This window comes from Ruegeria sp. (assembly GCF_040830605.1).
In the GTDB taxonomy this organism is placed as follows: Bacteria; Pseudomonadota; Alphaproteobacteria; order Rhodobacterales; family Rhodobacteraceae; genus Ruegeria.
This window is the reverse complement of the sequence record NZ_JBFOMD010000005.1, coordinates 53627-108935: the sequence shown is the minus strand read 5'-3', so window position 1 is coordinate 108935 and position 55309 is coordinate 53627. Positions and strand designations below refer to the sequence as shown.

At 61.0% G+C, this 55309-nt stretch carries 58 protein-coding genes and 1 tRNA gene (1 of these 59 only partly in view); 33 read left to right on the top strand and 26 right to left on the bottom strand.

Translation table 11 applies throughout. The features are described 5' to 3' along the window. A partial coding sequence (locus tag AB3N21_RS10475) for a hypothetical protein (protein WP_367935186.1) occupies positions 1–313 on the top strand: 313 nt, incomplete at its 5' end. 424 nt (positions 314–737) lie between these two features. On the opposite strand, the gene typA is transcribed toward AB3N21_RS10475, so the two are convergent. From typA to AB3N21_RS10450, 5 genes are all read right to left on the bottom strand, one after another. Then, positions 738–2555 (bottom strand): translational GTPase TypA, encoded by a 1818-nt coding sequence (gene typA, locus AB3N21_RS10470; RefSeq protein WP_367935185.1) that lies wholly within the window; start codon positions 2553–2555, stop codon positions 738–740. 76 nt (positions 2556–2631) lie between these two features. Beyond that, positions 2632–2967 (bottom strand): multidrug efflux SMR transporter, encoded by a 336-nt coding sequence (locus AB3N21_RS10465; RefSeq protein WP_367935184.1) that lies wholly within the window; start codon positions 2965–2967, stop codon positions 2632–2634. Between the two features lie 417 nt (positions 2968–3384). Then, positions 3385–4548, bottom strand: coding sequence for an HD domain-containing protein (locus AB3N21_RS10460; RefSeq protein ID WP_367935183.1), 1164 nt, complete (start codon positions 4546–4548; stop codon positions 3385–3387). Then, complete coding sequence (locus tag AB3N21_RS10455; RefSeq protein WP_171176458.1) at positions 4545–4790, bottom strand: hypothetical protein; 246 nt, start codon at positions 4788–4790, stop codon at positions 4545–4547. The genes AB3N21_RS10460 and AB3N21_RS10455 overlap by 4 nt, the downstream gene beginning before the upstream one ends. Then, complete coding sequence (locus AB3N21_RS10450) at positions 4790–5443, bottom strand: alpha/beta hydrolase (protein ID WP_171176460.1); 654 nt, start codon at positions 5441–5443, stop codon at positions 4790–4792. Before AB3N21_RS10450 ends, AB3N21_RS10455 begins: the two co-directional genes overlap by 1 nt. Positions 5444–5624: 181 nt before the next feature. Here AB3N21_RS10450 and AB3N21_RS10445 point away from each other — a divergent pair, with 181 nt between their 5' ends. From AB3N21_RS10445 to AB3N21_RS10400, 10 genes are all read left to right on the top strand, one after another. Beyond that, on the top strand, positions 5625–6083 hold the full coding sequence (locus AB3N21_RS10445; RefSeq protein WP_367935182.1) for an Rrf2 family transcriptional regulator: 459 nt from the start codon (positions 5625–5627) through the stop codon (positions 6081–6083). Between the two features lie 61 nt (positions 6084–6144). Next, entirely contained in the window at positions 6145–7188 is a 1044-nt protein-coding gene (locus AB3N21_RS10440; RefSeq protein WP_367935181.1) for a cysteine desulfurase family protein, read from the top strand. 16 nt (positions 7189–7204) lie between these two features. Next, positions 7205–8728, top strand: coding sequence for a Fe-S cluster assembly protein SufB (sufB, locus tag AB3N21_RS10435; protein ID WP_367935180.1), 1524 nt, complete (start codon positions 7205–7207; stop codon positions 8726–8728). Positions 8729–8829: 101 nt separating this feature from the next. Continuing rightward, on the top strand, positions 8830–9006 hold the full coding sequence (locus AB3N21_RS10430; RefSeq protein ID WP_367935179.1) for a hypothetical protein: 177 nt from the start codon (positions 8830–8832) through the stop codon (positions 9004–9006). 38 nt (positions 9007–9044) lie between these two features. Then, positions 9045–9359, top strand: a complete 315-nt coding sequence (locus AB3N21_RS10425) for a heavy metal-binding domain-containing protein (RefSeq protein WP_367935178.1) — start codon at positions 9045–9047, stop codon at positions 9357–9359. A 48-nt stretch (positions 9360–9407) separates the two neighbouring features. After that, positions 9408–10163, top strand: a complete 756-nt coding sequence (sufC, locus tag AB3N21_RS10420; protein ID WP_367935177.1) for a Fe-S cluster assembly ATPase SufC — start codon at positions 9408–9410, stop codon at positions 10161–10163. Next, positions 10163–11443 carry a Fe-S cluster assembly protein SufD gene (gene sufD, locus AB3N21_RS10415; RefSeq protein ID WP_367935176.1) on the top strand — a complete coding sequence of 427 codons (1281 nt, stop codon included), beginning with the start codon at positions 10163–10165 and terminating at the stop codon, positions 11441–11443. Before sufC ends, sufD begins: the two co-directional genes overlap by 1 nt. Next, positions 11443–11928, top strand: coding sequence for a YIP1 family protein (locus tag AB3N21_RS10410; RefSeq protein WP_367935175.1), 486 nt, complete (start codon positions 11443–11445; stop codon positions 11926–11928). Before sufD ends, AB3N21_RS10410 begins: the two co-directional genes overlap by 1 nt. Then, on the top strand, positions 11925–12521 hold the full coding sequence (locus AB3N21_RS10405) for a Yip1 family protein (RefSeq protein WP_367935174.1): 597 nt from the start codon (positions 11925–11927) through the stop codon (positions 12519–12521). Before AB3N21_RS10410 ends, AB3N21_RS10405 begins: the two co-directional genes overlap by 4 nt. Then, positions 12514–13734: a cysteine desulfurase gene (locus AB3N21_RS10400; protein WP_367935173.1), complete on the top strand. Its 1221-nt coding sequence runs from the start codon at positions 12514–12516 to the stop codon at positions 13732–13734. Before AB3N21_RS10405 ends, AB3N21_RS10400 begins: the two co-directional genes overlap by 8 nt. A 120-nt stretch (positions 13735–13854) precedes the next feature. Here AB3N21_RS10400 and AB3N21_RS10395 read toward each other — a convergent pair. Together AB3N21_RS10395 and AB3N21_RS10390 are read right to left on the bottom strand one after the other, a co-directional pair. Then, positions 13855–13931: transfer RNA gene (locus AB3N21_RS10395), tRNA-Arg, on the bottom strand. Positions 13932–14065: 134 nt separating this feature from the next. After that, a complete protein-coding gene (locus AB3N21_RS10390) occupies positions 14066–14635 on the bottom strand; it encodes a YcbK family protein (protein ID WP_367935172.1) in 570 nt (189 codons plus the stop codon). 360 nt (positions 14636–14995) lie between these two features. Between AB3N21_RS10390 and AB3N21_RS10385 the strand changes: the two genes are divergently transcribed. The 4 genes from AB3N21_RS10385 to AB3N21_RS10370 are packed head-to-tail and all read left to right on the top strand — an operon-like array spanning position 14996 to position 19239. Then, complete coding sequence (locus AB3N21_RS10385) at positions 14996–16603, top strand: murein L,D-transpeptidase (RefSeq protein ID WP_367935171.1); 1608 nt, start codon at positions 14996–14998, stop codon at positions 16601–16603. Positions 16604–16639: 36 nt separating this feature from the next. Continuing rightward, entirely contained in the window at positions 16640–17731 is a 1092-nt protein-coding gene (lpxD, locus tag AB3N21_RS10380; RefSeq protein ID WP_367935170.1) for a UDP-3-O-(3-hydroxymyristoyl)glucosamine N-acyltransferase, read from the top strand. Positions 17732–17763: 32 nt separating this feature from the next. Continuing rightward, positions 17764–18021 carry an acyl carrier protein gene (locus AB3N21_RS10375; protein ID WP_171176490.1) on the top strand — a complete coding sequence of 86 codons (258 nt, stop codon included), beginning with the start codon at positions 17764–17766 and terminating at the stop codon, positions 18019–18021. Positions 18022–18030: 9 nt separating this feature from the next. Next, the gene (locus tag AB3N21_RS10370; RefSeq protein ID WP_367935169.1) at positions 18031–19239 is read left to right on the top strand and encodes a beta-ketoacyl synthase; all 1209 of its coding nucleotides are present in this window, start codon (positions 18031–18033) and stop codon (positions 19237–19239) included. A gap of 66 nt (positions 19240–19305) precedes the next feature. On the opposite strand, the gene AB3N21_RS10365 is transcribed toward AB3N21_RS10370, so the two are convergent. Then, positions 19306–19944 (bottom strand): invasion associated locus B family protein, encoded by a 639-nt coding sequence (locus tag AB3N21_RS10365; RefSeq protein ID WP_367935168.1) that lies wholly within the window; start codon positions 19942–19944, stop codon positions 19306–19308. 507 nt (positions 19945–20451) lie between these two features. Between AB3N21_RS10365 and AB3N21_RS10360 the strand changes: the two genes are divergently transcribed. Further along, positions 20452–21999, top strand: a complete 1548-nt coding sequence (locus AB3N21_RS10360) for a helicase HerA-like domain-containing protein (protein WP_367935167.1) — start codon at positions 20452–20454, stop codon at positions 21997–21999. 61 nt (positions 22000–22060) lie between these two features. Here AB3N21_RS10360 and AB3N21_RS10355 read toward each other — a convergent pair whose 3' ends face one another. The 7 genes from AB3N21_RS10355 to AB3N21_RS10325 all read right to left on the bottom strand — a co-directional run bounded on the left by AB3N21_RS10355 (position 22061) and on the right by AB3N21_RS10325 (position 28174). Further along, positions 22061–22309, bottom strand: coding sequence for a hypothetical protein (locus AB3N21_RS10355; protein ID WP_367935166.1), 249 nt, complete (start codon positions 22307–22309; stop codon positions 22061–22063). A 191-nt stretch (positions 22310–22500) separates the two neighbouring features. Further along, positions 22501–23805 carry a branched-chain amino acid ABC transporter permease gene (locus AB3N21_RS10350; protein WP_367935165.1) on the bottom strand — a complete coding sequence of 435 codons (1305 nt, stop codon included), beginning with the start codon at positions 23803–23805 and terminating at the stop codon, positions 22501–22503. Further along, positions 23802–24812 (bottom strand): branched-chain amino acid ABC transporter permease, encoded by a 1011-nt coding sequence (locus AB3N21_RS10345; protein WP_171176502.1) that lies wholly within the window; start codon positions 24810–24812, stop codon positions 23802–23804. Before AB3N21_RS10345 ends, AB3N21_RS10350 begins: the two co-directional genes overlap by 4 nt. Then, positions 24812–25201 carry a hypothetical protein gene (locus AB3N21_RS10340; protein WP_367935164.1) on the bottom strand — a complete coding sequence of 130 codons (390 nt, stop codon included), beginning with the start codon at positions 25199–25201 and terminating at the stop codon, positions 24812–24814. Before AB3N21_RS10340 ends, AB3N21_RS10345 begins: the two co-directional genes overlap by 1 nt. Before the next feature lie 6 nt (positions 25202–25207). Next, a complete protein-coding gene (locus AB3N21_RS10335) occupies positions 25208–26050 on the bottom strand; it encodes an ABC transporter ATP-binding protein (RefSeq protein WP_367935163.1) in 843 nt (280 codons plus the stop codon). Then, the gene (locus AB3N21_RS10330; protein ID WP_367935162.1) at positions 26047–26835 is read right to left on the bottom strand and encodes an ABC transporter ATP-binding protein; all 789 of its coding nucleotides are present in this window, start codon (positions 26833–26835) and stop codon (positions 26047–26049) included. The genes AB3N21_RS10335 and AB3N21_RS10330 overlap by 4 nt, the downstream gene beginning before the upstream one ends. 142 nt (positions 26836–26977) lie before the next feature. Then, positions 26978–28174, bottom strand: a complete 1197-nt coding sequence (locus AB3N21_RS10325; protein WP_367935161.1) for an ABC transporter substrate-binding protein — start codon at positions 28172–28174, stop codon at positions 26978–26980. A 182-nt stretch (positions 28175–28356) separates the two neighbouring features. Here AB3N21_RS10325 and AB3N21_RS10320 point away from each other — a divergent pair, with 182 nt between their 5' ends. Beyond that, positions 28357–29439, top strand: coding sequence for a PQQ-dependent sugar dehydrogenase (locus tag AB3N21_RS10320; protein ID WP_367935160.1), 1083 nt, complete (start codon positions 28357–28359; stop codon positions 29437–29439). Positions 29440–29445: 6 nt separating this feature from the next. Here the strand turns inward: AB3N21_RS10320 and AB3N21_RS10315 are convergent, their stop codons facing one another. After that, positions 29446–30015 (bottom strand): GNAT family N-acetyltransferase, encoded by a 570-nt coding sequence (locus tag AB3N21_RS10315; protein ID WP_367935159.1) that lies wholly within the window; start codon positions 30013–30015, stop codon positions 29446–29448. Further along, positions 29943–30947: a GlxA family transcriptional regulator gene (locus AB3N21_RS10310; RefSeq protein ID WP_171176516.1), complete on the bottom strand. Its 1005-nt coding sequence runs from the start codon at positions 30945–30947 to the stop codon at positions 29943–29945. The genes AB3N21_RS10315 and AB3N21_RS10310 overlap by 73 nt, the downstream gene beginning before the upstream one ends. A 168-nt stretch (positions 30948–31115) precedes the next feature. Between AB3N21_RS10310 and AB3N21_RS10305 the strand changes: the two genes are divergently transcribed. Beyond that, positions 31116–32486: a class II 3-deoxy-7-phosphoheptulonate synthase gene (locus tag AB3N21_RS10305; protein WP_367935158.1), complete on the top strand. Its 1371-nt coding sequence runs from the start codon at positions 31116–31118 to the stop codon at positions 32484–32486. Between the two features lie 90 nt (positions 32487–32576). On the opposite strand, the gene AB3N21_RS10300 is transcribed toward AB3N21_RS10305, so the two are convergent. Then, positions 32577–33194, bottom strand: coding sequence for a PAS domain-containing protein (locus AB3N21_RS10300; RefSeq protein WP_367935157.1), 618 nt, complete (start codon positions 33192–33194; stop codon positions 32577–32579). 313 nt (positions 33195–33507) lie between these two features. On the opposite strand from AB3N21_RS10300, the gene AB3N21_RS10295 reads away from it, so the two are divergent. The 11 genes from AB3N21_RS10295 to phoB all read left to right on the top strand — a co-directional run bounded on the left by AB3N21_RS10295 (position 33508) and on the right by phoB (position 43508). After that, positions 33508–34398 (top strand): YicC/YloC family endoribonuclease, encoded by an 891-nt coding sequence (locus AB3N21_RS10295; RefSeq protein WP_367935156.1) that lies wholly within the window; start codon positions 33508–33510, stop codon positions 34396–34398. A gap of 9 nt (positions 34399–34407) precedes the next feature. Then, positions 34408–35049 carry a guanylate kinase gene (gene gmk, locus AB3N21_RS10290; protein ID WP_367935155.1) on the top strand — a complete coding sequence of 214 codons (642 nt, stop codon included), beginning with the start codon at positions 34408–34410 and terminating at the stop codon, positions 35047–35049. Further along, the gene (locus AB3N21_RS10285; RefSeq protein ID WP_367935154.1) at positions 35046–35570 is read left to right on the top strand and encodes a gamma carbonic anhydrase family protein; all 525 of its coding nucleotides are present in this window, start codon (positions 35046–35048) and stop codon (positions 35568–35570) included. The genes gmk and AB3N21_RS10285 overlap by 4 nt, the downstream gene beginning before the upstream one ends. Positions 35571–35590: 20 nt before the next feature. Continuing rightward, positions 35591–36637 (top strand): ATP-binding protein, encoded by a 1047-nt coding sequence (locus AB3N21_RS10280; RefSeq protein ID WP_367935153.1) that lies wholly within the window; start codon positions 35591–35593, stop codon positions 36635–36637. A 279-nt stretch (positions 36638–36916) separates the two neighbouring features. Next, positions 36917–37120: a hypothetical protein gene (locus tag AB3N21_RS10275; RefSeq protein ID WP_367935152.1), complete on the top strand. Its 204-nt coding sequence runs from the start codon at positions 36917–36919 to the stop codon at positions 37118–37120. Between the two features lie 196 nt (positions 37121–37316). Continuing rightward, complete coding sequence (locus tag AB3N21_RS10270) at positions 37317–38357, top strand: substrate-binding domain-containing protein (RefSeq protein WP_367935151.1); 1041 nt, start codon at positions 37317–37319, stop codon at positions 38355–38357. A gap of 88 nt (positions 38358–38445) precedes the next feature. Further along, positions 38446–39918, top strand: coding sequence for a phosphate ABC transporter permease subunit PstC (pstC, locus tag AB3N21_RS10265; protein WP_367935150.1), 1473 nt, complete (start codon positions 38446–38448; stop codon positions 39916–39918). Beyond that, the gene (gene pstA / locus AB3N21_RS10260) at positions 39915–41270 is read left to right on the top strand and encodes a phosphate ABC transporter permease PstA (RefSeq protein WP_367935149.1); all 1356 of its coding nucleotides are present in this window, start codon (positions 39915–39917) and stop codon (positions 41268–41270) included. Before pstC ends, pstA begins: the two co-directional genes overlap by 4 nt. Positions 41271–41283: 13 nt before the next feature. After that, positions 41284–42081 (top strand): phosphate ABC transporter ATP-binding protein PstB, encoded by a 798-nt coding sequence (gene pstB, locus AB3N21_RS10255; protein WP_367935148.1) that lies wholly within the window; start codon positions 41284–41286, stop codon positions 42079–42081. A 16-nt stretch (positions 42082–42097) separates the two neighbouring features. Beyond that, positions 42098–42802 carry a phosphate signaling complex protein PhoU gene (gene phoU / locus AB3N21_RS10250; RefSeq protein WP_367935147.1) on the top strand — a complete coding sequence of 235 codons (705 nt, stop codon included), beginning with the start codon at positions 42098–42100 and terminating at the stop codon, positions 42800–42802. Positions 42803–42818: 16 nt separating this feature from the next. Further along, entirely contained in the window at positions 42819–43508 is a 690-nt protein-coding gene (gene phoB, locus AB3N21_RS10245; protein WP_367935146.1) for a phosphate regulon transcriptional regulator PhoB, read from the top strand. A gap of 141 nt (positions 43509–43649) precedes the next feature. Here phoB and AB3N21_RS10240 read toward each other — a convergent pair whose 3' ends face one another. Beyond that, positions 43650–44561: a LysR family transcriptional regulator gene (locus AB3N21_RS10240; protein ID WP_367935145.1), complete on the bottom strand. Its 912-nt coding sequence runs from the start codon at positions 44559–44561 to the stop codon at positions 43650–43652. Positions 44562–44657: 96 nt separating this feature from the next. On the opposite strand from AB3N21_RS10240, the gene AB3N21_RS10235 reads away from it, so the two are divergent. After that, the gene (locus tag AB3N21_RS10235; RefSeq protein ID WP_367935144.1) at positions 44658–45887 is read left to right on the top strand and encodes an acyl-CoA dehydrogenase; all 1230 of its coding nucleotides are present in this window, start codon (positions 44658–44660) and stop codon (positions 45885–45887) included. Positions 45888–46170: 283 nt separating this feature from the next. Then, positions 46171–46941, top strand: a complete 771-nt coding sequence (locus tag AB3N21_RS10230; RefSeq protein WP_367935143.1) for an SDR family oxidoreductase — start codon at positions 46171–46173, stop codon at positions 46939–46941. On the opposite strand, the gene AB3N21_RS10225 is transcribed toward AB3N21_RS10230, so the two are convergent. From AB3N21_RS10225 to AB3N21_RS10215, 3 genes are all read right to left on the bottom strand, one after another. Further along, positions 46938–47801, bottom strand: coding sequence for an acyl-CoA thioesterase (locus AB3N21_RS10225; protein WP_367935142.1), 864 nt, complete (start codon positions 47799–47801; stop codon positions 46938–46940). The two genes, AB3N21_RS10230 and AB3N21_RS10225, sit on opposite strands and share 4 nt — an antisense overlap. Positions 47802–47845: 44 nt before the next feature. Beyond that, positions 47846–49081 (bottom strand): serine hydrolase domain-containing protein, encoded by a 1236-nt coding sequence (locus AB3N21_RS10220; protein WP_367935141.1) that lies wholly within the window; start codon positions 49079–49081, stop codon positions 47846–47848. Positions 49082–49159: 78 nt separating this feature from the next. Beyond that, positions 49160–49903 (bottom strand): enoyl-CoA hydratase/isomerase family protein, encoded by a 744-nt coding sequence (locus AB3N21_RS10215; protein ID WP_367935140.1) that lies wholly within the window; start codon positions 49901–49903, stop codon positions 49160–49162. Between the two features lie 254 nt (positions 49904–50157). Here AB3N21_RS10215 and AB3N21_RS10210 point away from each other — a divergent pair, with 254 nt between their 5' ends. Continuing rightward, entirely contained in the window at positions 50158–50772 is a 615-nt protein-coding gene (locus tag AB3N21_RS10210) for a 2-hydroxychromene-2-carboxylate isomerase (protein ID WP_367935139.1), read from the top strand. On the opposite strand, the gene AB3N21_RS10205 is transcribed toward AB3N21_RS10210, so the two are convergent. Genes AB3N21_RS10205 through AB3N21_RS10195 form a run of 3 tightly spaced genes read right to left on the bottom strand, consistent with a single transcriptional unit; the run spans position 50769 to position 53677 of the window. Further along, positions 50769–51797, bottom strand: a complete 1029-nt coding sequence (locus tag AB3N21_RS10205) for a phosphotransferase family protein (RefSeq protein ID WP_367935138.1) — start codon at positions 51795–51797, stop codon at positions 50769–50771. The two genes, AB3N21_RS10210 and AB3N21_RS10205, sit on opposite strands and share 4 nt — an antisense overlap. Positions 51798–51806: 9 nt before the next feature. Beyond that, a complete protein-coding gene (locus AB3N21_RS10200; protein WP_367935188.1) occupies positions 51807–52808 on the bottom strand; it encodes an NAD(P)H-dependent flavin oxidoreductase in 1002 nt (333 codons plus the stop codon). Positions 52809–52855: 47 nt separating this feature from the next. Beyond that, complete coding sequence (locus AB3N21_RS10195) at positions 52856–53677, bottom strand: SDR family NAD(P)-dependent oxidoreductase (protein WP_367935137.1); 822 nt, start codon at positions 53675–53677, stop codon at positions 52856–52858. Between the two features lie 292 nt (positions 53678–53969). Between AB3N21_RS10195 and AB3N21_RS10190 the strand changes: the two genes are divergently transcribed. Then, positions 53970–54965, top strand: coding sequence for an NADPH:quinone oxidoreductase family protein (locus AB3N21_RS10190; protein WP_367935136.1), 996 nt, complete (start codon positions 53970–53972; stop codon positions 54963–54965). A 2-nt stretch (positions 54966–54967) separates the two neighbouring features. On the opposite strand, the gene AB3N21_RS10185 is transcribed toward AB3N21_RS10190, so the two are convergent. Continuing rightward, positions 54968–55309, bottom strand: partial view of a histidine phosphatase family protein gene (locus AB3N21_RS10185; protein ID WP_367935135.1) — the 3' portion only. Its footprint extends 315 nt past the window's final position; 342 of the gene's 657 nt are visible here — the last part of the coding sequence; its start codon lies beyond the right edge, outside the window; its stop codon occupies positions 54968–54970.

The window sequence follows — 55309 nt, the reverse complement described above, 5'->3', positions numbered from 1 at the left end:
CGCCGTCGTCGCCGCCATCGTCGCCGCCATCATCGCCGCCATCATCGCCGCCGTCGTCGCCGCCATCATCGCCGCCGTCGCCGCCATCATCGCCGCCATCATCGCCGCCGTCGTCGTCCCGACCGATGTCTTCTCTGTCATCATCGTCGCTGCGATCAGAATCGTCGGATGGGTCCGACACCGATGCCGTTGGAAAATCCGTCAGCACCGCAGCAAAACCCGGACAAGTCAGCGTGGTTCGCGCAAGGATGTCCTCGAAATCGGACCGGCGCTGCAAATAGCGCAGCATGCGGGCCTCGACGACACGACATGAACACAAGGTTTCAGTGGATACAGATTTGCGAGCTGTTTTGTATGTGCATTTCCCACCTGCCGCGTATCCCCCAGAAGCGACCAGCGATAAAGCAGTAGATGCAAATACTACTGAAAGAAAACGTGCCTTCGCACTCATAATGACTACTCCAAAAAAAAGTACTAGTGACCCAAGGTCAGCTAACCTTACCTGCTTGCCTTAAACTCGTCAATTTTGTTTCAAACTTTTGCCGTTTACTTCCGAAACTAATCAGTTGAAATTTTGGAATTCACTATCCTTTACGGAGAAAGCCACAAGGAATTAAGTGCTTGTGCGACATCAATAGGCCCAAAATCGCCGTTCACAAAATGTGACAGTTTATTGAGGCGCTGACACAAAGCGGGAGACCATCCCGCTTGGATGTTTTTTGTTTATTTGCAATCTCTTAGGCGCTCTTTGCCATGCGTTTACGCTCGTGTGGATCAAGGTAGCGCTTGCGCAGGCGGATGGCGTTTGGCGTGACTTCGACCAGTTCGTCATCGTCGATATAAGCGATCGCTTCTTCCAGCGAAAACTGCACATGTGGGGTGAGTCGCACAGCATCGTCCGAGCCAGAAGCGCGCACGTTGGTCAGCTTTTTGCCCTTGAGCGGATTGACCTCAAGATCGTTATCCCGGGAGTGTTCGCCGATGACCATGCCCTGATAAACATCCGTCTGGGGGCCCAGGAACATGCGCCCGCGCTCTTCGAGGTTCCACAGCGCATAGGCCACGGCCTGACCGTTCTCCATCGAGATCAGGACGCCCGCGCGGCGGCCCGGGATTGGGCCCTTGTGCGGTGACCAGCCGTGGAACACCCGGTTCAGTACGCCGGTGCCGCGGGTGTCGGTCAGGAACTCGCCGTGATAGCCGATCAGCCCGCGCGACGGCACATGGGCGATGATCCGGGTCTTGCCCGCGCCTGCCGGGCGCATCTCGACCAACTCGCCTTTGCGCGCGCCGGTGACCTTTTCGATCACCGCGCCGGAGTATTCGTCATCGACGTCGATAGTGACCTCCTCAACGGGCTCCAGCCGCTGGTCGTTTTCCTCGCGAAACAGAACCTGCGGGCGCGAGATGCTTAGTTCGAACCCTTCACGCCGCATGTTCTCGATCAGCACGCCCATCTGCAATTCGCCCCGGCCTGCGACCTCGAAGGCCTCGCCGCCGGGGGTGTCGCTGATGCGGATGGCCACGTTCGACTCGGCCTCTTTCATCAGCCGGTCGCGGATCACGCGGCTCTGCACCTTCTTGCCGTCGCGGCCTGCCAGCGGTGAGTCGTTGATGCCGAAGGTCACGGTGATGGTGGGCGGGTCGATAGGCTGAGCGGGCAGGGCCTCATTCACCTGCGGATCGACCAGCGAATCCGCGACGGTGGCCTTGCTCATGCCCGCGATGGTGACGATGTCGCCCGCCTCGGCCACGTCGATGGACTGCTGGCTGAGGCCCCGAAAGGCGAGGATCTTGCTGGCGCGGAAACTCTCGATCACCGTGCCATCCCGCGACAGGGCCTTGAGCGCGGCGCCCGCTTTGAGCGTGCCACTCTCCACCCGGCCGGTCAGGATGCGGCCGATGAACGGGTCGCTGCCCAGCGTGGTGGCGAGCATGCGGAACGGTTCATCCTTGTGGGCGGTCTGTTTAGGGGCAGGGACGTGATCCACGATCAGATCGAAAAGCGCCGAAAGGTCCTTTCGCGGCCCGTCCAACTCCATATCTGCCCAGCCCGACCGGCCCGAGGCATACATGGCCGGGAAGTCCAACTGATCATCATCGGCGCCCAGATTGGCGAAGAGATCGAAACACTCGTCCAGCGCGCGGTCGGGCTCGGCATCCGGCTTGTCGACCTTGTTCAGCACCACGATGGGGCGCAGGCCCAGCGCCAGCGCTTTGGAGGTGACGAACTTGGTCTGCGGCATCGGGCCCTCGGCGGCGTCCACCAACAGTACCACGCCGTCTACCATCGACAGAATCCGCTCAACCTCGCCGCCGAAATCGGCGTGGCCGGGGGTGTCGACGATATTGATGCGGGTGCCGTTCCATTCGACCGATGTCGCCTTGGCCAGAATGGTGATGCCGCGCTCACGCTCAAGATCGTTGCTGTCCATGGCACGCTCGGCCACGGCCTGATTTTCCCGGAACGCGCCGGATTGTTTCAGCAGCTCATCGACCAGCGTTGTCTTGCCGTGGTCCACGTGAGCGATGATTGCAATGTTGCGCAGGTCCATGAGAGGTCAGCCTTTGAACGGGAAGTTGGGGCGCGCATAACGCGGTGCGGAAAAAGATGCCAGCCCTAACGCGCGTTCAATGCCCGGCGGTCCGCGAAAACAGGTGAATGACCAGAATTCCGGTGATGATCAGCCCCAGACCGGTCACGGCGGGCCAATCCAGCCGTTGACCAAAGACGATAAAACCGATGATTGCAATCAGCACGATCCCGAGGCCCGACCAGATCGCATAGACCACGCCAACCGGCATGACCCTGAGCGTCATGGACAGAAAATAGAAGGCGCTGCCATATGCCACCACAACGAGAACCGAGGGCCACAGCCGAGTGAACTGCTGGCTGGCCTGCAGTGCCGTGGTACCGATGGTTTCCGCGATAACCGCAATCAGAAGGATGAAATAAGCCTGAGGCACGGGAGCGGCTCCTGATGTTGGGGCTGATTTTGACGCGAGCATGAGCACGTTTTTCGCTGGCCGGGCAAGAAAAAAGACAGATCGTAATCTTATCTTCATCAAAACCACAGACTGGCCAGTCATGGTGAAAAGTCAGGTAAACCTGACTATGTCGGCGACAGAGGAGTTGTTAGTATGCACTCGTTTTTCATGACTGACTTTAAAGAGTATTCAGAATGACACCGTTTGCGAAAACCATCATTTTGACATCTGCCATTATCGTGGTGCTTGGGTGGCTTGTTGGAGGGGGCTCCGTTGAAAGCGACGCCGCGCAGACCGGAAGTCAATACCAGATGATCCGGGTCTGACACCGAGCCGACAGAATGGCAAAAAAGGGGGCCGCTGGCCCCCTTTTTCTGTTGCATCGGTGTTTTGGGGTCAGCGTTGCAGCCCCAACCGGTCAAAACAATCTTCAAGTTGTGGCAGAAGCCAGGTCCATAGGCCGGGCGCCCCAAGGCTGACCGGCTTGCCGACGCGGCTTTCCATCTGGCCAAGGCTGACCTGATAATCGACCCATGTGCCGCCGCCATTGGCGAGATTGGCAATCGGGGTCTGCACTCGGTCGATGGTCTTGCCAAAGATCGCGTCGGCGCTTTCCGCAGCTTCGAATTCACGCCAGAGGGACAGAAACTCGCGATGCTGCGCCCCAGGCAGCAAGCCGAACAGCCGCTCTGCAGCAGCCTCTTCCTTGGCGGCCTGGGCGGCGTGGTCGACCTGACCGTGGATCGGGTTGTCGCCGGCGTCGATCTCGACAATGTCGTGCAGAAGCAGCATTTGGATAACGCGGTCAATGCGAACCTCATGCGCGGCCTGATCCGCCAGGACCCAAGCGTAAAGCATAATGTGCCACGAATGCTCTGCCGAGTTCTCGACGCGCGAATTGTCCAACAGGCGGGAGGCGCGGTTGACGGTTTTAAGCCGGTCGGCTTCGGTCAGAAAGGGCAGGCGGGCGGTGAAGGCGTTGGCGCCTGTCGCAGAGGTCTCTCCCAACAGCACCCGTGCATGGGTATATGCGGCGGGGAATTCCTGTTGCAGATAGGCGGCACGGCCTCCATTCAGGTTGTCGCGCACGACCTCGACGTGATCCGGACGCGGGGTTTCGGCGCAAAGCACCTGAAAGATCGGCTGGCAGCGATCCAGACGTTTGGCATAGCGGGCATCTGGGGTCTCGTCGGCCTCGAACTCCGTCCAGAGTGCCAGAAATTCGGCGCCCTGATCCGGGGGCAGCAGGCCGAACAGATTACGCGCCGCGGCCTGTTCGGCGCGGGCAACGGCATCCCAGTCGGTCTCTTCGTGGATCGGATGATCGCCGACCTCGATTTCGACCAGATCGTGCAGAAGCAGCATTTTGATGGCACGGTCCACCGACACGTTAGGCTCGGCCAGAGGCGCAAAGACCAGCGCCCAGAGCGCCAGATGCCAGCTGTGTTCGGCAGAGTTTTCGGGCCGCGACAGATCGAGCAGGACATTGGCCCGATCGACGCTTTTCAACCTGTCCGCCTGTTTCAGAAACGCGATCTGGGCGGAGAGGCGGTCGCTCACTGCTTTTCTTTCGTCTTGGCACCTTCGCGGAATTCGCTGAGCTTGCCGATCAGGAACTTGCGCGCGGTGCGTTCGGCCAGACGCACGCGGACCTCGGTCAGATAGGCCTCTTCCAGCGATTGCGAGGCGGCGGCCAGAACCTCGCCCACTTCGACAAATAGCCGGTCCTGGCCGGTTTCTTCCATCACCTTCAACGTGTCCTCGGCCAATTTGCCGGCAAGGGTGTCGAGCGTGTTGGACATTAGCGGGTATTCTCCGTCAGGCGACGCTTCACATATTCGGTGGTGTGGTCGATCAGCGTGTCCATGTGAGAGTCCTGAAAGAAGTGATCGGCCCCTTCCACCTCGGTATGGGTGATCGTGATCCCCTTTTGCTCATGCAGCTTGTTGACCAGCGCGGTGGTATCCGTGGGCGGCGCCACCCGGTCGGACGAGCCGTTGATGATCAGACCCGACGAGGGGCAGGGGGCCAGGAAGGAAAAGTCGTACATGTTGGCGGGCGGCGAGACCGAGATGAAGCCGGTTATTTCGGGCCGGCGCATTAGCAGCTGCATGCCGATCCAGGCACCAAAGGAAAAGCCCGCGACCCAGCAATGCTTGGAATTGTTGTTCATCGACTGCAGATAGTCGAGCGCGGATGCCGCATCGCTCAGCTCGCCCACGCCCTGATCGTATTCGCCCTGGCTGCGGCCGACGCCACGGAAATTAAAGCGCAGAACCGTAAAGCCCATGTTGTAAAAGGCATAATGCAGGTTGTAGACCACCTTGTTGTTCATGGTGCCGCCAAACTGCGGGTGCGGATGAAGCACGATGGCGATCGGTGCGTCTTTTTCCTTTTGCGGGTGGTAGCGGCCTTCCAGGCGGCCTTCGGGTCCGGGAAAAATCACCTCGGGCATGTGTGCTTTGGTCCTGTCTCTTCTTTCGCGGTACCGGGATATTCTTGACGGTATCCCTCGGGTACCTTAGAACGGTTCTAAGTGAAAGGCGCGCCGGATGGTCACGCTGTCAGTGGGAGATACGCACTGGTGGCGATGAGGTCAATCATTTCGCGCAAATGCGACTTTTGAGGGTGCAAGGATGAAGCTGTCGACCAAGGGCCGATACGCGATGGTGGCGCTGGCGGATATCGCGTTGCAGCCAGCGGACACGCTGGTGACATTGGGCGAGATTTCCGAGCGTCAGGACATCTCTCTTCCCTATCTCGAACAGCTTTTTGTGAAACTGCGCCGGGCCGAGTTGGTGTCGTCGGTGCGCGGCCCAGGCGGCGGCTACCGACTGGCGCGCCCGGCTTCCGAGATTCGCGTGGTCGAGGTGCTGGCAGCCGTGGATGAGACGGTGGATGCCATGCATAAGGGAGCAGGAGCGTCCGGTGCCTCCTCAGGCAGTCAGGCGCAGTCTCTGACCAACCGGCTGTGGGAGAGCCTGTCCGCCCATGTCTACGTGTTTTTGCACCAGACCCGTTTATCGGACGTGATCAAGAACGATCTGGCACCATGCCCGGCGGTGCCCAGCCTTTTCGCTGTCGTGGATGACTAATTGTGGGAAGCCTGACTTTGGTCAATGCGCCGGGATTTGACGTGCTGAAAAAGATGCATCCATGAAACGTGTTTACCTCGATCATAACGCCACCACGCCCCTGCGCCCCGAGGCGCGCGACGCGATGATCGCGGCGATGGATGTTTGCGGCAATCCGTCCTCGGTCCATGCCGAGGGACGGGCGGCCAAGGGGGTGGTCGAAAAGGCGCGGGCACAGGTGGCCTCTGCTTTTGGTGCGGATGGGGCGGATATCGTCTTTACCTCCGGTTCCACCGAAGGTGCTGCGCTGGCACTGGCTGGGCGTGGAATGCACGGCGCGGCAGTTGAGCATGATGCGGTAAGAGCTTGGATTTCTGAGGATTTACCTGTTTCCATGGCCGGGCAGGTAACTGTCGCAGACCCGGTACAAACTGCGCTGCAACTGGCGAATTCGGAAACCGGTATCGTGCAGCACCTGCCGCAGGGCATCGCGGTCACCGACGCCACTCAGGCCTTTGGCAAATTGCCAGTTGCGTTCAACTGGATGGGCGCACAGATGGTGTTGGTTTCGGCGCACAAGCTGGGCGGACCCAAGGGCATTGGTGCGCTGGTGATGAAACGGGGCACCGATCTGCCCGCACAGATCAAGGGTGGTGGGCAGGAAATGGGCCGCCGTTCGGGCACCGAAAACGTGATTGGAATAGCCGGGTTCGGCGCCGCTTCCGAGGCTGCGGCCCGCGATCTGGCGGACGGTATCTGGGATCGAGTTGCGGAACTTAGAAATATTCTAGAAAAGGCCCTTGAGGCCGGCGCTAAATCTACTATTTTTGTCGGGAAAGATCAGGACCGTCTCCCGAACACGTTGTGTTTTGCAACGCCCGGATGGAAGGGCGAAACGCAGGTGATGCAGATGGATCTGGCGGGCTTTGCGATCAGCGCAGGCAGCGCCTGTTCCAGCGGCAAGGTCCGGGCCAGCTCTGTGCTGCGCGCGATGGGATATGACGAGGCAACCGCAGCCAGTGCGATCCGCGTGTCGCTTGGGCCTCGGACAACGGAAGAAGATGTGCTGCGCTTTGCGGATGCGTGGCTGGAAAAAGAGAAAAAGCATCGCGCGCGGGCCGCGTGATCTGACGGAGGATGTCATGGCCGCTTTGGACCAGACTCAGGTAAAAGAAGGCGTCGATCAGGAGACCGTGGACGCGGTGCGCGAGGTCGGGGGTGCCTACAAATACGGCTGGGAAACCGATATCGAGATGGAATACGCCCCCAAAGGGCTGACCCCGGATATCGTCCGGCTGATCTCCGAAAAGAACGACGAACCTGAGTGGATGACCGATTGGCGGCTGCAGGCGTATGACCGCTGGCTGCAAAAGGAAGAGCCCGACTGGGCCATGGTCGACTACCCTGAAATCGACTTTCAAGACCAGTATTACTATGCCCGGCCCAAGTCGATGGAGGTCAAGCCGAAGTCGCTGGACGAGGTCGACCCCAAACTGCTGGCCACTTACGAAAAGCTGGGCATCCCGCTTAAAGAACAGATGATTCTGGCAGGCGTTGAGGGCGCTGAAGCTGCACCTGCCGAAGGCCGTAAGGTTGCCGTGGATGCAGTGTTCGACTCGGTTTCGGTCGGGACCACCTTTCAGGCTGAACTTAAGAAGGCCGGGGTGATTTTCTGCTCGATTTCCGAGGCGATCCGCGAGCACCCCGAACTGGTGAAGAAATACTTGGGCTCGGTCGTGCCGGTCTCGGACAATTTTTATGCCACGCTAAACAGCGCTGTGTTCTCGGACGGCTCTTTCGTTTATGTGCCGCCCGGCGTGCGCTGCCCGATGGAGCTGAGCACCTATTTCCGCATAAACGCCGAAAACACCGGCCAGTTCGAACGCACGCTGATCATCGCCGACAAGGGCTCCTATGTCTCCTATCTGGAAGGCTGCACCGCACCGCAGCGCGACACGTCACAACTGCATGCCGCCGTGGTCGAGATCATCGTCGAGGAAGATGCCGAGGTGAAATACTCGACCGTTCAGAACTGGTATCCGGGCGATGAGAACGGCAAGGGTGGCATCTACAACTTCGTCACCAAGCGCGCCGATTGCCGGGGCGACCGGGCCAAAGTGATGTGGACGCAGGTGGAAACGGGCTCGGCGGTGACCTGGAAATACCCGTCCTGCATCCTGCGCGGCGATGACAGCCAGGGCGAGTTCTACTCAATCGCCATCACCAACAACTACCAGCAGGCTGATACCGGCACCAAGATGGTGCATCTGGGCAAGAACACCAAGTCGCGCATCGTGTCCAAGGGTATCAGTGCGGGCAAGGCGCAGAACACCTATCGCGGGTTGGTGTCGATGCACCCCAAGGCGAAGAACTCGCGCAACTACACCCAGTGTGACTCGCTGCTGATCGGCGACAAATGCGGGGCGCATACGGTGCCTTACATAGAGGTGCGCAACAATTCCTCGCGCTGCGAGCATGAGGCGACCACGTCCAAGGTGGATGAGGATCAACTCTTCTACTGCCGCCAGCGCGGCATGGACGAGGAAGAAGCGGTGGCGCTGGTTGTGAACGGCTTCTGTAAGGACGTGCTGCAGGCGCTGCCGATGGAGTTCGCGATGGAGGCGCAGCAACTGGTGGCGATCTCGCTGGAGGGGAGCGTCGGCTGACCTATGGGACAAGTCGATTTTCAGGCGAGGCTGCAACGCACAAGTGCAGGGCAGCCCTCCACTGTGGCGCCCGAGACGGTCGGCCTGGAGAGCCGCACACCATGAACAAAAAAGCAAGCGACGTCATCCCCTACGTGCTGCCTGTCCTCGGCGGGCTCATCGGCATTTTTTATGTGAACTTCAGGGAAACGAGTTTTCTGAATCCGATGTTGGCGGTGGCTGTGGGTGTCTTCCTCGGATGGGGCGCGGCGCAGCTTCTTCGCAGGCTCATGAGATAGAGGCGCCATCTGCGCTCGGGCACAAAGGAAAACATCAGATGATCGTCACAACCACCCCCTCAGTCGAAGGCCGACAGATCGTGGAATACCACGGCATCGTCGTGGGTGAAGCAATCATGGGTGCCAATGTCGTGCGCGATTTCTTTGCCTCGATTACCGATGTGGTGGGGGGCCGTTCGGGCGCTTATGAAAGCAAGTTGCAGGACGCGCGCGAGACTGCGCTGCACGAGTTGGAAATGCGCGCCGCCAACAAGGGTGCGGACGCCGTCGTCGGCGTCGATCTGGATTACGAAGTTGTAGGTGAAAGCATGCTGATGGTTTCGGCCAGCGGCACAGCGGTCAGCCTGAGATAGGAACATGCCGGGGCGAGATGCCTCGAACGATATGCGAAGGACGAAAACATGCTGGAAATCAAAAACCTGCACGTCAAACTTGAGGAAGAGGAAAAGGAAATCCTCAAAGGCGTCGATCTGACCGTCGAGGCGGGCAAGGTGCATGCGATCATGGGGCCGAACGGGTCGGGCAAGTCGACACTGTCCTATGTGCTCTCGGGCCGGGATGGTTACGAGGTGAGCGAAGGCTCGGCGTCGCTGTCCGGCGAAGATCTGCTGGAGCTCGAACCCGAGGAGCGCGCCGCCGCTGGTCTATTCCTCGCATTCCAGTACCCGGTCGAGATCCCCGGCGTCGGCAACATGACCTTTCTGCGCACTGCCGTGAATGCCCAGCGCAAGGCGCGCGGCGAGGATGAACTCAGCGCCGCTGACTTCCTGAAACTCGTCCGTGCCAAGGCGAAGGAGCTGAAGATCGACGCTGATATGCTCAAGCGCCCCGTGAACGTCGGCTTCTCGGGCGGTGAGAAAAAGCGCAATGAAATTCTGCAAATGGCGATACTCGAGCCGCGGATGTGCATTCTGGATGAGACCGACTCGGGCCTTGATGTGGATGCAATGAAGTTGGTGGCCGGAGGCGTTAACGCGCTGCGCGACGAAGGGCGGGGTTTCCTTGTCATCACCCATTACCAGCGCCTGCTGGATCACATCAAACCGGATGTGGTGCACATCATGGCCGATGGCCGCATCGTCAAGACCGGCGGTGCCGATCTGGCGCTTGAGGTCGAAAACAACGGCTACGCCGATATTCTGGCCGAGGTGAACTGATGGCGCTGCCCGAACTGAAACAGACCGCAACCGAGGCGCGGCTCTCCGTGATGGAGATGCCCACCGCAGGCTGCACGAAGCCCGCGCGCGAGGCCGCCTTGGCCCGGGTGCGCGAGATGGGCCTGCCGTCACGCCGCGACGAGTATTGGAAGTATACCCGCCCTGACACGCTGGTTGAGCCGCAGGCAATCCGAGCAGCGGTATTCGAGCATGACGAAAAGCCGATGTTCGACGGGCAGGACCGTCTGCGCATCGTCTTTGTCGACGGAGTGTTCGATGCCGAAGCCTCGGACGATCTGAGCCTCGAAGGTGTCAAGATCGACCGGCTTGAAGATATCTGTTGCAAGGACATTCACTGGGCCAAGGATCTCTACGGCGAGCTTGAGGCGCGGGGACACACGCCTGTGCACCGTCCGCTCGCGGCGCTGAACACCGCCTTTGCCGCCGATGGCGTGGCCATTCAGGTGACCGGCAAACCATCGAAGCCGATCAATCTGGTCTACATCCACAACTCCGAGAATTCCGATGCCATCCTGCACCATGTAGTGCGCGTGGAAGAAGGGGCCGAGGTTACCCTTCTGGAAAACGGCCCCGCTGCGTCGCGCTTTAACAAGTGCATGGAGATCGACATCGCCGATGGCGGCACGCTGCACCATGTGCGGGCGCAAGGGCGCGACCATGAACGCCGCGCCGCGACCCATATGTTCACGCGGCTGGGGGAGCGGTCGGTCTACAAATCATTTACGCTCACGGTGAACGGCGTGCTGACCCGCAATGAGCAGGTGATCGAGCTGACCGGCGACGACGCGGTGGCCCATGTCGCGGGTGCTTGCGTGGGCGACGGTGACTTCCACCATGACGATACGGTTTTTGTCACTCATGACGCGGTGAATTGCGAAAGCCGTCAGGTGTTCAAGAAAGTGCTGCGCAACGGGGCCACCGGCGTGTTTCAGGGCAAGATTCTGGTGAAGGAAGGCGCCCAGAAAACCGACGGCTATCAGATCAGCCAGTCGCTGCTTCTGGACGAAGACAGCCAATTCCTCGCCAAGCCCGAGCTTGAGATCTATGCCGACGATGTGGCCTGTTCGCACGGCTCCACCTCGGGCGCGATCGACGAGACCGCGCTGTTTTACCTGCGCTCACGCGGGGTGTCGGAGAAGGACGCCACGAACATGCTGACCCTGGCCTTTCTGGCCGAGGCCGTGGACGAGATCGAGGACGAGGCTCTGGCCGAGGATATCGTCGAGCGGCTCGAAGGCTGGTTGACGCGGCGCAGCTGATGCCGGTCACCACCGATATTGCGGCCACTTACCGCGGCCCCGGGCGTGTCATTCGCCGGTTGCTGGACATGGGCCAGCGCGAGGATCGGGCTTTGGCCATCCTGATGGCCGCCTGCGCGCTGGTCTTCGTGGCCCAAATGCCGCGTCTGGCGCGCGAGGCGCATCTGACCGGGCAGGAGCTGAACATGCTGCTGGGCGGTGCACTGCTGGGTTGGCTGATCATCGCGCCGCTCCTCCTTTATGGCATCGCAGCACTCAGCCATCTGCTGGCCCGGCTGGTCGGGGGCAGGGGAGATTGGTACGGGGCCCGGCTGGCGCTGTTCTGGTCATTGCTGGCTTCAAGCCCGGCGCTGCTTCTGCACGGGCTGGTGGCTGGCTTCGTCGGCCCCGGACCAGCCCTGCAGGGGGTTGGCATTTTGTGGCTGGTGGTGTTTGGGTGGTTCTGGCTTTCCGGCCTGAGGCAAGCAGAAAGGCCCACCGCATGAACTCAACCGCCTATTGGCGCGATCTGGTCGTCACCACGGTCACCGACCCGGCCGAGGCCGCACGCCAGTTGATGGCGCTGGGGCTGGGCCGAGACGTGCTGTGGCTGGCGCTGGCGCTGGCGGTGGTACTGAACACCACCATCCAGGCGGCATCGAATGTTCTGTTTACCACCATCGATCCGGCCTTTCAGGGTATCGCGCTGTCGTTGGTGACCTATGCGGCCATTGTCGGTGGCGGGCTGATCCTGACCATCTTCACCATCTTCCACATCGGTCGGATGATGGGAGGGCAGGGCGCATTCGAGGATGTCATGGTGCTGATGGTCTGGATGCAGTTCCTGCGGGTTCTGGTGCAGGCGGCCGGTGTGATCCTGTTGCTGACGGTGCCGTTTCTGTCGGTCCTGCTGGCCCTGGTTGCGTTTCTGATCGGCGTCTACATCTTTGTCCACTTCATCGATCAGGCGCATCGATTGGGCTCACCCGGGCGGGCGGCAGGGGTCCTGATCGCCTCGATCGTTGCGATCGCCATCGTGTCATTCATCCTTTTGTCCCTCGTCGGAGGGCCGATACCGGGAACCTTGCCAAATGTATGATGTTCAGAAAATCCGCGGCGACTTTCCCATTCTGTCGCGCGAAGTGAACGGCAAGCCGCTGACCTATCTCGACAATGGCGCCTCGGCTCAGAAACCGCAGGCAGTGATCGACGCTGTGACCCGGGCCTATGCCGAGGAATACGCCAATGTTCATCGGGGCCTGCATTTCCTGTCGAACCTCGCCACCGAGAAATACGAGGCCGTACGCGGCACCATCGCCCGGTTCCTGAACGCAGGTAGCGAGGATGAGATCGTCCTGAACTCGGGCACCACCGAGGGCATCAATCTGGTCGCCTATGGTTGGGCCATGCCGCGGCTGGAGGCCGGGGACGAAATCGTGCTGAGCGTGATGGAGCATCACGCCAACGTCGTGCCCTGGCATTTCCTGCGCGAGCGGCAGGGTGTGGTGCTGAAATGGGTGGACACCGATCCCGACGGCGGGTTGAACCCGCAGGCGGTGCTCGACGCCATCGGGCCCAAAACCAAGCTGGTCGCCATCACTCAATGCTCAAACGTCTTGGGCACCGTGGTGGACGTCAAGGCGATCACCCGTGGCGCACACGATCTGGGCGTGCCGGTGCTGGTCGATGGCAGCCAAGGCGCGGTGCACATGCCGGTGGACGTGCGCGACATCGGCTGTGATTTCTACGCGATCACCGGGCACAAGCTCTATGGCCCCTCCGCATCCGGCGCGATCTACATCCGCTCTGAGCGCATGGCCGAGATGCGCCCGTTCATCGGGGGCGGCGACATGATCAAGGAGGTCTCGAAGGATCAGGTGATCTACAACGACCCGCCGATGAAGTTCGAGGCCGGAACCCCCGGTATCGTACAGACCATCGGGCTGGGCGTCGCGCTGGAGTACATGATGGATCTGGGGATGGAGAACGTGGCCGCGCACGAGGCCGGTCTGCGCGACTATGCCATGCAGCGGTTCTCAGGGCTCAACTGGCTACAGGTGCAGGGCACGCGGCCTGACAAGGCGGCGATCTTCAGCTTCACGCTCGACGGTGCGGCCCATGCCCATGACATCTCGACCATCCTCGACAAAAAGGGCGTGGCGGTGCGCGCTGGTCACCACTGTGCCGGGCCGCTGATGGATCACCTTGGCATGACCGCCACCTGCCGCGCCAGCTTTGGCCTCTACAACACGCAAGGCGAAGTAGACACCCTGATCGACGCGCTGGAACTGGCGCATGAGCTTTTTGCCTGACCCGTAGCGGGATCGTCTTGTCACGGCGCCTTTTCTCAGGTCGATGGGCGGGGAAAAGAGCCGTTGCCGGTGCTGGCCAGCCGCAGTTCAGGTCAAAAATACAAAGTGTTCTTAGGAAGATGGCGCACCTGAGAGGATTCGAACCTCTGGCCTCTGCCTTCGGAGGGCAGCGCTCTATCCAGCTGAGCTACAGGTGCCTGGGCCGTTAGCTATCCTTCTTCCGTTCGGGGCGCAACTGCAAATTGCTTGCTTTCGGCGCCCCGGCAGGTCGAAAAAGAAAACCCCCGTGCAGGTTTACGCGGGGGTGGTCACAAACGTCAGAAAGGCCGGTTTAACGGCCCCAGGAGCGGATGACGCCGCAATCCATATGCACGAAATTCGACCGCGAATAGCGGCCTACGCCCCCGGCGCGGCAGGATTGCGCCGCCCGTGCCACCTGGCTGACCGAGCGCGATGCAAGGCGCAGATCAGCGGCCTGGCCTTTCATGTGAAGAGAGTTCTTGGCCACCCCGCGCGAGCGCGAACGCAGCATTGCGTTGGTTCCGGGGCTGCGATAGCCGGACAACAACATGTAGGGTTCGTTGACATCCAGAAGATTGTGCGCCGCTGCCATGATGTCGATGGTGCGCAGGTCGATGGCTTTGACCTGATCCGTGCGCCAGTCACGCATGAAGTGATTGACCTCTTTGACGGCGTCCTTGATATATTTTCCGTCCACCCAATATATCATATCCAAACGCTCACCGGTGCGACCGGAATACATGCGGATGCGGCGGATATCCCCGCCCCCCCGCAAGAAGCCTGCTGCGTTCGAATATGAGGGTGCTGCCACGATTGCGGTTGCTGCAAACGCACCTAACAGGGCACGCCGGGTCAAGCCCGTTGAGCTGATTTTTGTCATTTACTGCGTCGTCCCGTACTACGATCCTGCCTGCGCACGATGTTACGTGCACTGTGTTAACAGTTCATTCCATCCCCAGATGCGAAATGTATGCCACAGGCGGATTCGCAGGCCAAGACTTGTTTGGTTCAGAGATATCCAAGGGGAATTTTCGGCGGGTTTTTGCCCATACCAGAAGGGCTGCCACAGGCCTGCCACAATTCACCCGCGCCCAGCGGTCCCGATCCGATGCAAACGCGCATCACGCCGGGATTCTTGCTGTCAAGTGATGCATTTGTGAATAGACATTTTCCCCGTAAATTTTGGAAACTTGGTGGACTAAAATCAGATCGTTCCATTTGTATGACCAAGGTTACCCTCATGTTCACTCTTGTTCGGCAACGTACCGCTTATGCTCTGACAGCTTTTCTGGCAGCGTCAGGTGCGTTCTTACCAGTGCCCGCGACGGCTCAGATCACGGCGTTCAAACAGGCCGTTGCCGAGGCCGCTGCGTCCAATGACGGCGTGGCCACCTATTACCGCGAAGCCAACTATGAGCCGATCTGGACAGGTGAGGGGGATGTGTATCGCGCCCGCCGCGCGGCGCTGATCGACGCGTTGTCGCGTGCGGACCTGCACGGGCTGCCATCCGGCATCTATCGCGTTGACGAATTGATGCGCCAGATGGAGGAGGCGCGGACGGTTCGGGATCTGGGCATGGTCGAAGCGGCGCTGAGCAATGTGTTCATCAGCTATGCCAATGATCTGCAATCGGGCTTGCTGACACCGGCGCGCATCGACAGCGGGTTGGTGCGCCAGGTCGAACGTCGCCCGGCTGAGGATTATCTCTCCGAATTCGCGGGGGCCAATCCGCGCGGCTATCTGGCAGCGCTGGCGCCGAACTCGACTCAGTACCAGGCGCTATTGAAGCAAAAGATGACCCTTGAGCGGCTGTTGAATGCGGGCGGCTGGGGTGAGGCCGTGCCCGTGACCAAGCTTGAGCCGGGCGATACCGGGCCTGCGGTCCTTGCGCTGCGCAATAGGCTGGTCGCCATGGGGTATATGAAACCCACTGCGAGCGGTCGGTTTGACGACGCGCTGCGCGCCGGTGTGTTGGCGTTTCAGACGGATCATGGGCTGGAAGCCGATGGTGTTGCCGGCAAAGGCACCATAACCGAGCTCAACAAGTCCGTCGCCGACCGGCTGAAATCGGTTGTCGTGGCGATGGAGCGGGAACGCTGGTTGCCGCAGGAACGCGGCGGGCGGCACATTCTGGTGAACCAGACCGATTTCTCGGCCAAGATCGTGGACCAGGGCCGCATCAGCTTTGAAACCCGCGCCGTCATTGGCAAAAACGTGCATGACCGCCGCAGCCCTGAGTTCTCGGACCAGATGGAGCATATGGTGATCAATCCGAGCTGGTATGTGCCGCGCTCGATCATCACCAAGGAATATCTGCCAAAACTTGCCGCGAATCCAAATGCGGTCAGCCATCTTGAAATCACCGACCGGCGTGGACGGCGGGTGAACCGCGGGGCCGTGGATTTCAGCCAGTTCAGCGCGCGCAGCTTCCCGTTTGCGATGCGTCAACCTCCTGGCAAGCGGAACGCGCTGGGGCTAGTGAAGTTCATGTTTCCCAACAAGTACAACATCTACCTGCACGACACGCCGCAGAAGAGCCTATTCTCGCGTGAGGTGCGGGCGTTCTCGCATGGCTGTATCCGTCTGGCGGACCCGTTCGATTTTGCCTATGCGCTGCTGGCCCGGCAGGAGGAAAACCCCAAGGCGTTCTTCCACCGCATGTTGAACACCGGCAAGGAAACCAAGGTGGTTCTGGACCAGCCGGTACCGGTGCATCTGATCTACCGCACGGCCTTCATCGGCCCGCGCGGCGCGGTGCAGTACCGCCGCGACGTCTATGGCCGTGACAAGAAGATCTGGGAGGCTCTGAACAAGGCGGGGGTGGCCCTGCCTGCGGTTCAGGGGTAAGCACGGGGCCAGATCCTCTGACAGGGAGCCCCGATAATGCAGTTTACCGTCCAACAGATCGCCGAGGCCCTTGGGGCCGAGGCTGAGGGCAATACCGATCTGACAATCCTGCGCGCGGCCGAGCCGGGCAATGCCGGGCGGACTGATCTGGCGCTGGCCATGTCTCCCAAATATGCCGAGGCACTTGGGGCGGGGCAGGCGCGCGCGGCGATATTGTGGCCCGGGGCGGATTGGCAGGCGTTGGGACTTGAGGCGGCTATATTTGCCCCGCGCCCACGCATGGCCATGGCCGGTGTGACAGTAATGCTGGATCGGGGGCAAGGGGTGCAGCCCGGTATTCACCCGTCGGCGGTCGTTGATCCCACGGCGGAGATTGGTAGCGATGTTTCCATAGGACCGTTGGCGGTTGTTGGCGCGCGGGCTCGAGTCGGAGCCGGCTCGGTCATCGGTCCGAATTGCGTCATCGGCATGGATGCGACGCTGGGTGAGGGCGCTCTGCTGCGCGAGATGGTCAGCATCGGCGCCCGGGCGGTGATCGGCGATCGCTTCATCGCCCAGCCCGGCGCGCGGATCGGCAGCGATGGGTTCAGCTTTGTCACACCCGAGGTGTCGGGCGTCGAGAACGTGCGCAAGACTATGGGCGATCAGGGCGATGCCAGGGCCCAGAACTGGCTGCGCATCCATTCGCTGGGTGCGGTCGAGATCGGCGACGATGTCGAGGTTGGCGCCAACAGTACCGTCGACAACGGGACCATCCGCAACACAAGGATTGGCCACGGCTCGAAACTGGATAACCTCGTGCATGTGGGCCACAACACGCGGGTCGGCAATGACTGCCTGCTGTGCGGTCAGACCGGCGTGTCCGGCTCGGTCGAGATCGGCAACAACGTGGTACTGGGTGGGCAGACCGGCGTGGCCGACAACATCTTCATCGGCGACGGGGTGATTGCGGCCGGCGGCACCAAGATTCTGTCCAACGTGCCCAAGGGACGGGTGGTCATGGGCTATCCGGCGATCAAGATGGAGACCCATACCGAGATCTACAAGGCACAGCGCCGCCTGCCGCGTCTGGCCCGTGACGTAGAGACGCTGAAAAAGGCGGTTTCCAAACAGTCACCGAGCGATTAAATCAGCCCCAAGGCGATAATCAGAGGATTGACATGAGCATCAGCGACCGCGTGATCGCGATCATTGCAGAGCAGGCCGTGCTGGAACCATCGGACGTGACACCCGAAAGCACGCTTGAGGATCTGGGTATCGACAGTCTGGGCCTTGTTGAAAGCATCTTTGCCATCGAAGAAGAGTTCGACATCTCGATCCCCTTTAACGCCAACGAACCCACGGCCAGCGATTTCGACATCTCGAACGTGGCAGCCATCATTGCGGGCATCGAAAAGCTCGTTTCGGAAAAGGCCTGACGCGCGACCATGAAACGGGTCGTAATCACCGGTGCGGGCACCATCAACTCTCTGGGACACTCAGTACCTGACACGCTTGAGGCGATGCGCGAAGGGCACTGTGGGATCGGCGAGCTGGATTTTCGCGATGTCGAGCGGCTGTCGATCAAGATCGGTGGCCAAGTGCGCGGGTTCGAGGCCGAAGGACGTTTCAACCGCCAGCAGATGACGCTCTATGACCGGTTCACCCAGTTCACGCTGACCGCCACCAAAGAGGCCATCGAACAGTCGGGGATCGAGTTCCACGGCGATCTTGCGGCCCGTTCGGGCGTGGTGCTGGGCACTGCCGGAGGTGGGGTCAGCACCTGGGACGACAACTACCGCTCGGTCTACGAGGACGGAAAGAACCGGGTGCACCCGTTTGTAGTGCCCAAGCTGATGAACAACGCGGCCGCCAGCCACGTGTCGATGGAATACAACCTCAAAGGCCCGAGTTTCACCGTCTCGACCGCATGCGCCTCGTCCAACCATGCGATGGCACTGGCGTTTCAGATGGTGCGCAGCGGCGCCGCCCCGGCAATGGTGACCGGCGGCTCGGAGTCGATGCTGTGTTTCGGCGGGGTCAAGGCCTGGGAAGGACTGCGGGTCATGTCCAAGGACGCCTGCCGCCCGTTCAGTGCCAACCGCAACGGCATGGTGCAGGGCGAGGGCGCAGGGATCTTTGTGTTCGAGGATTATGACCACGCCCGCGCCCGTGGTGCCGAAATCCTGTGTGAGGTGGTGGGCTTTGCCATGTCCTCGGACGCTGCCGATATCGTGATGCCCAGCAAACAGGGCGCGGCGCGTGCGATGTCCGGAGCGCTGACGGACGCGCGCATCGACGCCAGCGAAGTGCGCTACATCAACGCCCACGGAACCGGCACGGCGGCCAATGACAAGACCGAATGTGCCGCCGTGGCTGATGTGTTCGGGCCGCATGCGGACGATCTGATGATCTCGTCCACCAAATCCATGCATGGCCACCTGATCGGAGGCACCGGCGCGGTCGAGCTACTGGCCTGCATCATGGCCCTGCGCGACGGCATCATCGCCCCGACCATCGGTTATGAAGAGCCCGACCCGGAATGCGCGCTGGACGTGGTCCCGAACGAGGCGCGGGAGGCCGAGGTCAACGTGGCTCTCTCGAACGCCTTTGCGTTTGGCGGGCTGAACGCGGTTCTGGCCCTGCGCCGGGTTTGAGGGCACCCCAATTAAAAAAGGCCGCCAGCGCTGATGCGCGGCGGCCTTTTTATTTGATTGGCTGGCTCAGTTGCTGACCACGTCCACCACGTTATACCCAGCGGTAAAGCCTTTGAGCGACATTTTCAGCGTGATCACCTGATCCGGCGCGGGTGCCGGCACCAACGAGATGGTGGCTTCGGTACCCTTTTTCATCGCATTGATGTCTTCCTGGGTCAGGCCGATCTGCGCAATACAACCGACCGGCGCACAATAGGAGTAGTTGTAGCGTTTGCCCGGGCCGCCATCGACCGAGATCGTGAGCTGTGCGGGCAGCAGTGTTTCAAGCGGCACAATCACGGTGGCGCCCGCCACAGCAACCTGACGCCCCTCTAGCCGGAACATCGAGAACTCGGCCATCGGGTTGCCCTCAGGGCCGTTCAGAATCTGCAGAAGGGAGCAAGGGTCCTCATCGGACTGCGTCTTGACGCAGGCCAGGTCCCAATCGCCGTGCTTTTCCCTGGAATAACGCTGACCCACGGGCGTCTCGCCATCCTGAACGGGCTGGCCGAGATCGAGAACTTCACTGGCGCCGGCGGATTGTCCGTCGGTTGATTGTTCAGTCGCATCGGTGCTGTCGGTCGGTGCCGCGGCCTCTTGTGCGAAAGACGCATGGGACCATGCGGTCAGGGCCAGGACACACACTGGGAGGGGGTTCTTGAACATGATTGCCTCTTCGGGATCGGGACTGCTCTTTGGCACCGTCTAGCACGGCTGCACAAAGGTGTCAGGCGCTATCGTTCGGTGGATCGTCAATTTGATCGGATATCCGCCGCAAGGCACCGCCAAACGCGGCCTCGGTCAAGGCTTTGGCGACCGGAGTTGCAGCCGAAGTGTCAACGTAAAAGGGAGCCGAATGACGGCTCCCCTTCAGAAATGTATCTCCCCGTCGGACTGGCCGACTTAGTTATGCGGCAGACGTTACGAAAGGGGGGGCCATGGGTCAACCGTTAAGCCAATTTTTTTTGTCAACCAGAGGTAAAGTCACGGAAAATACGTTTCGAGGTGGCGCGTGTCCGGAAAAAAGCCGTGCCCGAAGGCACGGCCAGTCTAACAGGGAGGAAGTCTGTCCCCCTCACAGCACCTGAGCAAGGAAGGACAAAAACACTATCGCAGCCAAAGGTTAACTTTGTATGGTCTGGGTGGATCGCTAAAACTTGAGGCATAACTTCAATGGATGAAAAGATTTTCCTGGGCGGCGGTGGGCCGGATTATGGTGTGCAACAGGGGCTGGCCCTGAAATACGCGAACCGGCACGGCCTGATCGCGGGGGCCACGGGCACGGGCAAGACAGTGACTTTGCAGATCCTGGCCGAGGGATTTTCCAAGGCGGGCGTGCCGGTTTTCATGGCCGACGTGAAGGGCGACCTGTCCGGATTGGCGAAGGCGGGATCGCCCGAGCACAAACTTCACAATGCGTTTACCGAGCGGGCGCAGAAAATCGGGTTTGACGATTTCGCTTACGGTGCGTGCCCGGTGACCTTCTGGGATCTGTTCGGAGATCAGGGGCATCCCGTGCGTACCACGGTCACCGAAATGGGGCCGTTGCTGCTGTCGCGCCTGCTGGAACTGTCCGAGGCGCAGGAGGGTATCCTGAACATCGCCTTTCGTCTGGCCGATGAAGAGGGGATGGGGCTGCTGGATCTCAAGGACTTGCAGGCGCTGTTGGTCTGGATTGGCGAGAACCGTGCCGATCTGGCGCTGCGCTATGGCAATATCTCACCCGCATCGGTCGGCGCAATCCAGCGACGGCTGCTGGTGCTGGAAAACCAGGGCGGCACACGGCTGTTTGGCGAGCCCGCTCTGGAACTGTCGGACCTGATGCGCACCGAGGCCGACGGGCGCGGTGTCGTGAACATTCTTGCGTCGGACAAGCTGATGGCGGCGCCCCGGCTCTATGCGACTTTCCTCCTGTGGCTACTCAGCGAGTTGTTCGAGGAACTGCCTGAGGTGGGCGATCCGGATAAACCCAAACTCGTGTTCTTCTTTGATGAGGCCCATCTGCTGTTCGAGGACGCCCCCAAGGTGTTGGTGGACAAGGTCGAGCAGGTGGCCCGCCTGATCCGGTCAAAGGGGGTTGGGGTCTATTTCATAACCCAGAACCCCGCGGACGTGCCCGAGGATATCCTGGGCCAGCTTGGCAACCGGGTACAGCACGCGTTGCGCGCGTTTACCGCCCGGGACCGCAAGAACCTGCGGATGGCGGCGGAAACCTATCGCGAAAACCCGGCCTTCGATACTGAAGAGGCGATCCGCGAGGTCGGGGTGGGCGAGGCCGTCACCTCGATGCTGCAGAAAAAGGGTGTGCCGGGCATCGTGGAGCGCACGTTGATCCGCCCACCGGGTTCACAACTCGGGCCGATCACCGCGCAGGAGCGCAAGGCTGTGATCGCCGCATCCTCCATGGCCGGAAAATACGATACCGTGGTCGATCGGCGTTCGGCCTACGAGGTTCTGGCCCAACGGGCCGAGCAGGCGGCACAGGCGGCGGAAAAGGCAGAAGCGGATGAGGTGGTTGAGGCCCAGTCGCCTGCAGATCGGGAATATTCCTCGGCCCGGCGGTTCACGGGAAGCAGGGTAGGACGCTCAACAGCGCGGCGCAGCCGCAAACGGGATACCTTTGCCACCGCAATGACCGCTGCCGTAATCAAGGAATTGAAGGGCACGACCGGACGCCGGATTGTGCGCGGGATATTGGGTGGGTTGTTTCGTAACCGATAAAGACAGGTGCACCGACCGGATGTTGTTCCGGCCGGTGCCAATACGCTCACCTGGAGTGGGATCAGGTGGCCCGGCGGCGGCCTTCCGCTTTGCAAACCTTGTCCGCGGCGCGGCTGGTCATGCTTTCAGGATGCGCGATGGCTTCGTCCCAAAGCGTCGTGTCGGAGGTGTAGAGCTGGCAGGTGACCGTGCCCTGAGGGGTTTCGACATTTACCGGCGTTGTTGCCAGGTTTTCGCGCGTTGGGATGGCGCAGCCTGAAAGCGTGGCCGCAGAGATCACGATGAGAGTGGATTTGGAAAAAAAGGTCATGAGTGGCCTATTTTGTTACAGGGTTACCAGAGACGATCGTTACAATGCGGCAGAACCATATCGACAGATGTGCCGGACGCTGTGCCTTATAGCTTCAAAACCGCAAAAGTCGTTTAAATTTTCTGCGATCAGCAATCAAGAAGCCGCGCCGGATTTGTGGGCGCGGCTTCAGCATTAGCTCCGATCCAGGTTCAGTGCTCCGGAATCAAACCTCGTGGGCTGAAGCGGAGAACCAGCAGCAGCACCAGCCCCATGGTCAGCAGACGCATATGGGCGGCGCTGTCGATCAGGTGCTCTTTGAGGGCGCTGCCATCGGCCATGCCGGATGTGATGACCTGCATCAGCCACAGCCCGATGGGCTCGACCTGTACCCAGAGGAACCAGATCAGCATCGCGCCCAGAACGGCGCCGAAATTGTTGCCCGATCCGCCCACGATCACCATTACCCAGATCAGGAAGGTGAAGCGCAGCGGCTGGTAAGTGCCTGGAGTCAATTGCCCGTCCAGCGTCGTCATCATCGCCCCGGCAATACCGCAGATGGCCGAGCCCAGAACGAAGATCTGCAGGTGGCGGCGGGTGACGTCCTTGCCCATCGCCTCAGCAGCCACCTCGTTGTCACGGATCGCGCGCATCATGCGGCCCCAGGGGCTTTTGAGCGCCATCTGCGCCATCCAGAGCAGCACCAATAGCACGATGAGGAACAGCACCGAATAGCCCAGCTTGACATAGAGGGTCGAGGCGGTGACCGGGTCGAGGCCCAGACCGCTTGCCCGTTCGACAAAGCTTGGATCGTTCTGCAGGTCGATCTCGTATGGTACCGGACGGGGCAGGCCGATCACGTTCTTGACCCCACGCGCCAGCCAGTCTTCGTTCTTGAGCACGGCGATGATGATCTCGGCAATCCCCAGCGTGGCGATGGCCAGATAGTCCGAGCGCAGCCCCAATGCCGTCTTGCCGATCAGCCACGCAGCGCCCGCGGCCAGCAGACCGCCTGCGGGCCAGGCCAGCAGCACCGGCAGGCTCAGCCCGCCGATATTGCCTGCGGCGGCGGGGTTGATCGCCTCGACGGCGGCCACGTTCGGATCGAACACGCCACGATACAGGACGAACCCGCCGATCATGATCGCAATCAACACCAGCATCCGGGTGCGCCCCTTGGGCATCTTCTTGGTCACGAACACGGCGGCCACGACGGTCGCGGCCCCCATCAGCAGCGCCAGCACGATACCGAACCCTCCCGCGCCCCACGCGCCCGCGGTCGGAGCGGCCGCGACCAGCACCACCGCCAGCCCGCCAAGCGCGACAAAGCCCATGACGCCCACGTTGAACAGCCCGGCAAACCCCCATTGCAGGTTCACGCCAATGGCCATGATCGCCGAGATCAGCCCCATGTTCAGGATCAAGATGGCCGAGTTCCAGCTTTGCATGAACGCGGTCAACAGGATCAGACCACCGACGAGCAGAAAGAGAAGAGTATTTTTCACCGGCTCGCTCATACCGCTTTCCCCTTAAAGAGCCCGGTGGGCTTGTACAGAAGCACGATCAGCAGGATCACGAAGCTGACGGCGAATTTGTAATCGGTGCTGAGCAGTTGCACGAGGCCCGACGGCGCCAGCGCGTCCGGCAGCACATAGGTCAGCACCTTCTTCCAGGCATAGGTGATCGTCACCTCGGAGAACGCAATGATGAACCCGCCCGCGATGGCACCCAGCGGATTGCCCAGACCGCCCACGATGGCCGAGGCAAAGATCGGCAGCAGCAACTGGAAATAGACGAAGGGCTTGAAGCTCTTGTCGAGCCCGTAAAGTACCCCGGCGGTGGTCGCCAGCGCTGCCACGATCAGCCACGTATACATCACCACCCGTTCCGGGTTGATGCCCGAAAGCAGTGCCAGATCCTCGTTGTCCGAGTAAGCCCGCATGGATTTTCCGGTGCGGGTCTTATTGAGGAACCAGAACAACAGTGCAACGGCAATCACCGCAACAACCACGGTCAGGCCTTGCGTTGTCTTGATCGCCAACCCTTCTCGCAGGCCGGTCATCTCTTTGAAATCGCGCGCCGAAATCAGAAAGCGTTCGCCGTCAGCGAACCTCTGGTCGTTCGGACCGATGATGAACCGCACGAGGCCGTTCATGATGAACATCACGCCCATCGACACGATCACGAGGATCACGGGTTTGGCCTTCTGTTCTCGGTAGAAATGATAGACCAGCCGGTCTGTGATCAGCACAAGCGCCATGCAGCCGAGGATGGCAACCGGCAGGGCCAGCAAGGCGGTGGGAAGCGGGCCAAGCCCGACACCCATGCTTTGCAGCCACCAGGTAACCAGAACGGCGATCATCGCACCAAAGGCCATGGTATCGCCATGGGCGAAATTCGAAAACCGCAGGATGCCATAGATCAGCGTTACTCCCAGCGCGCCGAGGGCCAACTGGCTGCCATAGGCAATGGCGGGAACCAGAACGAAGTTGGAAAGCGCCACGATGGCGTTGAGGAAGTCCATCAATTTTCCCTCTCACAATTACCAAATGTGGCCGTTGATATTGGTGCTCCGTCGGACGCCTGAGAGTGCTCACTAATTATTAATGACCCATCCTCGTAGATTGTAACCAATCCCGTAAGCCCAGTAACTGCACCGTTGATCAGCCAATCACGCCGCTTAGCCTGATCTTGAGTCAGTTCTTCTAAATCGACGAGAAAGCTCCTCGCTTCTATTCGACCTTGTCCTGGCAACCGGTCGAAAATCCGCAATTTGGCTGTCAAAATCACACATTCTTCGTCCTTGGTACATGCCATGGAAGTCGTACAATCAAATTTTTCGGCATTTCCAGCGTTAGCAGCGACCGACAAGAGACCCATAAATAGGAGGCGTAGGTTGAACGGATTCAACATCTTTCATCACCCTCCCAAGAACGACTTACGCACTTCCGGATCGGCCAACAGCTCTTTGCCGGTGCCGGTATAGGCATTCCGACCCTGAACCAGAACATATCCCTTGTCCGCGATCTCGAGCGCCTGCCGCGCGTTCTGCTCGACCATCAGGATCGGCAGGCCGGTGCGGGATACGTCGATGATGCGGTCGAACAACTCGTCCATGACAATGGGCGACACGCCTGCGGTGGGCTCATCCAGCATCAGCACCTTGGGCTTGGTCATCAGCGCCCGGCCAACGGCGACTTGCTGGCGTTGGCCGCCCGACAGCTCTCCGGCCGCCTGATCGCGCTTGTCTTTCAGGATCGGGAACAGTTCGAACACCTGCTCCATCGTATCCGAAAAGTCGTCGGTGCGGATGAAGGCGCCCATCTCGAGGTTCTCTTCCACCGTCATCGAGGTGAAGATGTTCGAGGTTTGGGGCACGAACCCCATGCCCTTGACGACCCGATCCTGAGGGCTGAGCTTGGTGATGTCCTCTCCGTCCAGACGCACCGAGCCGGAGCGGACGTCGAGCATCCCGAACACCGCCTTCATCGCGGTGGACTTTCCGGCACCGTTTGGGCCGACGATGACGGCGATCTCGCCCTTGTCCACAGCGATGGTGCAATCGTGCAGGATGTCGGGGCCCTTGCCGTAGCCGCCGGTCATGGTGTCGCCGACCAGGAACGGCCCGCCGCCGACAAAGTGGGTTTCGCCGCTTTCACGATGGGCCGGGGTCATGGTGCCAATTCCTGCAGTGTTGGTAATCGTGGCATCCTTGTTGCCGTGGTCATCGTGATAGGGGTTGTAGCCTGAGCCGGGGGTCATTGCTGCGCCTCCAGCTGATCCTTGTTTTTCAGACCGGTGCCCAGATAGGCCTCGATCACATGCTCGTTGGCCTTGATCTCGTCCAGCGTGCCCTCGGCCAGCACCTTGCCCTCGGCCATGCAGATCACCGGATCACACAGGCGTCCGATGAAATCCATGTCATGCTCGATAACGACAAAGGTATAGCCACGCTCCTTGTTCAGCCGGATGATCGCATCGCCGATGGTATTCAGAAGCGTTCGGTTCACGCCGGCGCCGACCTCATCCAGAAACACGATCTGGGCGTCCACCATCATGGTGCGGCCCAGCTCCAAAAGCTTCTTCTGCCCGCCCGAGACCTGACCCGCCTTGTGATCAGCCAGATGTTCGATGGTCAGGAACTCCAGGACTTCGTCCGCCTTCGCCTTGAGCGCGCGTTCCTCATCAGCGATCCGCTTGCGCCCGAACCAGGTATTCCACAGCGATTCCCCCGATTGTGCGCCCGGCACCATCATCAGGTTTTCGCGGCAGCTCATTGACGAGAACTCATGCGCGATCTGGAAGGTGCGCAACAGTCCCTTGTGGAACAGCTCATGCGGCGGCAGGCCAGTGATTTCTTCATTCGCCATGGTGACGCGGCCCGACGTTGGTGGCAGAACACCCGCGATCACGTTGAAAAGAGTGGTCTTTCCCGCTCCGTTGGGGCCAATCAGCCCGGTGATGGAGCCTTTGGTGATCTCCAGCGACGCGCCGTCCACCGCGTGGAAACCGCCGAAATGCTTATGCACGTCCTCAACGACGATCATGTGTTCCCCCAGCCGCTTCGCGTTGGCGCGGCCCTGTTGTTTGTTGCCTCATCCCCCGAAAAGAGAGGTGCGGCCTTTTGTCATTGAAACAGCCCGGACACAAGGGCCCGGGCTGCTCATAGGTCAGATCATTGCTGTAAGATCAGCGGAATTTGACGGTGGTAATCTTACCGTCCTTGATCTCGTACTGGCGGTAGTTCCCAGCGCTTTCGCCGGGGCCGATCAGTTCAACCGCGGTTGCGCCGACATAGTCCACATCGCCACCGTCCTTGAGGATCTGCAGCGCCTTGGCCAGTTCACCGGGATAGATCTTTTCACCCGGCTCGTTGGCCACGTCCATCACCTTACCGGCGTAGTCCGCTGGCGCTTTCGAGTTCGCCGCCTGCATGGCCAGCATGATCAGGGCGGCGGCATCGTAGGATTCGCCCACGAACGACGAGGTGCCGTCGAACCCGTTGGCCTCACCCATCGCCTGGATGGTGGCGGCACCCAGGCTGTCGGTGCCGGGCAGTTGTCCGGTCGATCCGTCGATTTCCGAGCCGAAATCATCTTCCAGCTTGGCGCCATACATACCGTCCGGGAAGTGGAAGGTGTCGAACGCGCCGGAATCGAGCGCAGCGCGCATGATGCCCGAGCCACCCTGATCGACGTAACCCGCGATCACCAGTTTTTCGCCACCTGCTGCGGCCAGAGCGCCGACCTCGGCCGAATAGTCGGCCTTGCCGTCTTCATGCGCAGCGGCAATGGTCACCGTGCCGCCCGCCGCTTCGAATGCCTGCTGGAAGCTGTCCGCCAGACCCTTGCCATAGTCGTTGTTGGTGTAGGTCAGTGCGACTTCCTTGACGCCCTGTTCCATCAGAACGTCGGTCATCACCTGACCCTGACGTGCATCCGACGGCGCAGTGCGGAAGAACAGGCCGTTGTCTTCGGCGGTCGAGAGCGCGGGCGAGGTGGCCGAGGGCGAGATCATCACCATACCGTTCGGCAGCGCCACGTTCGACAGGATTGCGCCGGTCACACCCGAGCAGTCGCCGCCGACGATGCCGTCAACACCGTCCGAGGTGATCAGACGCTCGGCGGCTGCGGTCGCCGCGCCGGAATCGATGCAGGTCGAGTCGGCCCGCACGGCCGAGACCGTGGCGCTGTCGAGCAACAGGCCGCTGTCGGTGACCTCCTTCATCGCCAGCTCTGCCGCGTCCGCCATCGGCGGGGTCAGCGATTCAATCGGGCCGGTGAAGCCATAGATGATGCCCAGTTTCACTTCCTTGGCGTGGCCGTCAGCAAAGGCGGCACCGGCCAAAAGTGCAGTGGCCGCAGTGGCCGTGAGCAGTTTTTTCATGAGGTTACTCCCTTATTGGAACGTATTCGTTCTGCCCGAACCCTAGGCAAGCCTTCGCGAAAATAAAAGCCCTAACGAAAAAGTGCCTTTGCGTGATCCTAGCGACTTGGTTTGATTGGGACAGCCGGACATTCACGTCCCGGCGTCCATGTGCGGAGCGGTTGGCCATGCGTCTCTTTCCAATGATTCTGATATGGTTTTGCGCGGCGTCTCAGATCGCAGCGCAAGCAATTGAAACCAGTGAAGGAAAGGCGCGCCTCACGCAGGTTGTGGGCGGGTTGGATACTCCGTGGGCCATCGGTCTGCTTCCAGGGGGCGGGTTCCTGGTCACCGAGCGGGATGGTCGTATGCTCCATGTCAGCGGTGGCACCGTGCACAAGGTCGCGGGCGTTCCGAAAGTGCACGTTTCGGGGCAGGGCGGTCTGCTCGACGTGACAATCCCGCGCGATTTTTCCCAAACGCGCGAGGTTTTCCTGACATTTTCCAAAAAGCAGTCAGGTGGCGCGGGCACGGCTTTGGCAATTGGTCGACTGAGTGCCGACGGCAAACGCCTGACCAACCTGCGCACCGTGTTCGAGGCCGCACCGGGCGGCAGTGGCGGGCGTCACTTCGGCAGCCGCGTGGTCGAGGCGCGTGACGGCACGCTGTTTGTCACGATCGGTGACAGGGGCGATCGCCCCTCTGCACAGGATCGGTCAAATCACAATGGGACCATCATCAGAATCAACCGCGATGGCTCAGTACCTGCCGACAATCCCTTTGCCGGGCAGGCCGGGGTTCGGCCCGAGATTTGGTCCTACGGCCACCGCAACCCGCAGGGCGCGGCGCTGGATTTGCAAGGGCGGCTCTGGACCGCCGAACACGGTGCCAAAGGCGGGGACGAGGTGAATCGCGTCCGCAAGGGCGCGAATTTCGGCTGGCCGGTGATTTCCTACGGGGTGCATTATTCCGGCAGGAAGATCGGTGAAGGTACTGCGAAAACGGGAATGGAGCAGCCGGAATTCTACTGGGATCCATCTATCGCGCCGTCGGGGTTGATGGTCTATTCCGGCAAGCTCTGGCCCGCGTGGAGGGGGGACATCTTCGTGGGCTCCCTGAAATTCGACTACATCTCGCGGCTGGAGGGCAACCGAGTGCGTGAGGTTGAACAGATCAAAGGCCCGGAAACCGAGCGCGTGCGCGACATCGTCGAGGCGCCAGACGGCTCAATCTGGTTCATCTCTGTGGGGCAGGGGGCGGTTTACAGAATGACGCCTGAGCAATAGGTGCGATCAGTTGGGGCGATCCAGCCGGAAATAGGCGGTATCGCACCATTCCGTCTCGCCATAGAGAAAGTTCTTCTCAATCAGACCGGTCTGCCGGAAGTTCAGCTTTTTCAGCAACCGGACCGAAGCCGCGTTGCGGGGATCACATTCGGCCGTCAGGTGCTCAAGGTCTTCGTGCCGCTCAAAGATGCGCGGTAGAACTGCAGAAAGCGCCTCATATGCAAAACCCTTGCCCCAATGATCGGGATGCAGGATGTATCCGATCTCGGGTCTGGCCCACATTCCGGCCTTGCCGATGCATGTGCCGTCGAACTCAACGATGTACTCGAACCGGTTCTTTGCATCTTCCGTCATGAAGCCTTCAAGAAATCGCCGGGTCGGTTCGAGGTCTTCATGGGCGGGGTGACTCCAGTAGCGCATCGCGCCCGGGTCTGAAAAAATACTGTGCAGCGGCATCAAGTCGTCAGGCCGCGCGGGGCGCAGCAGCAGACGATCGGTTCGGATCACACCGACAGCCGCGTTGCTTGTGCGCCGCGCTCGCGATAAGGCGTCGTGTTGTAATGCGCCCGGTAGCATTTCGAGAAATGCGAGGGGCTGGCGAAACCGCAGGCCAGCGCGACGTTGATCACGCTCATATCCGTCTGCATCAGCAGGTTGCGCGCCTTCTGCAGCCGCAGCTCCATATAATAGCGCTTGGGCGAGCGGTTCAGGTAGCGGCGGAACAGCCGTTCGAGCTGTCTTGTGGACATGCCCACATCCTTGGCCAGGATCGAGGGGCTGATCGGTTCCTCGATGTTCTTTTCCATCATCTGGATGACCTGGCTCAGCTTGGGGTGCCGCACACCGATGCGGGTGGGCGTCGAAAGGCGCTGGGTGTCCTGATCGGTGCGGATCGAGGAATAGATCATCTGGTCCGCCACCGCATTGGCCAGCTCTTCCCCGAACTCGTCGGCAATCAGTTTCAGCATCAGGTCGATGGACGAGGTGCCCCCCGCCGTGGTCATCCGGTTGCCGTCGATCAGGAAGACCGACTTGGTCAACTCGACCTTCTCGAATTCCTCGACGAAACTGTCGGCATTCTCCCAGTGAATCGTCGCGCGCTTGCCGTCCAGCAGGCCCGCCTTGGCCAGTGTGTGGGCACCGGTACACAGCCCGCCGATGCGGATACCCTTGCGTGCCTCGCGGCGCAGCCAGTTCAGCATCTTTTTGGTTGAGGCCATCTGCACATCGACACCGCCGCAGACCAGCATGATATCGTCGCGGGAAAGCTCGCCAAGATCGCTGTCCAGCTTGAAGGTGGTTCCGGCGGAGCAGCTCACCAGTTCGCCGCCTTCACCGGCAAGAACCCAACTGTACAAGTCCTTGTTTGCCATACGGTTGGCAATCCGAAGACTGTCCAAGGCCGAGGCAAACGACAGCATGGAAAACTTGTCCAGCAAAACAAATACGAACCGGCGGGATTTGGCCGGAGCGTTTTCCACATCGACAACTTGGCGTTGCTCTTGCATGGCGGATTGTCCTTAGTTCGGCGTCTTCCGGATCGGTGACGGGCGCGGATATGGCAGTCACCTTGTTCAGAGCTTGTTTGCGGCGTCAAGAGGTGCAAATCGGATATGGCGCCCGACCACGGCATTTTGTATAGAGGCCACCTGATTACCTCAGCGGAGATATGAGCTATGACCGAGTGGCAAAAATCGAACTGGCGCGCCAAGCCGCGGGTTCAGATGCCCGATTATACCGATCCGGCCGCACTGGCCAAGGTCGAGGCGCAGCTTTCCAAGTATCCGCCGCTGGTGTTTGCGGGCGAGGCGCGGCGTCTGAAGCAGCATCTGGGTGCTGCCGGACGGGGTGAGGCCTTCCTGCTGCAGGGCGGCGACTGTGCCGAGAGCTTTGAGCAGTTCAGCGCGGATGCGATCCGCGACACGTTTAAGGTGATGTTGCAGATGGCGATGGTGCTGACCTATGGCGCCAAGGTGCCGGTGGTGAAGGTGGGCCGCATGGCGGGCCAGTTCGCCAAACCGCGCAGCGCGCCGACCGAGACCGTGGATGGGGTGGAACTGCCCAGCTACCGCGGTGACATCATCAACGAGCTGGCGTTCACGCCCGAAGCTCGCGTGCCGAATCCGGCCAAGATGCTGCAGGCCTACACACAGGCGGCAGCCACGCTGAACCTGCTGCGCGCTTTTTCGACCGGTGGTTTCGCCGACATGAGCATGGTGCATTCCTGGACGCTGGGCTTTACCGACGATCAGGATGTGCAGAAGTACTCCGAGATCGCCGACCGCATTCAGGACACCATCGATTTCATGGGCGCCGCCGGCATCACCGCCGACACCACCCATGAATTCTCGACCGTCGAGTTCTATACCAGTCATGAAGGGCTGTTGCTGGAATATGAAGAGGCGCTGACCCGTCTCGATTCGACCTCCGGCAACTGGCTGGCGGGCTCGGGTCACATGATCTGGATTGGCGACCGCACCCGGCAGCCGGACGGCGCGCATGTGGAGTTCGCGCGCGGTGTACTGAACCCCATCGGCATGAAATGTGGCCCGACCACGACGCCCGAGGACCTCAAGGTGCTGATGGCCAAACTGAACCCTGAAAACGAAGAGGGTCGCCTGACCCTGATCGCACGCTTCGGCGCGGGCAAAGCGGGCGAGCATCTGCCGCGCCTGATCAAGGCGGTCAAAGAAGAGGGCGCCAAGGTCACCTGGGTCTGCGATCCGATGCATGGCAACACCATCAAATCGGCCACCGGCTACAAGACCCGGCCCTTCGATTCGGTGCTGCGTGAGGTGCGCGACTTCTTCGGCGTGCATCAGGCCGAGGGCACCATCCCCGGCGGCGTGCATTTCGAGATGACCGGTCTGGATGTGACCGAATGCACCGGTGGCGTGCGGGCGGTGACCGAAGAGGACCTCTCGGACCGGTACCACACCGCCTGCGACCCGCGCCTGAACGCCAGCCAGTCGCTGGAGCTGGCCTTCCTGGTGGCCGAGGAGCTCACCAACCTGCGTCGCGGTCGCTCGAAACGCGCCGCAAGCTGACTGACTTCTTACCGGAACTGAAAACGGCGGGCCTTTGCGCCCGCCGTTTTTGTTGGGTTGATCGCTTTCTGCCAACCGTGTCCTTCGGTCTCAGCTGTCCCGCGACACCACCAGTCGCAGATGCGGGGCAGGGGAGTCGAGCGGCGCCTGATCTTCGGCAAAGCCGGCGACGGGTTGGGACGCTGAAGGCCTTACCTCTGGCTGGTTCAGATCCCGCAGGCGGGATTTGGCCACGCCGAAACGATAAGGCGTCTTGCTGATTGGTCCGTCAGCCACCATCACGCCCAAAACACGGCTGACATCTCCCAGGTCGCTCTTCAAGGGCAGCAGGATCATGCGCGCCTCGATCTGCGCCCGGCCCATGCGCTTTTCCGATCCCATCTCAAGCTCGGCCACGGCGGGTGTGTCGAACAGGTGTTCCAGCGTTGCGCTGATCTCACGCCGCGCAGCGGCGGTGAAAAACGCGGTCAGCGGCATGCCACGCACCTCCATCCCCGCCAGTTTGCTCAGGTGATTGCCCGCCAGACGGAACCGCGCGATGCCCGGTGCGATCCGTTCAAGGATGAAGGTGTACTCCAGAATGTTTTCCAGCCCGCGCGGGTCGATATTCGAACGGTTCGGCACACCCCCATCGGTGCGCAGCGCGGTCCAATAGGCCTCGGCCTGGCGGATGGGCGACAGGCTGCGCCCGCTGCGGAACCGATCCATTGCCACTACTTTCCCCACCTCTGATCCGGGGCCATTCCCAAAGAAGGTCCTCATCTGCATCACCCTAACGCTGGCCGATCGCTTGCCTGTTTCGCATCTCCGGCGTGCAAGCGCCGCGCAGAAACAGGTTACTCAAGAGTTAACCTGACACGGGTTTATTCAATTTTGGAGCAATTCTTTAACGAATGGTTAATTTCTACCGACCAACCCCAATCTGAGCAAAGACTTGCCCTGCGCCGCCGGATGGCATTAGGTGCGGCAACGCCGGGGCCAGGGGGCTGTGGCGCCGCGAAAAGGGCAGGAAAGGGCACGCATGATCAGATCCATGACCGGATTCGCCTCGGCCAAGGGTGAGCTTGGCGCCTATAGCTGGAGCTGGGAGCTGCGCAGCGTGAACGGCAAGGGGCTGGATCTGCGCCTGCGTGTGCCCGACTGGCTGGAGGGGCTCGAGGCGGCGCTGCGCGGCACCCTTGGCAAGTCCATCGCGCGTGGCAACGTCACCCTGTCACTGCGCCTGGCCCGCAGCGAAGAAGGCGGCGCACTGACCCTGAACAATTCGGCGATGGCCGTCGCGCTGGACGCTGTGGCCGAGGTCGAAGAGGCGGCGCGTACTCGTGGTGTGACCCTAGCGCCCTCGCGGGCCGCCGATCTGCTTGCCCTGCGCGGTATGATGGAGGCGGGTGCGGGCACCGAGGATGTGGCCGCGCTGGTGGCAAAGCTGAAATCCGAATTCGACCCGCTGGTGCGTGCCTTTCTGGACATGCGTGAAACCGAAGGCGCAGCGCTTGCCGAAATCCTCGAAGGCCAGATCGGTCAGATCGAGGCGCTTTCCGCTCAGGCGGCGACTCTGGCCGAGGCACGCAAGGAACAGATGGCGGACACGCTGCGCAGCAACCTGGCGCGGGTACTGGACAATGCTGACGGAGCCGATCCCGAACGGGTAGCGCAGGAACTGGCGCTGATCGCCGTCAAATCCGATGTCACCGAGGAAATTGACCGCCTCGCCGCCCATGTCAAAGCCGCGCGCGATCTTCTGCATAAAGGCAGCCCGGTAGGGCGCAAGCTGGATTTCCTGATGCAGGAATTCAACCGCGAGGCCAACACGCTCTGCTCCAAGTCGCAGAATGCGGAGCTGACGGCGGTGGGGCTGGAATTAAAAACGGTGATCGACCAGATGCGCGAACAAGTGCAAAACGTGGAATAGGAGCGGCACATGACGGACCGGCGCGGCCTCTTGATCATTCTCTCCTCGCCTTCGGGCGCGGGCAAATCGACACTGGCCCGGCGGCTCATGGTATGGGACGAGGGGCTCAAGTTCTCGATCTCGGCCACCACACGCCAGCCGCGCCCCGGAGAGGAGCATGGACGGGAGTACTTCTTTCTGAGCGAAGAGGAATTCAAGCAGCAGGTGATGGACGGCCAGATGCTGGAACACGCCCACGTGTTCGGCAATTTCTACGGCTCGCCCGCAGGACCGGTCCGCGAGACCATCGTCAGCGGACGGGACGTGTTGTTCGACGTGGACTGGCAGGGCGAAATTCAGATCCGGAACTCGGATCTCGGCAAACACGCGCTGTCGATCTTCATCCTGCCGCCCTCGATCCGCGAATTGCGCCGCCGGCTTGAGGCGCGCGCGCAGGACAGCGACGACGTCATCTCGAAGCGGATGCTGAAAAGTTGGGACGAGATCAGCCACTGGGGCTATTACGACTACGTTCTGATCAATGATGATCTGGATGAGACCGAGGAAAAGCTGAAAACCATCGTCAGCGCCGAACGGATGCGCCGCATTCAGCAGCCCGCGTTGCAATCGCATGTGCGCGCACTGCAAACCGAGTTCGAGGAATTGTCATGACCATCTACGCTCTGGGCGATCATGCGCCGCAGATCCACCAGGACACCTGGGTGGCCCCCGACGCCAACCTGATCGGAAAGGTTGTGATGGAGGAGGGATCCTCGGTCTGGTTCGGCTGCACCATCCGCGCCGACCACGAGGAAATCCGAGTGGGTGCCGGTTCAAATGTGCAGGAAAACGTCGTCATGCATATCGACGCGGGATATCCCCTGACCATCGGCAAAAACTGCACCATCGGGCATAAGGTGATGCTGCATGGCTGCACGATCGGGGAAAACTCGCTGATCGGCATGGGGGCCACGATCCTGAACGGTGCGAAGATCGGCAGAAACTGCCTGATCGGGGCCGGGGCGCTGATTACCGAGAACAAGGAGATCCCCGATAATTCGCTGGTCATGGGCGCCCCGGGTCGGGTGGTGCGTGAACTGGACGAGGCCGCCGCGCAGCGGATCACCTGGAGCGCGCTGCACTATCAGGAGAATATGCGCAAGTTCCGCGACACGCTTGCTGCGGTGAACTGAGCGCTGCGGCAGAGGGTGGGATGACCGAAGATGTGATCTCGGAATTTGTAGCCGCGGTGCCGATGCCTGCGGTGGTGGTGGACCAGTCCGAACGCATCATCGCCGCCAATGCGGAAGCGCAGACGCTGTTGGGCCATCAGATGATCGGGCGCCATTTCGCCACGCTGCTGCGGCAGCCGCAGATGATCGACGCCATCGAGCAGAGCCTCCGCACCAAGGGGCCAGTGAAGACTCGGCACCTGTCCAATGACGGCGCGCAGGATACGACATTCGAGGTGCAGTGCCGCTATGTCGACGGCATAGGTGCTGTGGGCGGAGGCGCTGTGCTGGCCAGTTTCCTTGATGTGACCCACCTAGAGCAGGCGGGTCAGATGCGGCGAGACTTCGTGGCCAATGTCAGCCACGAACTGCGCACGCCACTGACCGCGCTGATGGGGTTCATCGAGACCCTGCGCGGCCCGGCCCGCGAAGACGCCACCGCCCGAGAGCGGTTCTTGCAGATCATGGCGGATGAGGCCAACCGGATGAACCGGCTGGTGGGAGATTTGCTGTCGCTGAACCGGGTGGAAAGCGCTGAGCGTGTCCGGCCAACCGACCGGGTCGACCTGACCGGGCAGTTGCAATCCACGCTGACCTCGCTGCGTCCGCTGGCTGAGGATGCAGGGGTGACGTTGACCCTGAGGGCGCCCGAGCAGCCGGTAGAGGTGACCGGCGACAGCGATCAGTTGCGGCAGGTTTTTACCAACCTGATCGAAAACGCGATCAAATATGGTGGCAGCGGTGGTGAAGTGGATGTGACACTGACCGCATCCGACCGTGACCCGGCGGTGCGTGCGGCGGCGGCGCGGGTGCAGGTGGTGGACAAGGGTCCCGGCATCGACGCCGTGCATTTGCCGCGCTTGACCGAGCGTTTCTACCGCGCGGACAGCCACCGTTCACGCGAGTTGGGCGGCACCGGGCTGGGACTGGCCATTGTCAAGCACATCGTGAACCGCCACCGGGGGCGAATGCGGGTGGAAAGCGAACTAGGCAAGGGCTCGACCTTTACGGTGATCCTGCCGAGATAGGGTGGGCATGTGCCAGATAGCCATCCAAATTTGGGATGTCGGCAGAACGTTGTGGGTGGCTGGCATAGTTAACCTCTGCCCAAACTGCGACTGCTGTCTTGGTACAGGACAAAACTGGCAGTCGGTAGACGTCTGCCGGGTTCCTCACTAGGATGCACCCATGGGAATACTTATGGGCAATATCATCACCTAAAGGTAGATTGAATGTATAGTGAACGCCTGTGGGCGAGGGTGCTGCAAATCGCAACTGGCTGTGCGTATCTCGTTAGTCTGAGGTACATGCTGCTGGTTGACCCGCCGCCGTTAGGGCTTCCAAGGCTGGATTTCATTCCTCACCCCTTCGAATATTTTGGGAGCTACATTGTTTTTGGTTCTCTGATTGGTGCTTGGATTCTTTCTGTGCTTCATTGGCGGGTCAAACGACGCATTTTGCACAAGAAAATCTGGGCGGAAATCGAAGCTGAGAAAAGCGAAGGGCTTTGACTTTGCGAGGATCGAGCTGGCGCTTTCTCCTATCAAACCAGTCATGATTGACCGTTTTGCGTCACGTCACCCTGAAAACGCGCCCGTTGTCATGAAACTGTTACACGGCTGTCACAAAAGGCTCATGCACCGCTCCTAGGAGTGCGGGCAAGATCATCATGGGGGTGATCATCAATATTCTGTCAAGGAGACTGAAATGTCCTTTGTGAAACTGTCCGCTTCGGCCCTGGCTATTACTGCCGTTTCAGCCACCGCTGCTGCCGCGCGCGATCAGGTCCAGATCGCCGGTTCGTCGACCGTTCTGCCCTACGCCTCGATCGTGGCTGAAGCCTTCGGCGAGAATTTCGACTTTCCGACCCCGGTGGTCGAATCGGGCGGTTCGTCGGCTGGCCTGAAGCGGTTCTGCCAGGGTGTCGGCACCGAGCACACCGATGTTGCAAACGCGTCGCGCGCCATCCGCGAAAAAGAGATCAAAGCCTGTGCTGAAAACGGCGTGACCGACATCATCGAAGTGCGCATCGGCTATGACGGCATCGTGTTCGCATCGCAACTGGACGGCCCCGCATACACCGCTTTCACTCAGTCGGACATCTTCAACGCTCTGGCGCCCAAGGTCATGATCGACGGCCAACTGGTCGACAACCCTTACAAAAAGTGGTCGGATTTCAACGCTGACCTGCCTGCCGAGGACATCCTGGCCTTTATCCCGGGCACCAAGCACGGCACCCGTGAAGTGTTCGAAGAAAAGGTGATTGCGACTGGCTGTGAAGCAACCGGCGCAATGGAGGCCATGATTGCCGGCGGTATGTCGGAAGACGACGCTGAAGACGCCTGCCTGGAGGTTATGTCGGACGGCCGCGCTGTCGACATCGATGGCGACTACACCGAGACCCTGGCGTCGATCGACGCCAACGCAAACGGCATCGGCGTGTTCGGCCTGGCGTTCTATGAGAACAACACCGACAAGCTTAAAGTTGCGACCATGACCGGTGTCGAGCCTTCGACCGAAACCATCGCCTCGGGTGAGTATCCGGTTTCGCGTCCGCTGTTCTTCTACGTAAAGAAAGCCCATATCGGCGTCATCCCCGGCCTGAAGGAATATGCCGAGTTCTTCATCTCGGACGAGATCGCCGGTGGCGACGGCCCGCTGGCCGAATACGGCTTGGTTGCGGATCCGGCTCTGAGCGAAACTCAAGAAGCCGTTGCAGCCGAAGAAGTCATGGGCGGCGGCAGCTAAATCAATCTCGATTGATTGAACCTGAGAGGCGGCGGTAGCCGCCGCCTCCATCAAACCAAGTCTTTGCGGTAAGGCTTCAGGGGGACAGATGTCCGTTTTCTGGCTTTGTATAATTGTGCTGGCGATCGCGGTCGTCGGCTTTGTTTTTGGAAGGCAGCGCGCGCTGGCAAGTGCTGGCGGCAACAGCCGAGATCTGCACTCACTGCCGAACTACTATGGCTGGAACGTGTTCATGAAGGTCACCGTTCCCGCCTTCGGGCTGATGGCCATTTGGCTGATCGCCCAACCGCTGGTTATCCAGAACAGCATTTCCGGCATGATCCCCGAGAGCGAGATCAAGGAAGGCTCGAATATCGGTCTTGTCATGGCCGATGTTCGCCGCACTGCCGAAGGTCTGGACAATGCCGTTGCGGCGGGTGCCATCGATGAGGAAACGGTACAGAACGCGCGCGCAGATATCACCGACATTACGGCGCGCCTGAAGGATGCCGGGCAGGTGGTGACAGGCACGATCACACAGCCCATCCTGCGCGCCGCGCAAGCCTATCGTTCGATGACATCCAGCGCGAACCTGATCATGACGATCCTTGTGCTCGCCGTGTCTCTGATAGCCGCGGTTGTCGCGTCTCTTCAGTCGAACAAGGCCTACCGCGCCCGCAACGTGGTCGAGCAGGGTATCCTGGCGTTGCTGATCGCTGCGGCCTCGGTTGCCATCCTGACGACAATCGGAATTTTGCTGTCGCTGATCTTCAACACGGTTGAATTCTTCAAGCTCTATCCGGCAATCGATTTCTTCACGCTGCTTGAGTGGGCGCCGAGTTTCTCGGGGCGGGGCGGGTCTTCGGCCCTGGGTATTCTGCCCCTGCTCTGGGGCACCATTTACATTTCGATCGTCGCGCTGCTGGTTGCCGTGCCGATCGGGTTGTTTGCCGCGATCTATCTTTCGGAATACGCTACGCCGCGCGTTCGGGGGATCGCCAAGCCCATGCTGGAAATCCTCGCCGGTATCCCGACCATCGTCTACGGTCTGTTTGCCCTGCTGACAATCGGGCCGATGCTGGTGTCGGTCTTTGGGCAGGATGGGCTCGGCTGGATGGGTGGCGGACGTTCGGTCATGACTGCAGGCATCGCCATGGGCATCATGCTGATCCCCTTTGTCAGCTCGCTCAGCGATGACATCATCAACGCGGTGCCGCAGTCGATGCGCGATGGTTCTTACGGTCTGGGCGCCACCCAATCCGAGACCATTCGTCAGGTGGTCTTGCCGGCGGCATTGCCCGGCATCGTCGGTGCGATTCTGCTGGCCGCATCCCGCGCAATTGGCGAGACCATGATCGTGGTCATGGGGGCAGGGGCCGCCGCGCGCCTGTCGCTTAACCCCTTCGACGCCATGACGACCGTGACCGCCAAGATCGTGTCGCAGTTGACCGGCGACTCGGATTTCGCCTCGCCCGAAGCTCTGGTGGCCTTTGCCCTTGGCATCACGCTCTTTGTTCTGACCTTGGGCCTCAACGTCTTTGCCCTGTACATTGTACGGAAATACCGGGAGCAGTACGAATGACCGACGCAAGCCTTCAAAAAGGCGGCGCCAAGCCGCATCTGCCGTCGCTGACCGAACCCGATGCACGCACCAAATCGCGCAATGCGGCCGAAAAGAGGTTCCGCGCCTACGGGGTCATCGCCATCGGCACCGGTATCCTGTGTCTGCTGGTCCTTCTTTTCGCGATCATCTCCAACGGGATCGGCGCGTTCCAGCAGACCTTTATCGAGGTACCCGTCTATCTGGATCCGGCCAAGCTGGACAAGAAGGGCGAGCGCAACATCGAAGATATCAAGAAGGTGTCCACCTTTGGGTACAACCCGCTGATCCAGAAGGCGGTTCTGGAGCAAGTCGAAAAGGCGGGTATCGACACGCCACTGACCAAGGCGAAAGACATGAAAGCAATGATCTCGGCCTCGGCCGCGGGTCAGCTACGTTCGATGGTCATTGAAAACCCGGATCTGATCGGCGAGACCGTCGATGTGCGGTTCCTCGCCTCAAGCCGGGTGGACGGTTACCTCAAGGACCGCGTGAAACGCGAGCATTTGGCGCGTGACAAGAATATCGATGCCGAGCATCTGGATGTCGTTGACGGGTTGCTTGAGGCAGGGGTGGTGAAGAAGACCTTCAACCCGGCGTTCATCTTCGGTGCCGACGCCTCGGAGAGCCGTGCGGAACAGGCCGGTCTGGGCGTTTCGATGATCGGGTCGTTTTTCATGATGCTCGTGGTGCTGTTTCTGGCCCTGCCAATCGGGGTTGCCGCTTCGATCTATCTTGAGGAATTCGCGCCCAAGAACCGCTTTACCGACCTGATCGAGGTGAATATCTCGAACCTGGCCGCCGTGCCGTCCATCGTCTTTGGTATCCTCGGTCTGGCCGTGTTCATTCAGTTCATCCACCTGCCGCAATCGGCGCCCTTGGTGGGTGGCCTGGTTCTGACGCTGATGACCCTGCCGACAATCATTATCTCGACCCGTGCCTCGCTGAAATCGGTGCCCCCAAGCATCCGGGACGCGGCCCTTGGGGTAGGGGCCTCGAAAATGCAGTCGGTGTTCCACCATGTGCTGCCCCTGGCCGCGCCGGGTATCCTGACCGGTACCATTATCGGCCTTGCGCAGGCCCTGGGTGAAACCGCGCCGCTGCTGCTCATCGGGATGGTGGGCTACATTGCCTCAAACGCACCGGACGGGATTGCCAGCGGCCTGCTGGATCCGAACTCGGCCATGCCTGCGCAGATCTATGAATGGGCAAAGCGGGCCGACCCCGCGTATTATGAGCGCGCCTGGGGTGGTATCATCATCCTGCTGGTTTTCCTTGTCACCATGAACACTGTGGCCGTGATCTTGCGCCGCCGCTTTGAACGCCGCTGGTAAAAGGGGCTGAGAAATGAACGATATGTCGCGAGTGGAGAGAGCCGTGGACAGTAAAGAGACCAAAATTGCCGCAAAGAAAGTGCAGGTCTATTACGGTGACAACCACGCCATCAAAGACGTCGACGTCGAAATCGAAGACAAGACGGTAACCGCCTTCATCGGCCCGTCAGGCTGTGGCAAGTCCACCTTCCTGCGTTGCCTCAACCGGATGAACGATACAATCGACATCTGTCGGGTCGAAGGCGATATCCTGCTGGATGGCGAGGACATCTATGACAAGCGGGTAGACCCGGTGCAACTGCGTGCCAAGGTGGGAATGGTGTTTCAGAAACCCAATCCGTTTCCCAAGTCGATCTACGACAACGTTGCCTACGGTCCCCGTATCCACGGCCTTGCCAAGAACAAGGCGGAACTGGACGAGATCGTTGAGAAATCCCTGCGTCGTGGCGCGATCTGGGATGAGGTCAAGGACCGTCTCGATGCCCCCGGCACCGGCCTGTCGGGCGGCCAGCAGCAGCGGCTGTGCATCGCCCGCGCCGTGGCGACCGAGCCGGAAGTGCTACTGATGGACGAGCCGTGCTCGGCGCTCGACCCGATTGCGACCGCGCAGGTCGAGGAACTGATCGACGACCTCCGCCAGCGATACTCGGTGGTGATCGTCACCCACTCGATGCAGCAGGCCGCGCGGGTCAGCCAGAAAACCGCGTTCTTCCACCTCGGCAATCTGGTTGAGTTTGGAGAGACCGGCCAGATCTTCACCAATCCCGAAGATCCGCGCACCGAAAGCTACATCACCGGCCGGATCGGCTGAGGACAGGTAATCAGACATGACCGAACAACAACATATCGCTTCCGCATTCGACCGTGATCTCGAGGCGGTTCAGGCCCATATCATGAAGATGGGCGGGCTGGTCGAGGCCGCTATCATGGGCGCCGCCCGGTCGCTGGAGACCCGGGATGAGGAACTGGCGCAAGAGGTCCGTCAGGGCGACAAAGCCATCGACGCCTTGGAGGATCTGATCAACGAGGAAACCGCTCGGTTGATCGCGCTGCGCGCGCCCACGGCGGGCGACCTGCGGCTGGTGCTGTCGGTGCTCAAGGTTTCGGCCAACCTCGAGCGTATTGGCGACTACTCCAAGAACATCGCCAAGCGTACCACGGTTCTGGTCAACGCCGCCGAAGTGAACGGCAGCGCCTCGGCCCTGCGCCGCATGGCCCGCGAGGTCGAGGTGATGCTGCGCGATGCGCTCGACGCCTATATCCGGCGCGATGCTGAACTGGCTACAGACGTAATCGCGCGCGACGAGGATGTGGACCAGATGTATAACGGTCTCTTCCGCGAGTTCCTGACCTTCATGGCCGAGGACCCGCGCAACATCTCGGCCTGCATGCATCTGCACTTCATCGCCAAGAATATCGAGCGCATGGGCGATCATGTCACCGCGATTGCCGAGCAGGTGATCTATCTGGTGACCGGAGAGCGCCCATCGGAATCCCGGCCCAAGGCTGACACCACGTCGCAAACGATCTGAAGAGGGAGCGAGACCGATGTCCGCCGATCAACCGACTGTCCTGGTTGTTGAGGATGAGCCCGCTCAGCGCGAAGTTCTGGCCTATAACCTTGAGGTCGAGGGGTTCCGCGTGTCCCGGGCGGGCAGCGGGGACGAGGCCCTGCTGCTTGTGGATGAGGATAACCCCGACATCATCGTGCTGGACTGGATGATGCCGAACCTCAGCGGCATCGAGGTCTGCCGCCGCCTGAAGTCGCGGGCCGAAACACGGTCGATCCCGATCATCATGCTGTCTGCGCGATCCGAAGAGGTGGACAAGGTGCGCGGGCTGGAAACCGGCGCGGATGACTACGTGGTCAAGCCGTACTCGGTGGTCGAGCTGATGGCACGCGTACGTACCCAGCTACGCCGGGTGCGGCCCTCGACCGTGGGGCTGCGGTTGGAATTCGACGATATCGTGCTGGATTCCGAGACCCACAAAGTCAGCCGCGCCGACAAGCCGCTGAAACTGGGCCCAACCGAGTTCCGTCTGCTGTCGACCTTCATGGAGAAACCGGGCCGGGTGTGGAGTCGCGAACAGCTTCTGGATCGGGTTTGGGGCCGCGACATCTATGTCGACACCCGCACCGTGGACGTACATATCGGACGGCTGCGCAAGGCGTTGACCCAGCATGGCGGCGAAGATCCGGTACGCACGGTACGCGGCGCGGGCTACGCGCTGGGGTGAGGGGACAAGCGGTTTCGAAACCGCTTGTTTCAAGGCGTTTGCAAACGCCTTGGTCCCGCGGGTGACAAATGGTGTCCGTCACTAAAGCCGGGCGCGACAGTACGGCGTTGGTGGCAAAGCCGCTTCGAAGCGGCTTTCGCGCTATCTGGGCAGCGGGTCCTCGGGCTGCGCCTGCGCGGCCAGCCAGTGGCGAAACTCACGTAAAGAAGGGTCTTTCGACTTCGATTTCGGCCAGACCAGATAATAGGCGCCAATGGACTCCACTTCGTCTGGATATGCCGCGACCAGCCTGCCGGTCGCCAGTTCCTGCTCAACTAGATAATTCGGCAGCAACGCTACCCCAAGCCCGTGTATGGCGGCCTGCGAGATGGTCGAGAACTGATCATGCACGGTGCCGGGCAGGGGAGCAGTGTAACACACGCCCAACTGACCGAACCAATCCTGCCAGGCCCTCGGACGGGTCTGAATGTGCAAGAGTGGCAGGTGCAGCAAGTCCTTCGGTGATTTCGGTGTTCCGTTGGGCAGCAGCGATGGTGCGCAGACCGGCAGAACGCGCTCGGACTTCAATAGCAAACGGTCAGTGCCCGGCCAGTCCGGATCTCCGAAATGTATAGCCGCATCAAAAGGTTCCGACGCAAAGTTGAACGGGCGCAGCCGGGTGGACATGTTGATGGTAATCTCGGGGTGCAGCCGTGCAAACTCCGGCAAGCGCGGGACCAGCCAGCGCATTCCGAAAGTGGGTAGAATGGCCAGGTTCAGCGTTCCGCCCACCTGCGCCACATGCAACCGCAGCGAGGCCTGAGTGATCTGGTTCAACGCCTCGCGGACCTCGACCACGTATTCCTTCGCCACCGGTGTCAGCGATAGCCGCTTGCGGTCGCGTTGGATCAGGTCGATGCCCAATTGCGCCTCAAGCGACTGCAACTGACGGCTGACCGCGCTTTGAGTCAGCGACAGCTCCTCGGCGACAGCAGAGGCCGAGCCGAGACGGTCCAGCGCCTCAAGCGCGCGCAGGGCGGAAATCGACGGCAGGAAACGGCGGGACGCGGTCATGTATGCGTTTTACTCATGAAATGATGCGGAAGTCTTGCTGTTTTTTGCGGTTTTGGCAGGGTAGGGTGCGTGCGAAGTCGAAACAGGAGATGCGCCATGAATGCCCCCGCGACCCAACCGACCCTGCGCGCCAAGGATGCCCCCGATCTGGGCCGGTTCGATTGGGAGGACCCGTTCCGCCTGTCCGAACAGTTGACCGAGGACGAACGGATGATTGCCGCCAGCGCCCGTGCCTACGCGCAGGAAAAGCTGCAGCCGCGTGTGATCGAAGCCTTTCAGAGCGAGGAAACCGACCCGGAAATCTTCCGGGAAATGGGCGAGATGGGCCTTCTGGGCACCACGATTCCCGAGGAATATGGCGGTATCGGAGCGGGCTATGTCTCATACGGTCTGGTGGCACGCGAGGTCGAGCGGGTGGATTCGGGCTATCGCTCGATGATGTCGGTGCAAAGCTCGCTGGTGATGTATCCGATCTATGCATACGGAAGCGAAGAACAGCGCCGTAAATACCTGCCGAAACTGGCCACCGGCGAGTTCATCGGCTGTTTCGGTTTGACCGAAGCGGATGCGGGCAGCGATCCGGCCGGCATGAAGACCCGTGCCGAAAAGACCGAGGACGGCTATCGTCTGACCGGCTCCAAGATGTGGATCTCGAATGCGCCGATTGCGGATGTGTTTGTGGTCTGGGCCAAGTCCGACGCCCATGACGGCAAGATCCGTGGCTTCATCCTAGAAAAAGGCATGAAGGGGCTGAGCGCACCGAAGATCGAGAACAAACTGAGCCTGCGCGCCTCGATCACCGGCGAGATCGTGTTGGACGGCGTCGAGGTAGGCGAGGACGCGCTGCTGCCGCATGTACGGGGCCTGAAGGGGCCGTTCGGCTGTCTGAACCGCGCGCGCTACGGTATCAGTTGGGGCGCCATGGGCGCTGCCGAATGCTGCTGGCACGCGGCGCGGCAATACGGGCTGGACCGGCAGCAGTTCAACCGTCCGCTGGCGCAGACGCAGTTGTTCCAACGCAAGCTGGCCGACATGCAGACCGAGATCGCACTGGGCCTGCAGTCCAGCCTTCGGGTCGGACGGTTGATGGACGAGGCGAACGCGGCGCCCGAGATGATCTCGATCGTAAAGCGCAACAATTGTGGCAAGGCGCTCGAGATCGCGCGGATGTCGCGCGACATGCATGGCGGCAACGGCATCTCGCTGGAGTTCCACGTGATCCGCCACATGGTGAACCTTGAAACGGTGAACACCTATGAAGGCACCCATGACGTACACGCACTGATCCTGGGGCGGGCGCAAACCGGGTTGCAGGCGTTTTTCTGACGTTCGACTGCTGGCGAAAAGGCGTGTACCGGTGGCAGGGGCGCGTCTTGCGGTATTGAGGCTTTCGCGGCTTTATTGCCTTCCAGGTTTCTTATAATCCGTATTATGTAAATATATCCTCGAGATGCGGAGGCCATTGTGCAACGTGTGACGTCGCGACGGCATTGGAGCGTGCTTCGATCCGGTCTAGGCTTCTCTTGATGCGCCAATGAACTGCCAAGAATGGCAGTATTGCAGTATTTTATGCCCGACACTTCGATGAACACCGCTGCGGAGAACCCGGATGGAGCTGAAAGACAAGATCGTTGTGGTCACCGGAGCCGCCGGTGGGATCGGCAAAGGTCTGGCCGAGCGGTTTGCCCGTGAGGATGCGCGCACCGTTGTGTGCGCGGATATTGACATCGATGCCGCCCGGCAAGTTGCCGAAATAATTGGCGGTATCGCCATTCCCTGCGACGTCTCCACCGAAGCCGAGATCAAAAAACTGATCGCCCAGGTCGAAGATGAGATCGGTCCGATCGACCTTTTCTGCTCCAACGCGGGTATCCTGACCCTTGGCGGTCTCGATGTCCCGGACGCCCAATGGCAGCGGATCTGGGAGATCAACGTGATGTCTCATGTCTGGGCCGCGCGCCATGTTGTGCCGCGCATGATTGCGCGCGGCGGCGGCTATCTGCTGAATACCGCTTCGGCCGCAGGACTTCTCAATCAACCCGGCGCGGCGCCTTATGGCGTCACCAAACATGCTGCTGTGGGCCTCGCGGAATGGCTGGCGCTGACTTATGGCGATCAAGGCATCCGGGTTTCGGTGCTGTGTCCACAGGCGGTCCGGTCGGAGATGACGCGTGGGCATGAGTTTTCGGTGGCGTCCATTGACGGCATGCTGGAGCCCGAGGATGTCGCCGAAGCCTGTGTCGAGGCGATCCGCGAGGAGCAATTCCTTGTGTTGCCGCATCCGCAGGTGCTTGATTACATCCGCCTGAAAACGGCGGATTACGACCGCTGGATTGGGGGAATGCGCAAGTTAAATCGGCAGTTTAGCGGCAAAACCTAACCCTTCGGGCGCCGCATCAAGCCTTCTTGTGCCACCGAGGCAACCCGTGTGCCGTCCACCGTATAGATCGCCCCGCGATTGAAGCTGCGCCCCTGCCCTGTCCACGGCGCGTCCATCGTATAAAGATGCCAGTTCTCGAACGATACTGGCGCGTGAAACCACATGGCGTGATCCAGGCTGGCGCCATTCACATCGCGGCGAAACCAACTCAGCCCGTGCGGACGCATGCCGGAACTGAGCAGCGCCATGTCCGAGGCATAGGCCAGCAGGATATGTTGGGTTTGGGGGTCAGTTCCCGCAGCGGCCCCCATGCGAAACCACAGGTGGTTGCGGTCATCGCTGGGCTGTGGGTCGAAGAGATCGAGCGGCGCGACCTCGCGCACTTCGATGGGACGCTCGCGCAGGAATTCGGTGCGATATTTCTCCGGGATTCGGTCGAGGTATTTTCCACGCAACTCGTCCCGGCTGGGATGCGAGTCGGGGCCGTCAACCCGTGGCATCGGGTGTTGATGGTCCCAGCCCTCATCCTGAACATGGAACGAGGCCGACATGTTCAGGATCTGCCGCCCATGCTGGATCGCCACTACGCGGCGCGTGGTGAAAGACCCTCCATCTCGTGCTCTATCCACCTGATAAATAACGGGAATGGACGGATCTCCGGGGCGGATGAAATAGGCGTGCAGCGAATGGCAGAGCCGATCCTCGACCGTCCGGTAGGCCGCCGCCAGCGCCTGTGCGATCACCTGGCCGCCATAGATCCGCGTCGGCGTCTCTCCGCCCGAACCGGTGCCGCGAAACAGATCGACCTCCAGCCGTTCGATGTCGAGCAGGTCGAGCAGTTTGCGTTCCGCGTCCGTCATGTGGGCCTCCTTTGGCGTCGGCGCCGGGTTTACCGCCTGTTTGCTCAGTCCACCAGTGCCGCGTGGATCAGCGCCTTGAGTTCGGCCCGCGAGGGATAGGAGCTGGATGGCGACAGCTGGGTGAAGAAGATCACCGACAGGTCCTGCACCCGGTCCAGCCAGAAGAAGGTCGAGGCCATGCCGCCCCAACTGAAATCGCCCACCGAACCGGGGCACCGCGCGCGTGCCGAGTCCAGCACCACCGCGCCGCCCAAGCCAAAGCCCATGCCCTCCATAGGTTGCTCGGCAAAGCTCTGCGGCCCCATGGAGGCGATGTCGCCCGGCAGATGGTTGCGCATCATGAAATAGAGCGTTCTGGTCCCAAGAAGACGGTGCCCATCAACCTCGCCACCCCGCCGCAGCATCTCGGCAAAGCGGGCGTAATCGTCGATGGTGCTCACCAGCCCGCCGCCGCCCGAGTGCATCTGGGCGCCCTCAAACGGCGAATGGCCTGCCTGATCGACCAGCCGCAAGGTCTCTCCTCCGCTGTGCGCGGCATTCAGCGCCATCGCGTCACCCGCCAGCGGCGTGTAGAGCGAGGCGAACCTGTCCCCTGCCCCATCCGGCACCGCAAACGCGGTCTCGGTCATGCTGAGAGGCGTAAAAATCTCCTTTGCGAAGAAGTCGCCCAGCGATTTGCCAGATACCACCTCGACCACGCGGCCAAGAATATCGATGCCCACAGAGTATTCCCAACGGCTGCCGGGCTGGAAGGCCAGCGGCAGGGACGCCACCCGATCCACCATGTCGGCCAGCACACCCTGATTGGGCTTGAACAGCAGGCCCTGCGCATCCATCTCCTGCGCCAGAACGCCCGGGTTGAACGGATAGCTCAGGCCGCTGGTATGGGTCAGCAGTTGATGTAGTGTCGGCGTGGGCGCCGGTTCGACCTGATCGAGCCGCTCCGCACCGGGGACAAGCGCCTGCATGTCCTTGAAACCGGGGATGAAATCCGACACCGGTGCGTCGAGGTGAAACAGCCCGCGCTCGGCCAGCATCATCACTGCAACCGAGGTGACAGGCTTGGTCATCGAATAGATCCGCACCAGCGTGTCGCGGGTGAAAGGTAGGTCCTTTTCGATGCTGCGCAGCCCGCGGGCGTTGAAATACACCTCCTCCCCGCCGCACATCACCAACACCGAGCTGCCCGCATATTTCCGCTCGTCCACATAGCGCTGCATCCAGGCGCCAATCCGGTCCAACCGCGACTGGTCGAAGCCGCGCGTGTTGGCAAGTATCATTCTGTCATCCCTTTTGCTGGTCCGGAATCTGACCCGAGTGTTGACCGATCTGCGCGCCCGGTGAAAGCCCGAATGCCGTCACCCGATCATGCGCCGCATTGCAGGCTTGGTTTCTTCGGTGAACCAGCCGCCCTCGGGCGCCTTGGCGCCCTCTGCCATCCCCGCTTCGATCACTGCGATAGTGGCGCCGCGGATCTGGCGTTTGACGGCCGCATAGGTCTTGGGCGGGATTTGTGCCAGCGCCGTTGCTTCATGTAGGGCGCGGTCCAGAACGTTTTCGTCCATCGCGTCTACCACGCCGAGCCGATATGCGGTCTCCGCATCCATCGGCTGTCCGGTCAGCATCAGTCGGCGCAGCGTGTTGGGATCGAGCGTCGCCCGCGCGATCTCCATCGGCGCCAGCGGGAAATCGGCCCCGACGCGAACTTCGGCCAGACCCAGTTTGGCGTGCGGCGCAGCCACGCGGACATCGCTGCCCAGCACAAAGAACAGCCCTCCGGCGATTGCGGCGCCGTTCACCGCACAGATAGTCGGTTTGGGACAGGCGAAGAGTGACAAGAAACCTTTGTTCAGCCCTTCGACGATTGCGTGCTGCTGGGTCAGGTCGAACTCTTGCGCTTCTTTCAAATCGAGCCCGGCAGAGAACACCTTGAACGGGCTGGTCAGGACGATGGCGCGCACCTCCGGGTCTTGCGCCAGCGCTTCCATCCGGGCCGCGAAATCCATCAGAAATTCGGCACTTAATGCATTGACCGGTGCCCTGTTCAGCCCCAGCTCAATGATCCCATCGCCGTGGTCGGTTCGTGTCAGCAACTCGGTCATCGCGCTTTTTCCTCCCGGTCTGTCCCTTGTACCGTAGCGAGGCCGCGTAGCTTCGGTCGAGCTTTTCAGGCATCGGAACCGGCGTGACGCGGTGTCACAACGGCGCTGGATCGGCATCCTCTTGCCCGTCAGGGGCTGGTACGATCTGAAACGCGCAACCATGCGGTGATCCTGCTACTCTGTCCAAGAGTCCACGACTGCGCCCGGATTCGATGGCGGCGCAGATTTCCCGAAACCGAACGCGGAGGAAGACGGTGAGCCAGTCGATTGAATTCATTTACGATTTCGGAAGCCCCAACTCCTATCTGGCCCATAAGGTTTTGCCGGATCTGGCCGCGCGTTGCGGGGTTGGCCTGCGCTATTCGCCCGCTCTTTTGGGCGGCGTGTTCAAGGCCACCAACAACCAAAGCCCGATCACTGCCTTTGCCCATGTCCGGCACAAGCTGACCTACCAGATGCATGAGATGCATCGGTACGCAAAACGCCACAGGCTGACCTTTCACATGAACCCGCATTTCCCGGTCATGACCCTCGCCCTAATGCGCGGCGCCATATTCGCGCGGGGAAAACCGTGGGAAAGTAAATATATAGAGGCCGTTTTTGACGCGATCTGGGTGCATGGCCAAAAGATGGACGACCCGGGTGTGATCCGCGACGTGCTGCAGGAACACGGCCTTCCGGTGGATGAAATCGGCGCGGCGGTGCAAAGCTCCGGCGTGAAACACGCGTTGAAAGACGCGACCGACGCCGCCGTCGAACGCGGTGTCTTCGGTGCGCCGACGATGTTTGTCGGTGATGAGATGTTCTTTGGCAAGGACAGCCTGCCCGAACTGGAATTCGAACTGCAACGGTTGAGCGTAACGGCTTAGCCTCTTAGCGCCTCCAGCCCGTGCTGGGCAAAGACGGGTACGTATTGGCCCAGTTGTTTCGCCCGTTCCGGGTTCGAGGCATTGCCGTCCAGCGCGCGTTTGTAGACGCCCTGAATGATCGCTGCCATGCGGAAGAAGTTGAAGGCTAGGTAGAAGCCGAAATTGTCGATCCCGGCCAGCCTGCGCCGCCGGCAATAGTCATCAATGAACTCTCGGTCAGACGGTAACCCCAGCGCCGCCCGGTCGATCCCGGCCAGCCCCCGCCCCTCTTTGCCCGGCGGCATCTGCCATTGCATGATCACGGCGGCCAGATCGGCGTAGGGATGGCCGATGGTCGACAGCTCCCAGTCCAGCACACCGAGGCATTTGGTGCCGTTTTTCTCGAACATCATGTTGTCGATGCGATAGTCGCCATGCACAAGAGTGCGCTGCCCGTCATCCTCGGGCATGCCCGCTTGCAGGGCCTCGATCAGCGCGTCCATGCCCGGAATGCTGCCGGTTTCCGAGGCGCGGTACTGTTTGGTCCAGCGCCCGATCTGGCGTTCGAAGTAATTCCCCGGCGGCCCGTAATCCGACAGCCCAACCGCGTCGGCATCGACCATATGCAGCGCGGCCAGTACCCGGTTCATCTCGGCCATCACCGCCCTGCGGGTTTCGTTGCTCTCACCCTTCATCGTGGGCTCAAAGAAGTTGCGCCCGTCCAGATGCTCCATGACATAAAAGGCCGAGCCGATCACACCGTCATCCTCGCACAGCAGATACATCTGCGGCACCGGCACGTCCGAGCCCGCGAGCGCGCGCTGCACCCGGAACTCGCGATCCACCGCATGAGCCGATTTCAGCAGCACACCGGGCGGCTTGCGGCGCAACACATACGAGCGGTCCGGCGTGTCCAGCCGAAAGGTCGGATTGGATTGGCCAACTGCGAATTTGGTGGCGGTGAGCGGACCGTGATAGCCATCGAGATTCGCGCGCAGATAGGCGTCCACCTCATCGAGACCGAGGGATTGAGTATCGTCACTCATCACATCTCTCTACCCTATGAACTCCGCAACCAGCCGGGCCCCGGCGGCGCGGTATTCCCGGTCAACGCGATCCACCAGCGCGGCGGCAGGAACAACTTCGGTCACGGCACCGACGCCCTGCCCCGAGCCCCAGATCTCCTTCCATGCCTTGGGCTTGGATGAGCCCGAACCGAAATTCATCGAGGACGCATCCGCCGATGGCAAATCGTCCGGGTCCATCCCTGCCCGCACAACGGATTTCTTCAGGTAGTTCCCGTGCACCCCGGTAAAGAGCGAGGAATAGACGATATCCTCGGCCCCGCTGTCGACGATCATATTTTTGTATTCGGGCCGCGCATTGGCCTCACGCGTGGCGATGAAGGGCGAGCCGACATAGCCGAAATCGGCCCCCATCGCCCGCGCGGCCAGCAGCGACTCGCCACAGGCGATGGCACCCGACAGTGCCAGCGGGCCGTCGAACCAGTCCCGTATCTCGCGGATCAGCGCCATCGGCGATTGCTGCCCGGCATGCCCACCTGCACCTGCGGCTACCGCGATCAGACCATCGGCGCCCTTGCCGATCGCCTTGTGGGCAAAGGTGTTGTTGATGATGTCGTGCAGTACCACACCGCCGCAGCTATGGGCGGCCTCGTTCACCTCGACCCGCGCGCCGAGCGAGGTGATCCAGACAGGTACTTTCCAGCGGGCGCAGATCTCAAGATCCCGCTCCAGCCGCGCGTTCGAACGATGCACGATCTGGTTCACCGCAAAAGGCGCCGCCGGGTTTTCGGGGTTTGCCTGATTGTGCCGATCCAGTTCTTCGGTGATCTGTTTCAGCCAGGCCTCCAGCAAAGGCGGCTCGCCCTCGCCTTCGCGGGCATTGAGCGCGGGGAAGGCGCCGATAATGCCTGCCTTGCACTGCGCAATCACTAGTTCGGGCACCGAGATGATGAAGAGCGGCGCGCCGATCATCGGCAGGCGCAGCCCGCGCAACTGCGGCGGCAGGTGGCTGTCGTCCCGTTTCCAGATCATGTCCTTCATGTCAGCTCCCTACTCGATAAGCCTGTGCGCAACCCGTTCTACTGCAACGCTTTCTCAAAGATGTTGTGGCCGGCCATCACGTTGATCCCGCCCGAAACCGGGATCACCGCGCCGGTCACGTAAGCCCCGCCGCGCCCGCACAGAAACAGCATGCAGCCCGCGATATCCTCATCCCGGCCGACCCGTTTCAGCGGCACGTCGCTACCCACCTTTGCCCGCATCTCTTCATCCGCCGTGGCAAAGGCGGTCATCCGCGACACGAATGGCCCCGGCGCCAACGCGTTCACTGTCACGCGATAAGGCGAGAGTTCCTTGGCCATGACCTTGCTCAGGTGGATCACGGCGGCCTTCGAGGCCGAATAGCTGTAGGCGCCGTCGCCCATCGGGATCTCCCCCATGACCGAGCCCACATTGACCACCCGTGCCGGATCGTCGACCGAGCCCGCCTCCATCAACATCGGCAGCAGCTTCTGGGTCAGATCGAACACGCCCGCGACGTTGACCGACATGACCTTTTCCCAGGCCTCGTGCGGAAACTGCCCCATCGGTGCGCCCCAGGTCACGCCCGCATTGTTCATCAGGATATTCAAGGTGTCGGTCCGCGATTTCACCTCGGCCACCAGCGCGTCGACCCCGTCCTTGCTGCCCACATCGCCTGCGAAACCTTCCGCACTTCCAGGCGCGTCCAGCGCGTTGAGCTCTGCCGCCACCGCCTCGCAAGCCTCTCCGTTGCGCGAGGCGATCAGCACTCGCGCGCCCGCACGCACCAACGCCTCGGCAGCCATGCGGCCGATGCCAGTGGCCCCTCCGGTCACCAGCGCGGTTTTTCCATGGAGCGAAAAGAGAGCCTCGGGTGTCATGATTTCCCTTTTTTGTAGGTGCTTGAGCGGAGAAGTGCTCGAGGTTTAAGTTGTTGGCCGGGCCCTATGTCAATTCTGACGCAGTGTTCCTGTTCCCTCCCTACCGGCGCTCAGTATCATGGCCGCGACGCGATACGGGCCGCCCATTCCGCGATGCTTCCTCCTGCGCGCAGAGCGGTGTTTCACGACGCAGGATTGCATTTCGGAATCTGGTTGACAATGGACGGTACGGCCTTGCGACTTAACGTCAGAACGCGGTGCGACCTGCATCGCCGACAGGGAGAGTGATGCGATGAAAGCGATGCTGAGCGTGGCTGTGGGCGGCCCCGAGACACTGGAACTGACCGAATTGCCGGACCCCGCGCCGGGCAAGGGTGAACTGCTGATCCGGGTGCGCGCGGCGGGCGTGAACTTTCCCGATACGCTGATGATCCGGGACCTCTACCAGATGAAACCGCCTCGCCCTTTCGCCCCCGGCGGCGAGGTAGCCGGTGAAGTGCTGGCGCTTGGCGACGGAGTGCGGGGTTTTGCTGTCGGCGATCGGGTGCTGGCGCTGACCGGGCATGGCGGCTTTGCCACCCATCTGACGCTCAAGGCGACAACGGCGGTTAAAATCCCCGACGGCATGCCGTATGAGGACGCCGCGTGCTTCATCTTCACCTATGGAACCTCGCATCACGCGCTCAAGGACCGGGCCGGGCTGAAGGCGGGGGAAACCCTGCTGATTCTGGGTGCGGCGGGCGGTGTTGGAGCGGCAGCCATCGAGTTGGGAAAAGCGGCAGGTGCCAAAGTGATTGCCGCCGTCTCGTCTGAGGAAAAGACCGAGTTTTGTCGTCGGATTGGCGCGGATGAGGCGCTGATCTATCCGCGGGAATTGGATCGCGACGCGCAAAAGGCGCTCTCGGGTGAGATCAAGCGCCTTGCAGGTGGCGAGGGAGTAAATGTGGTCTATGACGCCGTGGGCGGAGACTATGCGGAACCCGCATTGCGTGCGATGGCGTGGCAGGGGCGCTATCTGGTGGTTGGATTTCCGGCGGGTATCCCGAAGATCCCGCTGAATCTGACCCTCCTCAAGGGCTGTCAGATCGTCGGTGTCTTCTGGGGTGCATCGGTGTTTCGCGACCCGCAGGGCCATGCCGAGAACATGACTGACCTCTTCCGCCTGTACGGTGATGGCCGGATCAAACCTCAGATCAGTGTGCGGTTCCCGCTGAAAGAGGTCCCGCAGGCGCTGACGCTGATGCAGGATCGCAAGGTCATGGGCAAGGTTGTGATCACCATGGAGTGAAGTCAGCCCAGATGCGCACAATCGTTGAAGCCCATTACCGTCATCCGCCCTCGGTGAATCACCAGACGGCTGATCGAGCCATTGGCGGCGTTGTTGAAGGCAAAGGGCTCGGCCCCGCAGGCCATCGCCATGGCGGCCCCAATCACACCGCCGTGCACAAAGGCGGCGACGCGCTGGTCCGCGTGGCGCTCGGCAATCCGCATCAGTCCAGCGCGCACGCGGGTGTGCAGGGCGGCCGTGGTCTCGGCGCCCGGGATTTCACCCCATTCCTGCCCATCCCGCGCCCGTTGAAAGGCCGGGTCATTGTTGGCCGCGCGGATGCGGTATTCGCCGCCGTCCCAGTC

Coding starts and splice junctions, on each gene's coding strand:
- AB3N21_RS10390 (WP_367935172.1), bottom strand. CDS start 14,635: ATGACAAAAATCAGCTCAACGGGCTTGACCCGGCGTGCCCTGTTAGGT.
- AB3N21_RS10305 (WP_367935158.1), top strand. CDS start 31,116: ATGACCGAGTGGCAAAAATCGAACTGGCGCGCCAAGCCGCGGGTTCAG.
- AB3N21_RS10280 (WP_367935153.1), top strand. CDS start 35,591: ATGACCGAAGATGTGATCTCGGAATTTGTAGCCGCGGTGCCGATGCCT.
- sufC (WP_367935177.1), top strand. CDS start 9,408: ATGCTGGAAATCAAAAACCTGCACGTCAAACTTGAGGAAGAGGAAAAG.
- AB3N21_RS10230 (WP_367935143.1), top strand. CDS start 46,171: ATGGAGCTGAAAGACAAGATCGTTGTGGTCACCGGAGCCGCCGGTGGG.
- AB3N21_RS10345 (WP_171176502.1), bottom strand. CDS start 24,812: ATGGACTTCCTCAACGCCATCGTGGCGCTTTCCAACTTCGTTCTGGTT.
- AB3N21_RS10405 (WP_367935174.1), top strand. CDS start 11,925: ATGAACTCAACCGCCTATTGGCGCGATCTGGTCGTCACCACGGTCACC.
- AB3N21_RS10200 (WP_367935188.1), bottom strand. CDS start 52,808: ATGATCTGGAAACGGGACGACAGCCACCTGCCGCCGCAGTTGCGCGGG.
- AB3N21_RS10225 (WP_367935142.1), bottom strand. CDS start 47,801: ATGACGGACGCGGAACGCAAACTGCTCGACCTGCTCGACATCGAACGG.
- AB3N21_RS10440 (WP_367935181.1), top strand. CDS start 6,145: ATGAAACGTGTTTACCTCGATCATAACGCCACCACGCCCCTGCGCCCC.
- AB3N21_RS10310 (WP_171176516.1), bottom strand. CDS start 30,947: ATGCAAGAGCAACGCCAAGTTGTCGATGTGGAAAACGCTCCGGCCAAA.
- pstB (WP_367935148.1), top strand. CDS start 41,284: ATGAACGATATGTCGCGAGTGGAGAGAGCCGTGGACAGTAAAGAGACC.
- sufD (WP_367935176.1), top strand. CDS start 10,163: ATGGCGCTGCCCGAACTGAAACAGACCGCAACCGAGGCGCGGCTCTCC.
- AB3N21_RS10410 (WP_367935175.1), top strand. CDS start 11,443: ATGCCGGTCACCACCGATATTGCGGCCACTTACCGCGGCCCCGGGCGT.
- AB3N21_RS10340 (WP_367935164.1), bottom strand. CDS start 25,201: ATGTTGAATCCGTTCAACCTACGCCTCCTATTTATGGGTCTCTTGTCG.
- typA (WP_367935185.1), bottom strand. CDS start 2,555: ATGGACCTGCGCAACATTGCAATCATCGCTCACGTGGACCACGGCAAG.
- AB3N21_RS10385 (WP_367935171.1), top strand. CDS start 14,996: ATGTTCACTCTTGTTCGGCAACGTACCGCTTATGCTCTGACAGCTTTT.
- AB3N21_RS10190 (WP_367935136.1), top strand. CDS start 53,970: ATGAAAGCGATGCTGAGCGTGGCTGTGGGCGGCCCCGAGACACTGGAA.
- AB3N21_RS10365 (WP_367935168.1), bottom strand. CDS start 19,944: ATGTTCAAGAACCCCCTCCCAGTGTGTGTCCTGGCCCTGACCGCATGG.
- AB3N21_RS10220 (WP_367935141.1), bottom strand. CDS start 49,081: ATGATACTTGCCAACACGCGCGGCTTCGACCAGTCGCGGTTGGACCGG.
- sufB (WP_367935180.1), top strand. CDS start 7,205: ATGGCCGCTTTGGACCAGACTCAGGTAAAAGAAGGCGTCGATCAGGAG.
- AB3N21_RS10350 (WP_367935165.1), bottom strand. CDS start 23,805: ATGAGCGAGCCGGTGAAAAATACTCTTCTCTTTCTGCTCGTCGGTGGT.
- AB3N21_RS10425 (WP_367935178.1), top strand. CDS start 9,045: ATGATCGTCACAACCACCCCCTCAGTCGAAGGCCGACAGATCGTGGAA.
- AB3N21_RS10195 (WP_367935137.1), bottom strand. CDS start 53,677: ATGACACCCGAGGCTCTCTTTTCGCTCCATGGAAAAACCGCGCTGGTG.
- pstC (WP_367935150.1), top strand. CDS start 38,446: ATGTCCGTTTTCTGGCTTTGTATAATTGTGCTGGCGATCGCGGTCGTC.
- AB3N21_RS10240 (WP_367935145.1), bottom strand. CDS start 44,561: ATGACCGCGTCCCGCCGTTTCCTGCCGTCGATTTCCGCCCTGCGCGCG.
- AB3N21_RS10455 (WP_171176458.1), bottom strand. CDS start 4,790: ATGTCCAACACGCTCGACACCCTTGCCGGCAAATTGGCCGAGGACACG.
- AB3N21_RS10360 (WP_367935167.1), top strand. CDS start 20,452: ATGGATGAAAAGATTTTCCTGGGCGGCGGTGGGCCGGATTATGGTGTG.
- AB3N21_RS10375 (WP_171176490.1), top strand. CDS start 17,764: ATGAGCATCAGCGACCGCGTGATCGCGATCATTGCAGAGCAGGCCGTG.
- AB3N21_RS10275 (WP_367935152.1), top strand. CDS start 36,917: ATGCTGCTGGTTGACCCGCCGCCGTTAGGGCTTCCAAGGCTGGATTTC.
- AB3N21_RS10330 (WP_367935162.1), bottom strand. CDS start 26,835: ATGATCGTCGTTGAGGACGTGCATAAGCATTTCGGCGGTTTCCACGCG.
- AB3N21_RS10285 (WP_367935154.1), top strand. CDS start 35,046: ATGACCATCTACGCTCTGGGCGATCATGCGCCGCAGATCCACCAGGAC.
- lpxD (WP_367935170.1), top strand. CDS start 16,640: ATGCAGTTTACCGTCCAACAGATCGCCGAGGCCCTTGGGGCCGAGGCT.
- AB3N21_RS10315 (WP_367935159.1), bottom strand. CDS start 30,015: ATGCTACCGGGCGCATTACAACACGACGCCTTATCGCGAGCGCGGCGC.
- pstA (WP_367935149.1), top strand. CDS start 39,915: ATGACCGACGCAAGCCTTCAAAAAGGCGGCGCCAAGCCGCATCTGCCG.
- AB3N21_RS10320 (WP_367935160.1), top strand. CDS start 28,357: ATGATTCTGATATGGTTTTGCGCGGCGTCTCAGATCGCAGCGCAAGCA.
- AB3N21_RS10325 (WP_367935161.1), bottom strand. CDS start 28,174: ATGAAAAAACTGCTCACGGCCACTGCGGCCACTGCACTTTTGGCCGGT.
- AB3N21_RS10295 (WP_367935156.1), top strand. CDS start 33,508: ATGATCAGATCCATGACCGGATTCGCCTCGGCCAAGGGTGAGCTTGGC.
- AB3N21_RS10205 (WP_367935138.1), bottom strand. CDS start 51,797: ATGAGTGACGATACTCAATCCCTCGGTCTCGATGAGGTGGACGCCTAT.
- AB3N21_RS10215 (WP_367935140.1), bottom strand. CDS start 49,903: ATGACCGAGTTGCTGACACGAACCGACCACGGCGATGGGATCATTGAG.
- gmk (WP_367935155.1), top strand. CDS start 34,408: ATGACGGACCGGCGCGGCCTCTTGATCATTCTCTCCTCGCCTTCGGGC.
- AB3N21_RS10300 (WP_367935157.1), bottom strand. CDS start 33,194: ATGGATCGGTTCCGCAGCGGGCGCAGCCTGTCGCCCATCCGCCAGGCC.
- AB3N21_RS10430 (WP_367935179.1), top strand. CDS start 8,830: ATGAACAAAAAAGCAAGCGACGTCATCCCCTACGTGCTGCCTGTCCTC.
- AB3N21_RS10400 (WP_367935173.1), top strand. CDS start 12,514: ATGTATGATGTTCAGAAAATCCGCGGCGACTTTCCCATTCTGTCGCGC.
- AB3N21_RS10270 (WP_367935151.1), top strand. CDS start 37,317: ATGTCCTTTGTGAAACTGTCCGCTTCGGCCCTGGCTATTACTGCCGTT.
- AB3N21_RS10445 (WP_367935182.1), top strand. CDS start 5,625: ATGAAGCTGTCGACCAAGGGCCGATACGCGATGGTGGCGCTGGCGGAT.
- AB3N21_RS10355 (WP_367935166.1), bottom strand. CDS start 22,309: ATGACCTTTTTTTCCAAATCCACTCTCATCGTGATCTCTGCGGCCACG.
- phoB (WP_367935146.1), top strand. CDS start 42,819: ATGTCCGCCGATCAACCGACTGTCCTGGTTGTTGAGGATGAGCCCGCT.
- AB3N21_RS10335 (WP_367935163.1), bottom strand. CDS start 26,050: ATGACCCCCGGCTCAGGCTACAACCCCTATCACGATGACCACGGCAAC.
- AB3N21_RS10450 (WP_171176460.1), bottom strand. CDS start 5,443: ATGCCCGAGGTGATTTTTCCCGGACCCGAAGGCCGCCTGGAAGGCCGC.
- AB3N21_RS10370 (WP_367935169.1), top strand. CDS start 18,031: ATGAAACGGGTCGTAATCACCGGTGCGGGCACCATCAACTCTCTGGGA.
- phoU (WP_367935147.1), top strand. CDS start 42,098: ATGACCGAACAACAACATATCGCTTCCGCATTCGACCGTGATCTCGAG.
- AB3N21_RS10235 (WP_367935144.1), top strand. CDS start 44,658: ATGAATGCCCCCGCGACCCAACCGACCCTGCGCGCCAAGGATGCCCCC.